Source organism: Aeromonas sp. s3 (genome assembly GCF_040907805.1).
Taxonomy (GTDB): domain Bacteria; phylum Pseudomonadota; class Gammaproteobacteria; order Enterobacterales; family Aeromonadaceae; genus Aeromonas; species Aeromonas dhakensis.
In genome coordinates, this window is the sequence record NZ_JBFOCQ010000012.1 from 169785 (window position 1) to 213179 (window position 43395).

General features: G+C 63.2%; 40 protein-coding genes (1 of these 40 cut by a window edge). 21 read left to right on the forward strand and 19 right to left on the reverse strand.

Going from position 1 to position 43395, the window contains the following annotated elements; genetic code table 11:
* The 15 genes from AB5Y98_RS06755 to glyA all read right to left on the reverse strand — a co-directional run.
* Positions 1 to 454, reverse strand: the start of a protein-coding gene (locus AB5Y98_RS06755; protein ID WP_005298107.1) for an ABC transporter permease. Its footprint begins 488 nt before the window's first position; 454 of the gene's 942 nt are visible here — the first part of the coding sequence; the start codon lies at positions 452 to 454; the stop codon falls past the left edge of the window.
* A gap of 3 nt (positions 455 to 457) precedes the next feature.
* Positions 458 to 1432 (reverse strand): ABC transporter permease, encoded by a 975-nt coding sequence (locus AB5Y98_RS06760; RefSeq protein WP_017783736.1) that lies wholly within the window; start codon positions 1430 to 1432, stop codon positions 458 to 460.
* A gap of 99 nt (positions 1433 to 1531) precedes the next feature.
* Complete coding sequence (locus AB5Y98_RS06765) at positions 1532 to 3088, reverse strand: ABC transporter substrate-binding protein (protein ID WP_005298104.1); 1557 nt, start codon at positions 3086 to 3088, stop codon at positions 1532 to 1534.
* Positions 3089 to 3147: 59 nt separating this feature from the next.
* The gene (locus AB5Y98_RS06770; RefSeq protein ID WP_005298102.1) at positions 3148 to 4872 is read right to left on the reverse strand and encodes an ABC transporter ATP-binding protein; all 1725 of its coding nucleotides are present in this window, start codon (positions 4870 to 4872) and stop codon (positions 3148 to 3150) included.
* A 510-nt stretch (positions 4873 to 5382) separates the two neighbouring features.
* Positions 5383 to 5877 (reverse strand): phosphatidylglycerophosphatase A, encoded by a 495-nt coding sequence (locus AB5Y98_RS06775; protein ID WP_368231573.1) that lies wholly within the window; start codon positions 5875 to 5877, stop codon positions 5383 to 5385.
* Positions 5874 to 6833, reverse strand: coding sequence for a thiamine-phosphate kinase (thiL, locus tag AB5Y98_RS06780; RefSeq protein ID WP_017784575.1), 960 nt, complete (start codon positions 6831 to 6833; stop codon positions 5874 to 5876). Before thiL ends, AB5Y98_RS06775 begins: the two co-directional genes overlap by 4 nt.
* Positions 6834 to 7031: 198 nt before the next feature.
* Positions 7032 to 7445, reverse strand: coding sequence for a transcription antitermination factor NusB (gene nusB / locus AB5Y98_RS06785; RefSeq protein ID WP_005298096.1), 414 nt, complete (start codon positions 7443 to 7445; stop codon positions 7032 to 7034).
* Between the two features lie 14 nt (positions 7446 to 7459).
* Positions 7460 to 7930: a 6,7-dimethyl-8-ribityllumazine synthase gene (gene ribE, locus AB5Y98_RS06790; protein ID WP_010633100.1), complete on the reverse strand. Its 471-nt coding sequence runs from the start codon at positions 7928 to 7930 to the stop codon at positions 7460 to 7462.
* Positions 7931 to 8061: 131 nt separating this feature from the next.
* Positions 8062 to 9171: a bifunctional 3,4-dihydroxy-2-butanone-4-phosphate synthase/GTP cyclohydrolase II gene (gene ribBA, locus AB5Y98_RS06795; RefSeq protein ID WP_042006886.1), complete on the reverse strand. Its 1110-nt coding sequence runs from the start codon at positions 9169 to 9171 to the stop codon at positions 8062 to 8064.
* A gap of 141 nt (positions 9172 to 9312) precedes the next feature.
* Positions 9313 to 9966 (reverse strand): riboflavin synthase, encoded by a 654-nt coding sequence (locus tag AB5Y98_RS06800; RefSeq protein ID WP_226008923.1) that lies wholly within the window; start codon positions 9964 to 9966, stop codon positions 9313 to 9315.
* Positions 9967 to 10020: 54 nt separating this feature from the next.
* The gene (gene ribD, locus AB5Y98_RS06805) at positions 10021 to 11130 is read right to left on the reverse strand and encodes a bifunctional diaminohydroxyphosphoribosylaminopyrimidine deaminase/5-amino-6-(5-phosphoribosylamino)uracil reductase RibD (RefSeq protein WP_368231574.1); all 1110 of its coding nucleotides are present in this window, start codon (positions 11128 to 11130) and stop codon (positions 10021 to 10023) included.
* Between the two features lie 96 nt (positions 11131 to 11226).
* A complete protein-coding gene (gene nrdR / locus AB5Y98_RS06810) occupies positions 11227 to 11676 on the reverse strand; it encodes a transcriptional regulator NrdR (protein WP_005298086.1) in 450 nt (149 codons plus the stop codon).
* Positions 11677 to 11798: 122 nt separating this feature from the next.
* Positions 11799 to 12131 (reverse strand): NIPSNAP family protein, encoded by a 333-nt coding sequence (locus tag AB5Y98_RS06815; RefSeq protein WP_368231575.1) that lies wholly within the window; start codon positions 12129 to 12131, stop codon positions 11799 to 11801.
* A 78-nt stretch (positions 12132 to 12209) separates the two neighbouring features.
* Positions 12210 to 12683 carry a hypothetical protein gene (locus AB5Y98_RS06820; protein ID WP_368231576.1) on the reverse strand — a complete coding sequence of 158 codons (474 nt, stop codon included), beginning with the start codon at positions 12681 to 12683 and terminating at the stop codon, positions 12210 to 12212.
* Positions 12684 to 12765: 82 nt separating this feature from the next.
* Positions 12766 to 14019, reverse strand: coding sequence for a serine hydroxymethyltransferase (gene glyA, locus AB5Y98_RS06825; RefSeq protein ID WP_099358765.1), 1254 nt, complete (start codon positions 14017 to 14019; stop codon positions 12766 to 12768).
* Between the two features lie 420 nt (positions 14020 to 14439).
* Here glyA and AB5Y98_RS06830 point away from each other — a divergent pair, with 420 nt between their 5' ends.
* The gene (locus AB5Y98_RS06830) at positions 14440 to 14727 is read left to right on the forward strand and encodes a hypothetical protein (protein WP_017765166.1); all 288 of its coding nucleotides are present in this window, start codon (positions 14440 to 14442) and stop codon (positions 14725 to 14727) included.
* Positions 14728 to 14763: 36 nt separating this feature from the next.
* On the opposite strand, the gene torS is transcribed toward AB5Y98_RS06830, so the two are convergent.
* Positions 14764 to 17574, reverse strand: coding sequence for a TMAO reductase system sensor histidine kinase/response regulator TorS (gene torS / locus AB5Y98_RS06835; RefSeq protein ID WP_368231577.1), 2811 nt, complete (start codon positions 17572 to 17574; stop codon positions 14764 to 14766).
* Positions 17575 to 17644: 70 nt separating this feature from the next.
* Between torS and torT the strand changes: the two genes are divergently transcribed.
* Together torT and AB5Y98_RS06845 are read left to right on the forward strand one after the other, a co-directional pair.
* Positions 17645 to 18697, forward strand: a complete 1053-nt coding sequence (gene torT / locus AB5Y98_RS06840; protein ID WP_368231578.1) for a TMAO reductase system periplasmic protein TorT — start codon at positions 17645 to 17647, stop codon at positions 18695 to 18697.
* A gap of 21 nt (positions 18698 to 18718) precedes the next feature.
* Complete coding sequence (locus tag AB5Y98_RS06845; protein ID WP_368231579.1) at positions 18719 to 19123, forward strand: GFA family protein; 405 nt, start codon at positions 18719 to 18721, stop codon at positions 19121 to 19123.
* A gap of 20 nt (positions 19124 to 19143) precedes the next feature.
* Here AB5Y98_RS06845 and torR read toward each other — a convergent pair whose 3' ends face one another.
* The gene (torR, locus tag AB5Y98_RS06850; protein ID WP_290034635.1) at positions 19144 to 19857 is read right to left on the reverse strand and encodes a two-component system response regulator TorR; all 714 of its coding nucleotides are present in this window, start codon (positions 19855 to 19857) and stop codon (positions 19144 to 19146) included.
* A 155-nt stretch (positions 19858 to 20012) separates the two neighbouring features.
* On the opposite strand from torR, the gene torC reads away from it, so the two are divergent.
* The 7 genes from torC to AB5Y98_RS06885 all read left to right on the forward strand — a co-directional run bounded on the left by torC (position 20013) and on the right by AB5Y98_RS06885 (position 29314).
* Positions 20013 to 21179 carry a pentaheme c-type cytochrome TorC gene (gene torC, locus AB5Y98_RS06855; RefSeq protein ID WP_368231580.1) on the forward strand — a complete coding sequence of 389 codons (1167 nt, stop codon included), beginning with the start codon at positions 20013 to 20015 and terminating at the stop codon, positions 21177 to 21179.
* Between the two features lie 27 nt (positions 21180 to 21206).
* Positions 21207 to 23699, forward strand: coding sequence for a trimethylamine-N-oxide reductase TorA (gene torA / locus AB5Y98_RS06860; protein WP_368231581.1), 2493 nt, complete (start codon positions 21207 to 21209; stop codon positions 23697 to 23699).
* Positions 23700 to 23797: 98 nt separating this feature from the next.
* Positions 23798 to 24466 (forward strand): molecular chaperone TorD, encoded by a 669-nt coding sequence (torD, locus tag AB5Y98_RS06865; protein WP_005298053.1) that lies wholly within the window; start codon positions 23798 to 23800, stop codon positions 24464 to 24466.
* 4 nt (positions 24467 to 24470) lie between these two features.
* Positions 24471 to 24839 (forward strand): hypothetical protein, encoded by a 369-nt coding sequence (locus AB5Y98_RS06870; RefSeq protein ID WP_005298051.1) that lies wholly within the window; start codon positions 24471 to 24473, stop codon positions 24837 to 24839.
* A gap of 169 nt (positions 24840 to 25008) precedes the next feature.
* Positions 25009 to 26151, forward strand: a complete 1143-nt coding sequence (locus AB5Y98_RS06875) for a hypothetical protein (RefSeq protein ID WP_216988655.1) — start codon at positions 25009 to 25011, stop codon at positions 26149 to 26151.
* Entirely contained in the window at positions 26138 to 26761 is a 624-nt protein-coding gene (locus tag AB5Y98_RS06880) for a hypothetical protein (protein ID WP_368231582.1), read from the forward strand. The genes AB5Y98_RS06875 and AB5Y98_RS06880 overlap by 14 nt, the downstream gene beginning before the upstream one ends.
* A gap of 102 nt (positions 26762 to 26863) precedes the next feature.
* Positions 26864 to 29314, forward strand: a complete 2451-nt coding sequence (locus AB5Y98_RS06885) for an EAL domain-containing protein (RefSeq protein WP_368231583.1) — start codon at positions 26864 to 26866, stop codon at positions 29312 to 29314.
* Positions 29315 to 29348: 34 nt separating this feature from the next.
* Here AB5Y98_RS06885 and AB5Y98_RS06890 read toward each other — a convergent pair whose 3' ends face one another.
* Positions 29349 to 29648 (reverse strand): hypothetical protein, encoded by a 300-nt coding sequence (locus tag AB5Y98_RS06890; protein ID WP_017779921.1) that lies wholly within the window; start codon positions 29646 to 29648, stop codon positions 29349 to 29351.
* A 170-nt stretch (positions 29649 to 29818) separates the two neighbouring features.
* Between AB5Y98_RS06890 and acs the strand changes: the two genes are divergently transcribed.
* From acs to AB5Y98_RS06925, 7 genes are all read left to right on the forward strand, one after another.
* Positions 29819 to 31765 carry an acetate--CoA ligase gene (gene acs / locus AB5Y98_RS06895; protein WP_005298042.1) on the forward strand — a complete coding sequence of 649 codons (1947 nt, stop codon included), beginning with the start codon at positions 29819 to 29821 and terminating at the stop codon, positions 31763 to 31765.
* A gap of 265 nt (positions 31766 to 32030) precedes the next feature.
* Positions 32031 to 32480, forward strand: a complete 450-nt coding sequence (gene aroQ, locus AB5Y98_RS06900; RefSeq protein WP_005298040.1) for a type II 3-dehydroquinate dehydratase — start codon at positions 32031 to 32033, stop codon at positions 32478 to 32480.
* Positions 32481 to 32516: 36 nt separating this feature from the next.
* Entirely contained in the window at positions 32517 to 32975 is a 459-nt protein-coding gene (gene accB / locus AB5Y98_RS06905; protein ID WP_005298038.1) for an acetyl-CoA carboxylase biotin carboxyl carrier protein, read from the forward strand.
* A gap of 15 nt (positions 32976 to 32990) precedes the next feature.
* Positions 32991 to 34331 carry an acetyl-CoA carboxylase biotin carboxylase subunit gene (gene accC / locus AB5Y98_RS06910; RefSeq protein ID WP_005298029.1) on the forward strand — a complete coding sequence of 447 codons (1341 nt, stop codon included), beginning with the start codon at positions 32991 to 32993 and terminating at the stop codon, positions 34329 to 34331.
* 79 nt (positions 34332 to 34410) lie between these two features.
* A complete protein-coding gene (locus AB5Y98_RS06915) occupies positions 34411 to 34689 on the forward strand; it encodes a YhdT family protein (RefSeq protein ID WP_010633080.1) in 279 nt (92 codons plus the stop codon).
* Positions 34679 to 36157: a sodium/pantothenate symporter gene (panF, locus tag AB5Y98_RS06920; protein WP_368231584.1), complete on the forward strand. Its 1479-nt coding sequence runs from the start codon at positions 34679 to 34681 to the stop codon at positions 36155 to 36157. Before AB5Y98_RS06915 ends, panF begins: the two co-directional genes overlap by 11 nt.
* A 77-nt stretch (positions 36158 to 36234) precedes the next feature.
* On the forward strand, positions 36235 to 37662 hold the full coding sequence (locus AB5Y98_RS06925; RefSeq protein WP_005298024.1) for a PTS transporter subunit EIIC: 1428 nt from the start codon (positions 36235 to 36237) through the stop codon (positions 37660 to 37662).
* A 2-nt stretch (positions 37663 to 37664) separates the two neighbouring features.
* Here AB5Y98_RS06925 and AB5Y98_RS06930 read toward each other — a convergent pair whose 3' ends face one another.
* Complete coding sequence (locus AB5Y98_RS06930) at positions 37665 to 38537, reverse strand: LysR family transcriptional regulator (RefSeq protein WP_368231585.1); 873 nt, start codon at positions 38535 to 38537, stop codon at positions 37665 to 37667.
* A gap of 100 nt (positions 38538 to 38637) precedes the next feature.
* Between AB5Y98_RS06930 and AB5Y98_RS06935 the strand changes: the two genes are divergently transcribed.
* The 4 genes from AB5Y98_RS06935 (at position 38638) to AB5Y98_RS06950 (ending at position 43048) form a co-directional block, all read left to right on the forward strand.
* Positions 38638 to 39654 (forward strand): zinc-binding alcohol dehydrogenase family protein, encoded by a 1017-nt coding sequence (locus tag AB5Y98_RS06935; protein ID WP_368231586.1) that lies wholly within the window; start codon positions 38638 to 38640, stop codon positions 39652 to 39654.
* Between the two features lie 525 nt (positions 39655 to 40179).
* Positions 40180 to 41058, forward strand: coding sequence for a 50S ribosomal protein L11 methyltransferase (gene prmA, locus AB5Y98_RS06940; RefSeq protein WP_005298012.1), 879 nt, complete (start codon positions 40180 to 40182; stop codon positions 41056 to 41058).
* 375 nt (positions 41059 to 41433) lie between these two features.
* Positions 41434 to 42411, forward strand: a complete 978-nt coding sequence (locus tag AB5Y98_RS06945) for a D-2-hydroxyacid dehydrogenase family protein (protein WP_368231587.1) — start codon at positions 41434 to 41436, stop codon at positions 42409 to 42411.
* 73 nt (positions 42412 to 42484) lie between these two features.
* Positions 42485 to 43048 carry a sugar O-acetyltransferase gene (locus tag AB5Y98_RS06950; RefSeq protein WP_368231588.1) on the forward strand — a complete coding sequence of 188 codons (564 nt, stop codon included), beginning with the start codon at positions 42485 to 42487 and terminating at the stop codon, positions 43046 to 43048.
* Positions 43049 to 43395 lie beyond the last annotated feature (347 nt).

Genomic DNA, 43395 nt, shown 5'->3' on the forward strand with positions numbered 1-43395 from the left:
TCGCCACCATCATGGTGGAAAACGACAGCTGAACGTCGGCAAAGCGCATCAGCAGGCTGTCGATGCGGCCACCGAAGTAGCCGGCCAGCAGGCCAATGACGATGCCGAGCACCAGCTGCAGCCCCACCGCAAACAGACCTATGGTGAGCGAGATGCGGGCGCCATAGAGGATGGTGCTCCAGATGTCGCGACCCTGGTTGTCGGTACCGAGCCAGAAGCGCTCCTCGCCCCCTGCCAGCCAGGAGGGCGGCAGTTCGGCATCCATCAGATCGAAGCTGGTCTGGTCATAGACGTTGTACGGGGCGAGCCAGGGCGCCAGCATGGCGGCCAGCACGAACACCACGAACACCGCAAAGCTGAACATGGCTACCTTGTCCCGCAGGAAGTAGTAGACGATGTCGGAATTTTTGAATCGGGCCCAACGGCTTGGGCTCGCAGTCACAGCGTTAGTCATCTGTTACCCCTTGGCGGTCAGGTTGACGGTCGGATTGATCAACCCGTAGAGCAGGTCGACCAGGGTATTGGTCACCACGAAAATGAGCCCGACGAAGATGACGTAGGCGGTGATGAGGGGCGTATCGACCCGGTGGATCGCCTCGAGGAACAAAAAGCCGGTCCCCGGCCACTGGAACACGCTCTCGGTCAGTATGGTGTAGGCCACCATGGTACCGATCTGCACGCCGCCAACGGTAATGACCGGCAGCATGGTGTTCTTCAGGGCGTGCTGGTAATAGACCTTGTTGTTGTCCAGCCCCTTGGCGCGGGCAAACTTGACGTACTCGGAGGAGAGCTGCTCCAGCATCTCGGAGCGCACCAGCCGGATGAACAGCGGCAGCATGATGGAGGAGAGCGACACGCAGGGCAGAATCAAATGCTTGATACCGTCCCAGGTGAAGAAGCCCGACTCCCAGCCCAGCAGGTTGTAGGTCTCGCCGCGGCCATAGGCCGGCAGCCAGCCTAGCTGGATGGAGAAGAGGTACATCAGCATGATGGCGGTCAGGAACACCGGGATCGAGATGCCGATGCTGCTCCCCGCCATGATGATCTTGGTCGGTATGCTGTGCGGGCGGATCGCCGAGTAGACCCCAAGCGGAATGGAGACCACCACGATGATCAGCGCAGCGCCAAACACCAGCTCAAGAGTAGCCACCAGCTTGTCGAGGATAACCTCGAGAGCGGGTCGCTTGAAGAAGTAGGAAGTGCCCAGATCCCCGTGTACCGCGTTCTTCAAGAAGCGGCTGTATTTGACGAGGAAAGGATCGTTGAGGCCCATCTTCTCGCGCAATTCGTGGCGCTGGGCTTCGGAGACGGATTGTCCCACCAGCTCGCGCAGCGGATCCCCCAGGTTGTCCTGGATGGAGAAGGCGACCAGGCTGATGACGAACATCACTATCACGGCCTGATAGAACCGTTTCAGCAGGAATGTAAACATGCTTGTCCTTCTACGTGGCCTGTGTCATGGCACAGGCTTCTGTTAGCAGGCGGGGTGACCGGCTGACCACCCCGCCCCGTCCTTCCTTGCGACTTGCGCTTACTTGCCGACCACCAGGTCACCCAGGTAAGGGAAGTTCATTACGTTGACCACCGGCTTGATGTCGGCGTTCTTCTTGGCGCCGTAGGCCAGATCTTCCCAGTGCAGCGGCACGTAGGCGGCGTCGTCGATCAGCATGGCTTCGACCTTCTTCAGCATCTCGGCGCGCTTGGCTGGGTCGGTCTCGGCATTGGCCTGCTCGACCAGCTTGTCAGCCTCGGCGTTGGCATAGCCGGCACAGTTGTACTGGCCCATGCCGGTCTTGGCATCCTTGGTGAAGGTCAGGAACTCGAAGAAGTTCGCGGTATCTTCGGTGTCGGAGTGCCAGCCGATCAGCTGCATGTCCGCGGCGCACTTGTCAAACTCCGGCCAGTACTGGGCCACCGGCATGGTCTTCAGATCAACCTTGATGTTGATCTTGGCCAACATGGCGGAGACGGCCTGGGCAATCTTGACGTCGTTGACGTAGCGGGCAGCCGGGGAGATAAAGCTCATCTTGAAGCCCTTCTCGTAGCCGGCTTCCTTCATCAGCTCCTTGGCCTTGGCCAGGTCATACTGGGGCTTGAGCGCCTCGTTGTGACCGGCATAGCCTTTCGGGCTCAGCTGGCCGGCGGGGGTGCCAAAGCCCTTGTTGATCTTCTCGACGATCCCCACCTGGTTGATGGCGTAGTTGATCGCCTGACGCACGCGCTTGTCTTTCAGCGCCGGGTTGGTGTTCTGGTTCAGCTCGATGATGATGGCGCGGGTACCGGACAGGGTCACCAGCTGGGTGTCCTTGCCGTTCTTCACGCGCTCCAGATCGTTCGGTGCAACCGGGTAGATCATGTCCACGTCGCCACCCAGCAGGGCCGCCACGCGGGTGGCGTCTTCCTTGATGGGGACCACGGTCAGGTTGTCAACGTTGCCCTTGGAGGCCTTGTCCCAGTAGTTGGCGTTGCGCACGTACTCCAGCTTCACGCCCTGCTCGCGGAACTTGACGCTGAACGGGCCGGTACCGGAGACGTGGGTGGAGGCGTAGGAGTCGCCGTTCTTGACGATCTCGCCCTTGTCCTTGCCCGCCTCTGTTTTGCCGGTATAGAACTTGGAGTCCATCGGGAAGATGTAGGTCACGGTCTGTAGCACCAGCGGGAACGGCTTGGCGGTGACGAGATCCACTGTGTACTCATCGACCTTCTTCACTTCGGCGATGGGGTCGAAGATAGCCTTGAAGTCGACGGAGGACTTCAGACGGTTGACGGTCCACACCACGTCGTCGGCGGTGAAGTCGTTGCCGGAGTGGAACTTGACGCCCTTGCGCAGGAAGAAGCGGACGGTCTTGTCGTCGATACGCTCATACTTCTCGGCCAGGCGCGGCTCGAACTGCAGGTCCTGGGTGTAACGCATCAGCGGATCGAACACCAGGTGGGACATCTCCAGGGTCTGACCGGAGAGCTGCTCCTGCGGGTCCAGCGAGGTGGCGTCAGAGGCGACACCGACCTTGATGTCGACAGCGGAGACGTTAAAGGCGAAACCAGCGGCAAACAGCGCCAGTGCAATCTTGGACAATCCTTTTTTCATTGTTTTCTCCATGCTTTTGGCTTTTTTATTGACATAGATACCGGCGAGCCGGTGCTTTCCTAGCTTGCGATTTCCAGCCCCTCGCGGGACATTCCCTTGAACTCCGGCATGAGGGAGATCAGCTTGCGGCTGTACTCATGCTCGGCATTGGTAAACAGTTTCTCGGTCTCGGCCACCTCCACCAGGTGACCGTGCTGCATCACCCCGATGCGATCGCACATCTGGCGGATGACCGGCAGATCGTGGCTGATGAACAGCATGGTGAGGCCAAGCTCCTGCTGCAGATCCTTGAGCAGGTTCAGGATCTGGGCCTGCACCGACACATCCAGCGCCGAGGTTGGCTCGTCGCAGATGAGGAAACGGGGCCGGGTCGCCAGGGCCCGGGCGATGGAGATGCGCTGACGCTGGCCCCCGGAAAACTCGTGGGGGTACTTGACCCCGGCGCCGCGGCCGAGGCCAACGTGATCCAGCAGATCCCCCACTATGCCGGCGATCTGGCTCTCGCTGCTCGCCAGCTTGTGGAAGCGGATCGGCTCGGCAATGATGTCGCGCACCTTCATGCGCGGGTTCATCGACGAATAAGGGTTCTGGAACACCATCTGCATCTGGCGACGCAATGGGCGACGCTCATGCTCACCCTTGAGGGCGGTGAGATCGATCCCCTCGAAGAAGATCTTGCCGGTATCGGGCGGATAGAGGCCGGTGATGGCGCGGGCGATAGTGGATTTGCCGGAGCCAGACTCCCCCACCAGGCCGAAGGTCTCACCTTCGAAGATCTCGAAGCTGATGTTGTTGCAGGCCCGTACATACTGGCGACGGCTCGGGAAGAAGGAATCCTTGGTGACGAACTTCAGATCCACGTTCTCCACCCGCAGCAGCGCCCCTTCATAGGCACGCTCGTCCTGGCTCTGACCGAGCCAGTGGGTCTTGAGATCGATGCTGGTATCTGCCGCGCCGGCATCCTCGATATAGGAGACCAGCGGGAAGCGCACCAGCTTCACATCCGAGCGGGGCACCGCCGAGATGAGGCTGCGAGTATAGGGGTGGTTGGGGCGACCCAGCACCTGTTCCGTGGTGCCGAACTCCACCAGATCGCCGCGATACATGACCGCCACCTTGTCGGTAACGTTGGAGACCACGCCCATGTCGTGGGTCACCAGCATGCAGCCCACCTGCCGCTCCTTGCAGAGGGTACGGATGAGCTGGAGGATCTGATCCTGGATGGAGACATCCAGCGCCGTGGTCGGCTCGTCGGCGATGATGAGCTCGGGATCGCCGGAGAGGGCGATGGCGATCACCACCCGCTGGCGCATGCCGCCGGAGAACTGGTGCGGATACTGCTTGATGCGCAGCTCCGGGCTCGGGATCCCGACCGCCTTCATCAACTCGAGCGCCTTGGCAAAGGCCGCCTCACGTGACAGGTCAGTGTTGGCCAGGATGGTTTCAACCAGCTGATGTTCGACGGTGAACAGCGGGTTGAGGGAGGTCATGGGATCCTGAAAGATGAAACCGATGCGCGAGCCGCGAATGGCCCGCATCTCGTTCTGGCTCTTGCCGGAGATGAGCTCGCCATTGAGGTAGATATCGCCACGGGCGATGCGACCCGGCGGGCTCAGGAGATCGATGACGGCGTTGCCGATGGTGGACTTGCCGGCGCCGGATTCACCCACGACACCGACTATCTCCCCTTTTTCGATGGAAAAAGAGAGATCCTTCACTGCGGCCAGTACCCCGTAGCGGGAGGGATACTCGATCCGCAAGTTTTTCACTTCGAGCAAGGACATGGTTACCTCTGCGGGGGACATCCGTCCCAAATAATTCGTCCGTAAATCGGCCGCAGATGCCGGTCGTGCCTTGGCGTGATCGTGAGTGTTTGATATGACGACTAAACGCTCAATCCATGAGACAACGAAACCAGCGATCCGGGCGGGTTTTTTGCATTTTTTTGGAATAACCCGCGAGTAACTTAGACGGTTTGACGGCGAGTGTAAATGATCGGGTTATACAATTTCGCAATACTTTGCTCAGTTAGCAGCCAGCTCAGCAGTCATAAATGATGACTACAATCACATATCCAGACTTTATGACCACATAAATGACGATCTAGTGCTTTTACTTTCAACAAGGGTGTAACAGGCGGGAATATTCACTATTGACACAATAGTCTCAAGCCTCGAATGAGTAGTGAATATTTATGTGAAATGATTTTTTAACGGCAGCATATGCCGATGAATGAAAACTAAACAGAGATAAATAGGGGGATGCCAGCGCTGCATTCCCCCTCGTAATCCCCGTCACCCCAGCCAGTATGCCAGCAATTGCATACAAAACAGGGCGAACAGGGCGGCGATGAGATCGTCGAGCATGATGCCGAAGCCACCGTGGATGCGGCGATCAAACCAGGAGATGGGCCAGGGCTTGAGCACGTCGAACAGGCGAAACAGCACGAAGCCGGCCAGCACCCACTCCCAGCCGGCCGGCGCCGCTATCATGGTGACGCCAAAGCCGATTACCTCGTCCCAGACGATGGCGCCGTGATCCGGCATGCCGATGGCATCGGTGGCGCTCTGACAGATGCGGATGCCGATCAGGAAACCCACCACCAGCAGGGCGATGAACCAGAAGGTCGACAAGCCGCTCACCAGCAGATAGAGCGGAATGGCGGCAAGCGTCCCCATGGTGCCGGGCGCCTTGGGCGAGAGGCCGGAGCCAAACCCCACCGCCAGGAAGTGAAGCGGGTTTCTGAGGTTCAACCGCTTCAGCTCGGGCTTTATCATGAACCAGCTCATGCGAAGTGATCCCACCCTTTCAGCGTCAGCTCGACCGGCTGCTCGCCGTGCAGATAGTCGATGCCGGGCTCGCCGGCAACGATGCGGCCGATGCGGGTAAACTTGACGCCGCAGTTGGCCAGCGCCGTGTCCAGCGCGCCGCGATGCTCCTCCGGCACGGTGAAGCAGAGCTCGTAGTCATCGCCACCGGCCAGCGCCAGCTGCCAGGCATCCTGCTCGCTCACCGCATCCTGCAGCACGGGTGAGAGCGGCAGCAAACCGAGATCGATCTGGGCCCGCACGCCAGACGCCTTGAGCACGTGGCCGAGATCCGAGGCCAGGCCGTCGGAGAGATCCAGCGCGCTGCTGGCCAGTCCGCGCAGGGCCTGTCCGGCCAGAATGCGGGGATGGGGATGGTCGAGGCGCGGCAGCACGGCCGCCAGCTGGTTCTCGTTGAGGGTGCGCTTGGCCAGCAGGTGGGAGAGCGCCAGCGCGGCATCCCCCAGGGTGCCGGTCACATAGACACCGTCGCCGGCCTTGGCACCGCTGCGCAGCAGGGCGCGGCCGGCCGGCACCGACCCCTTGACCGATACCGTGATGGAGAGGGGGCCGCGGGTCATGTCCCCGCCCACCAGTGCCACATTGTAGTATTCGGCAAGCTCGAGGAAACCTTCCGCAAAACCGGCCACCCAGGCTTCGTTGACGGTGGGCAGGGTCAGCGCCAGCGACACCCAGCGCGGCTCGGCGCCCATGGCGGCCAGATCGGAGAGATTGACCGCCAGCGCCTTGTAGCCGAGGTCTACCGGATCCATGTCGGGAAAGAAGTGTACGCCGCTCACCAGGGTATCCGTGCTCACCGCCAGCTGGGTGTCGGGGGGCAGGGTCAGCAGGGCGCAGTCGTCTCCAGGGCCCATCACCACGTCCTTGCGGGCGTGGGGGACCTTGAAGTACTTATCAATCAGCTCAAATTCACCCATACAGTAAAAAGCCAGCGATTAAGCTGGCTCCTCTATTAGATGCTGTTGCGGCTCTTGCTGCGAGACCGTGTTCAAGGCTGGTCGCTGCCGGGCTCTTCATGTATTTCCATACACGTCGGCCTGGCGCTGCGCTTCACCTTGCTGACGACGGCTCGCGACAGAACATCGATCAGCATGGAATGCTGATGAACGCAGGGATCAGCGCTTGTCCAGCGACTTGATCACCTTGTCCAGTACACCGTTGACAAACTTGTGGCTGTCATCGGCAGCAAAGGCTTTGGCCAGCTCGATCGCTTCGTTGATCACCACGCGCGGCGGCACATCATCACGACGGGTCAGCTCATAGGTCGCCAGACGCAGGATCGCCTTGTCCACCATGTCCACTTCTTCCAGCGGACGGGAGAGGAAAGGTGCGAAGACCTTGTCCAGCTCGTTGCAGTGGAGGGCTACCCCGAACAGCAGATCGCGGAAGTAGTTCAGATCCACACCCTTGGTGTCCTGATCGATCTTGAACTGCTCTTCGATGTCGCCCACGTTAGCCTTGGTCATCTGCCACTGGTAGATGGCCTGGGTGGCGCAATGGCGGGCCTTGCGGCGCTCAGACGGTTTCAATGCATTTCTCCTCGTTACACGTCCAGTTCTTTCAGGACGTTGATCATTTCGAGCGCTGCCAGTGCAGCCTCTGCACCCTTGTTACCCGCCTTGGTACCTGCACGCTCGATGGCTTGTTCAATGTTTTCAGTGGTCAGTACGCCGAAGGCAACCGGAATTTCATATTCCATCATTACCTGGGCCATGCCCTTGCTGTTCTCGTTGGCGACCAGATCGAAGTGGTAGGTGCCGCCACGGATGACGGTGCCGACTGCCACGATGGCGTCATACTTGCCGCTCTTGGCCAGTTTCTTGATGACCAGCGGCATTTCAACCGCGCCCGGCACTTTCACCAGGGTCAGGTTGCTGTCCTGTACCTGGCCTTGACGCTTCAGTACGTCCAGTGCACCACTCACCAGGCTGTCGTTGATGAAACTGTTGAAACGAGCAACGACAATCGCAACGCGCGCTTCAGGAGCGGCGATATTTCCTTCGATAACCTTCATTGGAAATCCTGTATCTGTGAAAGCAAAAGGGCCGGAGTCAAAAGTGCGCACATTCTAGCACAACAGACCCACGACAAAAAACCATGGCCGCAACGGGCGGCCATGAGGATGATTTCAGCCGTATGCGGCGCTTACTCGCCGACGTACTCCACCACTTCCAGGCCGAAGCCGCCGAGAGCGTGATACTTCTTCGGCGAGCTCAGCAGGCGCATCTTGCCCACCCCCAGCGCCTTGAGGATCTGGGAGCCGACGCCGACCCGGCGCGAGGTGCCCTGCCACTTGGCCCCCTCCGGTGCCAGCCCCTTGTCGGCGGCCTCAAAGCCCTTGACCCTGGCCAGCAGCTCGGCGCCGTGGGCTTCCGCCCCCAGGATCACCAGCACTCCGCCCTCGTCGGCGATGCGGGCCATGGATTTGGGCAGCGGCCAGCTGCGGGCGGCGTGGCGGTCGGTCTGCAGCAGATCGCTCAGCACGTCGTGCAGATGAACCCGCACCAGGGTCGGCTGATCCGCCTGCACTTCACCCTTCTTCAGAGCGAAGTGAACCTGGTTGTCGATGGTGTCGCGGAAGGTGATGAGGTCGAACTCACCATATTCGGTGGGCAACTTGCACTCGGCCACCTTCTCGACTGTGGTCTCGTGCTGGTTGCGGTATTCGATGAGATCCGCAATGGTGCCAAGCTTGATGCCGTGCTGCTCGGCGAAGATCTCGAGATCAGGGCGGCGCGCCATGGTGCCATCTTCGTTGAGGATCTCGACGATGACGGAAGCGGCCTCGTAACCGGCCAGCCGGGCCAGGTCACAACCAGCCTCGGTGTGGCCGGCGCGAGTCAGCACGCCACCATCCTGCGCCATCAGCGGGAAGATGTGGCCCGGCTGCACCAGATCGGAAGCCTTGGCATCGGGTGCCACCGCCGCCTGCACGGTGACGGCGCGATCGGCGGCAGAGATGCCGGTGGTCACCCCTTCGGCCGCTTCGATGGTCACGGTGAAGGCGGTGGAGAACTGGGCGTTGTTGCGGTCGACCATCAGCGGCAGCGCCAGCTGCTTGCAGCGATCCCGGGTCAGGGTCAGACAGATGAGCCCCCGGCCGTAACGGGCCATGAAGTTGATATCTTCCGGGCGGACACAGGAGGCGGCCATGATGAGGTCCCCTTCGTTCTCCCTGTCTTCGTCATCCATCAGGATCACCATCTTGCCAGCCTTGATATCGGCAATGATTTCCTGGGTCGTGCTCAGCGCCATGGGCTACTCCATCAACATGCTTCGGGGATTGAGCCAGTCGGCTCGACGTGATACTGCCTATTGTGCTCTAGATGGGGCACGCGGGGCCCCATTTCAATCGGAGCGGGATCACAGAAAAGCGTTTTTCCCGCCGAGGTTCCGTCACAGGAAACCGGAGCGGGCCAGCTTATCCAGGGTCAGGGTGGAGGCACTGCTCTCCTGGCGCTGACCCGTCATCAGCCGCTCCAGATAGCGGGCTATCTGATCCACCTCGAGATTGACGCTCCTGCCCGGCTTCCAGCCGGCTATGGTGGTCTCCTGGGCGGTGTGGGGCACGATGGTCAGCCGGAACAGATCCCCCTGCACGGCGTTGACGGTAAGGCTGATGCCGTCCACCGCGATGGAGCCCTTCTCGGCGATGTAGCGGGAGAGCTCCGTCGGCGCCTTGATCCAGTACTCGATGGCACGGCCACTGCTGGAGACGCTCTTGACCTCCCCCACCCCGTCCACGTGGCCGGAGACCAGGTGACCGCCGAGGCGGGAGGTGGGCATCAGCGCCTTCTCAAGGTTGACCCGATCGCCCACCTTGGCGGCAGAAAAACCGGTGCGGGAGAGGGTTTCCAGCGACACGTCGGCGGTGTAGCGCTTGTCGCCCAGGGCGATCACGGTAAGACAGACACCATTGGTGGCGATGGAGTCGCCCAGCTTGACGTCGCCAAAATCCAGGGTGGGCGCGTGCACGGTGAGGGCCATGTCTTCGCCCTGGCGACGCAGCTCGGCCAGGGTTCCCACCGCTTCGATAATTCCGGTAAACATGCAGATCACCTTGCTGATGACGGGGGCGACAATACCCCCTTTAACATTGATAAATCAGGCTATTTTGGCGGTAATACGAATATCCTGGCCAACCATGCGCACATCCTTGATGTTGAGCTTGGGTGCCTGGAACAGCCGGGTGAGCCCGGGCAGATGGAACAGGCCGCGCCCCTCATCCCCCATCAGTTTGGGCGCCTGATAGAGCACCAGATCGTCCACCAACCCCTTGTCCAGCAAGGCGCCGCACAGGCGGGGCCCCGCCTCCACCAGTACCGAGTTGACGTTTTGCTTGGCCAGCAGCATGAACAGGCTGACCAGATCCAGCTTGCCATCCAGCAGCGGCACCTCCAGCTGCTGTACCCAGGCTGGCCAGTCGCCGTCCGCCTTGTGGCGGGCCAGCAGCACCGGGCTCTCGCTCTGGAACAGGGGCAGATCCGGGGTCAGCCGGTTCTGCGAGTCGACGATGACCCGCAGCGGCTGACGCAGGGTCTCTTTGGGATAGACGGCCTTGACCGAGGGGGGCAGCTCGTCCCAGCGCACGGTGAGGGAGGCGTTGTCCGCCAGCACGGTTTCGGCGCTGGAGAGCACAGCATCGTGGCGGGCCCGGAGTCGCTGCACGTCACGACGCGCCTCCGGGGAGGTGATCCACTGGCTCTCGCCGCTCGCCATGGCGGTGCGGCCATCCAGGCTGGCGCCGAGCTTGACCGTCACCTGTGGGAAGGCGGTACGCATCCGCTTGAAAAAGCCCGGGTTGAGCGCCTCAGCTTCGCTTGCCAGCAGACCGAAATCGGTCTTGATGCCCGCCTCGGAGAGCATGCGCAGGCCGCGTCCCCCTACCTGAGGGTTGGGGTCCACCATGGCGGCCACCACCCGGCTCACGCCGGCCTTGATCAGCGCCTCGGCGCAGGGCGGGGTGCGACCGTGATGGGAGCAGGGCTCCAGGGTCACGTAGGCGGTGGCGCCGCGGGCCTCATCGCCGGCCGCGTGCAGGGCGTAGACCTCGGCATGGGGCTGACCGGCCCGCTGATGCCAGCCCTCTCCCGCCACCACGCCGCCTTTCACCAGCACGGCACCGACACAGGGGTTGGGCGCCGTGGTGTAACGGCCGCGGCGGGCCAGTTCGAGGGCCCGGCTCATCCATTGGTAATCGTCTTGACTAAACATCTGGGCTCCTCTGACAGCACATCCAGGCTTACGCAATATCGTAGGTTCGATTAGCGCAGCGTAATCGAACGCGGCAACCTGGTTTGGAAGAAAGACTCACTTCTCCAGCTTGGCGATCTCTTCACCAAACTCACGAATGTCTTCAAAGCTGCGATAGACGGAGGCAAAGCGGATATAGGCCACCTTGTCGAGCCCCTTGAGTTCGTCCATCACCAGGTTGCCCACCAGCTCGGAGGCCACTTCGCGCTCACCGGTGGCCCGCAGGCGGGATTTGATGTGGTTGACCGCCTTCTCGATGGCCTCCATGCTCACCGGCCGCTTCTCCAGTGCCCGCAGGATGCCGGCACGCAGCTTGTCTTCGTTGAAAGGCTCGCGCGAGCCGTTGGACTTGATGACGCGGGGCATGACCAGCTCGGCCATCTCGAAGGTCGTGAAGCGCTCGTGGCAGAGCAGGCATTCGCGACGGCGGCGTACCTGATGGCCTTCGGCCACCAGACGGGAATCGATCACCTTGGTATCTACCGCACTACAGAAAGGGCAATGCATCGGACCTCCGGCGTTGACGGAAAAGGGCGCCGACCACCGGGGCCGGCTCTAGGCCGGCCAGTGTAGCACGGCCATCCGGAACCGGTAAAAGCCCGTGAAAACAAGGGAAGTGATAGATGCCATCAGCAACCACGAAGTGCATCAATGGCGACATCAGGCAGGCAGAGCACAGTATTGGTGTCGCTCTCTATCAGCTCGACGATGGCTTCTCTCGGACCTGTTCTCCATGCATCCGTGGCATAGAATGCCGCCTGTGAACGGGTCAGATCGTCAAGATCATCGTAAGCCCGCATCAAAAAATAGACGTCCGGATCGTGCAAGGAAGGGCCATGATTCACCACATCCATTCCCCACTCGCGGTGCAGCGGCAAACTCTGCTCTGCAACCAGCCTATGAAACTCTGTCCGGCTACCGGCCTTGAGCCGGTAGTTCCGGATCTCCAGCACTCTCTTCATTGAGCTATCTCCTGCCATCCGTTTCTTGAACATCAGAGCTGTTTTAGGCGCCCATCCCAGTCATCCATTCGACCGGGCTCAGTCATCATAAGGCAGGGTATCGGGGTCACAATCCTGATAATCGGGCGCCGGATCCACGGCAAAGCGGCGCGCCTCGATATGGCTGTGGCCCAGCATCAATGCCTTGCCCACCCGGTGCATGCCGTCCATCACCCGGCCGGCGCTGTCCAGCAGGATGGGATAGGCGAGATCGGCCGCCATCATGAGCTGGCAGTGCTCCACCACGCTGCGCACCGTGGGGCGGGTGGCGTCATGGCCGTACCAGTGCTGCTGGTCGAGCTCGGCAATCTCACCGAGTGCTACCGCCTGCACCGGCAGATCGCGGCTCAGCCACACCAGCCGGCGCACGTCCCAGGCCAGCAGCCCCTGTTCGCTGGCGCGAAAATGATACTGAGCACGGATCGCCTGCCTGAGCGCTGCCGACGCCAAGTCCCGCTCAGCGTTGCCCCCGCCCCCTGTGCCCTCCAACTGCTCTTTGCTGTGCTGACTCATAGCCCCTCTCATGTTGCCAAACGTCACAAAAAACAATGCCACCCGAGGGTGGCATTGCGGTTCAACCTGAAAAGCGGGTCGATTATGCGTAAACCGGGAAACGGCGGCAGATATCCAGCACCTTCTCGCGCACGGTGGCCAGCACTTCGTCGTTGTCGTGGTTGTCCAGCACGTCGCAGATCCAGTGGGTCAGCTGGATGGACTCGGCTTCCTTGAAACCGCGGCGGGTGATGGCCGGAGTACCGATGCGCACACCGGAGGTGACAAACGGGGAGCGCGGGTCGTTGGGCACGGAGTTCTTGTTGACGGTGATGTTGGCTTTGCCCAGCGCAGCGTCGGCATCCTTACCGGTCAGCTCACGGCCGATCAGATCAACCAGCATCAGATGGTTGTCGGTGCCGCCGGAGACGATCTTGTAGCCGCGCTCGATGAAGGTGGCAGCCATCGCCTTGGCGTTTTTGACGACCTGGGCCTGATAGGTCTTGAACTCGGGCTCCAACGCCTCTTTGAAGGCAACGGCCTTGCCGGCGATGACGTGCATCAGCGGACCACCTTGACCACCCGGGAAGACGGCGGAGTTGAGCTTCTTGTAGAGCTCCTCGTCGTCAGCGGCGGAGAGGATCAGACCACCGCGCGGACCGGCCAGGGTCTTGTGGGTGGTGGAGGTGACCACGTGAGCGTGGGGCACCGGGTTCGGGTAGACACCGGCGGCGATGAGGCCAGCCACGTGGGCCATGTCGACGAACAGCCAGGCACCGATCTTGTCGGCGATTTCGCGCATGCGGGCCCAGTCGACAACGCCAGAGTAAGCGGAGAAGCCGCCGATCATCATCTTCGGCTTGTGCTCAACGGCCAGACGTTCCATCTCGTCGTAGTCGATCTTGCCGGACTCGTCGATGCCGTAGGGGATGATGTTGTACAGCTTGCCGGAGAAGTTGACCGGGGAGCCGTGAGTCAGGTGACCGCCGTGAGCCAGGTTCATACCCAGCACGGTGTCACCCGGTTGCAGCAGGGCCATGTAGACGGCGCTGTTGGCCTGGGAGCCGGAGTGCGGCTGCACGTTGGCGTAGGTGGCACCGAACAGCTCTTTGGCGCGCTCGATAGCCAGGGTTTCAACCACATCCACATACTCGCAACCACCGTAGTAGCGCTTGGAGGGGTAACCTTCGGCGTACTTGTTGGTCAGCTGGGAGCCCTGGGCTTCCATGACGCGGGGGCTGGTGTAGTTCTCGGACGCAATCAGCTCGATATGCTCTTCCTGACGACGGGTCTCGTCTGTGATGGCCTGCCACAGCTGGGGATCATAGCCGGCAATGGTCATGTCACGTTTCAACATCCGTTTCTCTCCTGAAAATCGTTTGCGCGATAGGTGAAGTGGGCAGGCGCATTGTAACGTGAGCTGGATCAAAGAGACAGTCCAACCACCCAAAAATTTGTTTAAAAAATGTAAAATGCGTCGCAAATTTCACACCGACCAGGCGGGCTGCGACCCGCCGGCGAGCCCACGCCCGCCCGGCCGGCGCACTCTTCATCTGCCGCCGATACACTCGGCCAAGTGCCGGAGCATGGCTCATCAGCCGGCCAAAACCAGAGCCAGATCATGGATATAGCATTTACTAACAGATAACATCTTTAACAGGCACAGCAGTTGCCCGGCGCGCAGGCCGGCAACGTAAGGGCCCCTCACCGCATCCGGTCAACTGCTGCTCGCGTCACCCTCTTGTCTTGTCACACCGCAGACTCACGGGAGTAAGCCATGCTGGATAACTTGATGCTGTTTCTGATTATTTCGGTATTCGCGCTGTTCTACTGGATCTACTACACCGGCAGTCGCAAGAGCCCTTTCACCACCCAATGGGACCAGTTGCCCACCCGCGAGCAGTATCTGGCGGCCCACCCGGACGCCATCGACGGCGACATCCTCTTCTGCATTCACTGCGGCCATCATCAGCAGCTGGATGTGGGCCTGGTGCACCAGGCCGACTTTCGCCGTCAGCACCTCTGCGCCCAGTGCAGGCAGCCGCTCTACCGCGAAGAGCAATGACTGTCCTGAGCGGGCGTGAGCCACGCCCCCTTGCTGCTAATCCGGCAGATGCTTCGCCTGCCACGCCCGCAAACCGGCCAGCGCCTGCTCAAACGGCCCGGTCAGCGCCCCCCCATCCAGCAGCCCCTGCTCCACGGCGGCGCACTGCGCCGCGAAATCATCCAGCCCGAGCGCCAGGGCACTGCCCTTGAGCCTGTGGGCCAGCGCGCGCTGCGCTTCCCCTTCGCTGTGCGCCAGCTCGGCCACCAGGGGCGCGCCCTGCTCGGCAAACAGGGCGATGAGCTGGCGGATGCGCTGACTGCCGAGCAGGGTCAGATCCGCCTCCAGCACCCGGTTGGCGGTCCCGCCACCAGCGAGCGGCTCGCCCGCCACCAGGGGAGGCGCCTCCTCCCCCGCAGACAAACGGTCGATGGCCGCGGCCAGCGCCGCCAGCCGCACCGGCTTGCCGACGAAATCGGCAAACCCCGCCGCCAGACAGGCGCGCACATCCTCCGGGTACATCTGGGCCGAGACAGCGATGGCGGGCAGGCCGCAGCCATGCTCCTCCTCGCTGATGGCCACCAGATCCTCGCGCAGCGTCATGCCATCCATGTCCGGCAGGTTGATGTCAAGCAGAGCCAGCTCGAAGGGGCGCTCGGTCACCCGCGCCAGCGCGCTGCGCCCATCCTCGGCCAGAGTGACCCTGTGGCCGAGGCGCACCAGCATGCCCTCGGCCACCAGCCGGTTGATCTCGTTGTCCTCCACCAGCAGGATCTCCCGCGGCTGGCCGAGGCGCACCGGCTGGACACTGGCCGGCAGCTGAGCCGCCGAGCGTTGCAGCGGCAGGCTGAAGCTGAATTCACACCCCAGCCCCGGCTCGCTGGAGAGCATAAGCTCTCCCCCCATGGCGGCCACCAGCCGGCGGCTGATGGCGAGCCCCAGCCCCGTGCCCCCCTGATGGCCCATGTCCCGCTTGCGCTGGCGGAAGGCCTCGAACACCGCCTCCTGCTCCCCGGACGGGATGCCGGGGCCCGTGTCTTTCACCACGAAACGGATGCAGGGCTCGGCGCAGGGGCCCGCGCAGGCCAGCGGCGCCACCACCAGGGTGATGCGCCCCTCGCCGGTAAACTTGACCGCATTGCCCAGCAGGTTTGCCAGCACCTGGCGCAGCTTGCCCAGATCCCCCTCCACCACGGGGGGGAGCGAGGGGGCGAACTCCAGCGCCAGCGTCACCCCTTTCGCGTCGGCCCTCGGCCCGAACAGGGCGATCAGCTCCTCGGCCAGCGGGCGCAGGGAAAAGGGCTCGCGGCGCGCCTCCACATGGCCCGCCTCGATCTTGGAGTAGTCGAGAATGTCGTTGAGGATCTCCAGCAGGGATTCACCGCTCTGCTCGATGGCGGCCAGGTAGCGCTGCTGGGTCTCGCTGAGATGGGTATCCTCCAGCAGGGTGAGACCGCCCAGGATGCCGTTCATGGGAGTGCGGATTTCGTGGCTCATGGTGGCGAGGAACACCGACTTGGCCCGGTTGGCCTGCTCCGCCTCGGCGCGAGCCAACCGCTGCTTCTCCACCTCCTCGTTGAGGCGCGCATTGGCGTGGCTGAGCTGCTCGGTGCGCTCCTCGACCCGCGACTCCAGCTCCCGCTGGTAGCGGCCAAGCTCGAGTGCGTTGTCGCGAAACACCTGCAGCGCCCGCGCCAGCTCAGCCAGCTCGTCGCGCCCCGCCTCCCCGACCGGCGTCAGCGGCGCCAGATCCCCCCTAGCCAACCGGCTCATCCCGGCGACCGCTCGCTGCAACGGCCAGACGATGCGGCCATAAACCATGCGCCACATCAGCAGGATGAGCAGCACCAGGGTAAGCAGGCCGATCACCATCAGGGCCCGCTCCAGCAGCTTGAGCCGCTGGCTCAATGCCTGCTGGCTCTGCCCCAAGGAATCGCGGGCCTGACTGACCAGGGTACCGACCTGACGGTTGAGGCTCGCCATCAGGGCGTCGTTGGCGGCGGCCAGCACCCGCAGCGCCTCCCCCTTGCCGAGCCAGTCGCTGCGCAGTTGCACCAGCCGATCGCTCTGCTCCAGCACAGTCAGCGCCTGCTCCACCGCCTGGCTGCGGGCCGGATCGGTCACCGCTCCCGCCCGCAGCCGCAGGATGGCCAGTTCCCCGCGCACCTCCTGCAGCAGGGTTTGCAGCCCGTCCTGCCGGTCGCTGCGCCAGATCTCCTCGATACGCTGCTGCTGCATCAGGGTACGGTGGCGCAGCTCCGTCATCTGCTCCAGCCAGTCGAGATCCTGCTCCAGCAGCCGGTCGATCGCCCCATCTGCAGACCGCCCTTGCAGTGAATAGAGGGAGCCAAGCCCCGCCACCATCACGGTTTCGGCGTTCTCCATCTGGCTGCGGGCCAGCTCCGCCACCTGACCGGCGGCCGTCACCAGCCGGGAGCGCAGGGCGCTACCGTCGGCCATCAGCGTCAGCCGTTCTCCCACCAGCCAGCCCTGCTGGCCCAGGTTGCCAATGATGGTCTGGCTGAGGCGATGCAGCTCGTCTGGGGTCTGCTTGCCGCCACCATGGCCCAGTTGCTCCAGCACCTGTTGCATCTGCTGCCCCTGCAGGGTGAGCAGCCGCCCCTGATGCTCCCGCTCCCCCTCGCTGGTGGCGGAGGCCAGCAGGTGGGAAGAGCTCTGGATCTCGCCGCCGAGCCGCGCCAGGGTGCGGGCCAGCTCCTGATCCGCCAGGGTCTGCTGCACCCCCTGCTCCAGCTGGCGCAGGTGGCTGAGCCCGAACCAGCCTAGCAGGGAGGCCCCCAGGGTCAGCAGCGCCATCAGGGAGAAGGCCAGCAGCAGCTTGCCACCCAGGCCGGAAAAGATTCTCACGCGAAGCCCCTTGGTTGTGGTCGACTTTGACCGGATAATATGGCCCCACACTTTAACAAAACCCCCGGCCATGCGAAGCGTCTGTCTCTCCCTGTTGCTCATCCTGCTCCCGGCCTGCGCCCTCGCCTTCGAGGTGGATCACTGGCCGGACGGCGCCTTCGACGGCAAGCCGGCCCGTTTGAACTGGCAAGGACCCGCCCCCGTCACGCGCCCACTGACCCTGTGCGCCCTCTACCCCCACCTGCGCGACGCCTACTGGCTGTCGGTCAATCAGGGCATGGTGGAAGAAGCAAAGCGGCTCGGCGTGAAACTGCGCATTCATGAGGCGGGCGGTTACGGCGCCATCACCGAGCAGCGCCAGCAGTTGCAGCAGTGCGTGAGCGAGGGGAGCGATGCCATCCTGCTCGGCGCGGTGAGCTACGACGGGCTGGACGAGGCGATCGGCGCCAGTCCGCTGCCGGTGTTCGGTCTGGTCAACGATCTGCCCGCCGGACTGGTCAAGGCCAAGGTGGGGGTCTCCTGGTACCAGATGGGCTGGCGCATAGGCCACTGGCTGGCCAAGCGCCATCCTGCCGGCAGCCCGCCGGTGACGGTGGCGCTCTTTCCCGGTCCGCAGGCAAGCGGTGGCAACAACTTCGTCGAGCCCGGCTTTGCGGCAGCCATCCAGGGCACCGCCATCAGGCTGGTGACCACGGCGCGCGGTGACAACAGCCGCGAGATCCAGCGCACCCTGGTGCAGCAGACCCTGGCCCGCCACCCCGACCTCGACTATCTGGTGGGGGGGGCCATCGCCGCCGAGGTGGCGGTCAACGAGCTGGCGCAGCGCCAACTCGATCGCCCCAAAGTGCTGAGCACCTACTTCAGCCACGGGGTGCAGCGCGGCCTGCGCCGGGGCAAGGTCCTGGCCGCCAACAGCGATCAGATGCGCCAGCAGGGACGTCTTGCAGTGGCCCAGGCGGTCTGCCTGCTGCAAAGTCCCGAGGCCGGCGAGCAGCAGTGCCCGCGGGTGATGGGCCCCCCCATCCTGACTCTGGAGGCCCCCCTGGCCAATCCCGCCAACTCTCTGTCCGATGGCACCTTTCGCCCCGTCTACCGGGTCGGCTTCGACGCCAGCGGCCACTAACCAAGCACTCAAGGAGAAGAGATGAACACATTGCATGCGAGCTGCCTGTGCGGCGCCGTGGCCCTGACCCTGCCGGATCGGTTCGACTACATGGGCAACTGCCATTGCTCCGAATGCCGCAAGTTTTCCGGGGCGGACTACGCCTCGGTCGGCGGGCTGGATGGTGACAAGGTGACCATCGCGAAGGGGAGCGAGGCCATCGGCCGCTACCAGAAATCGGACGAGACCAGCATCGCCTTCTGCCGCCACTGCGGCTCCAGCCTGTTCAGCCAGAAGCGCAGCACGGGCAAGATAAATCTACGGCTGGGGATACTGGACGAGGCGCCGAGCCAGAAGCCCGCGTTTCACATCTTCGTCGGCTCCAAGGCCCCTTGGCACCAGATAGGGGATGACTGCCCGCAGTTCGACACCCGGCCATCGGCCTGAGTGCCTCGCAAAGCTGAGGATCAGGCGGCCAGATCGCCGGCGAACAGATAGCCTTCCCCGTGCACGGTAACGAACAGTTGCGGGTCACGGGGATCTTGCTCCATCTTGCCGCGCAGGCGGCGGATCAGCACGTCTATGGTGCGATCGCTCGGGCCATCACCGCGGTGGCTGGTGAGGGCCAGGATCCGCTCCCGGCTCAGCACCCGCCCGGCGTTGGCGATAAAGGCCACCAGCACTTCGTACTCTGCCTTGGTCAGGCGCACCGGCACCCCGTCACGGCTGAGCTGGCGGCGGGGTATGTCGAAGCGCCAGGGGCCGAAGCGCACCGCATCGTCGGCTACCGCCGGCTCACTCGGCTGGGCTGCGGCCAATGAGATTCGCCATAGCAGGTTCTTGACCCGCACCAGCAGTTCCCTGAGCTCAAACGGCTTGGTGACATAGTCGTCGGCTCCCATCTCAAGGCCGACGATCCTGTCCACCGCATCGCTGCGACCGGTCACCAGGATGATCCCCACCGTGCTGCGGGCGCGCAGTTCACGGGTCAGCAGCAAGCCATCCTCCCCCGGCAGGTTGATGTCCAGCATCACCAGGGCCACCTCCTGCTCTGCCAGCACGGCCCGCATCTCCTGGCCGTTCTCGACCGCGGTCACCCGATAGCCCTCCCGCTCGAAATAGCCGGTCAGCTTCTCGCGGGTCACGGCATCGTCTTCAACAACCAGAATGTGGTGGCTCATGGGCAGGGTCCGCAGGGTTCGACAGAGTTCAACATGGGGGGATTATTCTATTCATAATTTTTCATAAATACCCCTATTTCGTTAATTTTCGGCGGCAGCCCTGTTCACAACGCCTCCCTATCATGGCCTCCATCAAAAAAGCGATGTGAGAGAGCATGATGAAAAAACTGTGGCATTTCCTGCGCACCCCCAGCCGCCGCTGGTCGGTATTGGCGCTGCTGCTGGCGGGCGTCGGGGTCACCCTGGCCGGCAGCGTCGGCCTGCACTACGGCTTCGAGAAGACCAGTACCCTCGAGTTCTGCATCTCCTGCCATACCATGAAGGACACCGTCTACCCCGAGTACAAGGAGTCCGTCCACTTCAAGAACGCCTCCGGCGTCCAGGCCATCTGCACCGACTGTCACCAGCCGAAGGACTTCGTCGGCAAGGTGGCGCGCAAGATGGAGGCGGCCAACGACCTCTATCAGCAGTACATAGGCCACAGCATCGACACCCAGGAGAAGTTTGAGGACCGGCGTCTGCACCTGGCCGAGAAGGTGTGGGCGCGCATGAGCAGCCAGAACTCCAAGACCTGCAAGTCCTGCCACAGCTACGACAACATGGACCACGCCAAGCAGTCCCCCGCCGCCGCCCTGGCGATGAAGGATGCCGCCGCCAAGAACATGAACTGCATCGAGTGCCACAAGGGCATCGCCCACGAGCTGCCGAACATGGCGGGCGGCTTCCGTGCCACCTACGCCACCCTGGCAGGCGATGCGCAAGAGGCACCGGCTGCCGAGACCCTCTACACCCTGGGCGAGAAGGATCTCTACGAAAGCGAAGAGAGCACCGATCCGGTCGGCAAGCTGCTGCCCGCCTCCCGCATCGAGGTGGTGGCCCGCAGCGGCGATCGCCTCAAGGTGACCATCGAAGGCTGGCGCGAAACCGCAGGCAAGGGCCGCGTGCTGAGCGAGTACATGGGCAAGCGAGTCTTCGTGGCCACCATCCGTGACGAGCTCAGGGCGAACGAGCAGATCCTGAAACAGGAGACCGACAGCGCCACTCATATCGAGTGGGAACAGGTGCAGGTGCAGGCCTGGGTCGATGGCAAGGGCCTCGAATCCTCCCTCAAACCGATCTGGGATTATGCCGGCGAGATGTACAAGTCCACCTGCAACTCCTGCCACGCGGCGCCGGATCCGGCTCACTTCACCGCCAACGGCTGGATCTCGGGTCTCAAGGCCATGTCCGCCTACTACCGCCTGAGCAAGGAAGAGGAGCGCACCCTGCTCAAATATCTGCAAAACCATGCCGCCGATACCGGTGGTCAGGGCAGCCACTAAGTCCGGATTTGAGAAAGGAATAACAAGATGATCAATATTTCCCGTCGTGGTTTTCTGGGTGGCTTGCTGGCCAGCGGCGCCAGCGCCCTGATCGGCCCCTCCCTGCTCGGTCGTGCCGTGATGGCCGCCGAGTCCGGCGAAAAACTGGTGCAGTCCGGCTCCCACTGGGGCGCCTTCCGCGCCCGTGTGGTGGGCGGCCGCTGGGTCGAGACCCTGCCGTTCGAGCATGACAAGCATCCGACCGAGATGCTCAAGGCCCTGAACGAAGTGGTCTACAACCCCTCCCGCATCCGCTACCCCATGGTACGGCTGGACTGGCTGCGCAAGGGCCACCAGTCCGACACCAGCGAGCGCGGCCAGAACCGCTTCGTGCGGGTGACCTGGTCCCAGGCACTGGACTTCTTCTATCACGAGCTGGAGCGGGTGCAGAAGACCTATGGCCCGAGCGCCCTCTACGCCGGTCACTCCGGCTGGCAGTCGGTCGGCAAGCTGCACTCCGCCGGCGCCATGCTGGGGCGTGCCATGAACCTGCACGGTACCTATCTGGCCAAGGCCGGTGACTACTCCACCGGCGCCGCCCAGGTGATCCTGCCCCACGTGGCGGGCGCCATGGAGGTATACGAGCAGCAGACCTCCTGGCCCCTGGTGCTGGAGCACAGCAAGACCATCGTCATCTGGGGTTCTGATCCCATCAAGAACCTGCAGGTGGGCTGGCTGGTGCCGGATCACAGCGTCTACGAATACTGGGCACAGCTGAAAGAGAAAGTGGCCAAGGGCGAGATCAAGGTCATCAGCGTCGACCCGGTCAAGTCCAAGACCCAGAAGTACCTCCATTGCGATCAGGTGACCCTGAACCCGCAGACCGACGTGCCCCTGATGCTGGGTATCGCCCATACCCTCTACAGCGAGAAGCGTCACGACGAGGCCTTCCTGAAGAACTACACCACCGGCTTTGACAAGTTCCTGCCCTATCTGCTGGGCACCAAGGATGGTCAGGTGAAGGATGCCGAGTGGGCTTCCGCCATCTGTGGCGTGCCTGCCGACACCATTCGCGAGCTGGCGCGCACCATGGCCAGCGGCCGCACCCAGCTCATCGGCGGCTGGTGCGTGCAGCGCATGCACCACGGCGAACAGTACGCCTGGATGCTGGTGGTACTGGCCTCCATGCTGGGCCAGATCGGTCTGCCGGGTGGAGGCTACGGTTTTGGCTGGCACTACAACGGAGCGGGCACCATCACCTCCAGCGGCCCCATCATGTCCGGCTTCAGCTCCGTCATCCCCGGGGTCAAGCCGCTGCACGACGGCGACTGGAAGGGCTACTCCAAATTCATCCCGGTGGCCCGTTTCGTCGACTGCATCCTGAACCCGGGCAAGCGCATCGCCTTCAACGGCCAGACCATCACCTACCCCCAGATGAAGATGGCGGTGTTCTGCGGCAACAACCCGTTCCACCACCAGCAGGATCGCAACAAGATGATCGCCGCCTGGCGCAAGCTGGAAACCGTGGTGAGCGTGGATCACCAGTGGACCGCCAGCTGCCGCTTCGCCGATATCGTGCTGCCGGCCACCACCACTTACGAGCGGGATGACATCGAGCAGTGGGGGTCCCACTCCAACGCCGGCATCCTGGCCATGCACAAGGTGGTCGAGCCGCTGTTCGAGGCGCGCGACGACTACGACATCTTCGCCGATCTGTGCCGTCGCTTCGATCGCGAGGCCGAGTTCACCGGTGGCAAGAGCAAGCTGGAGTGGATCCAGAGCATCTATGACGATGCCCGCCTGCAGGGCCGCGGCATCGGTATCCGCCTGCCCCGCTTCAGCCAGTTCTGGCACGGCGAAGGCTTCGTCAGCTTCCCGGCGGGCCAACCCTGGGTGCGGCACGAGTCGTTCCGCAAGGAGCCGGATCTGGAACCGCTGGGCACCCCGTCCGGCCTCATCGAGATCTACTCCAAGACCATCGCCGACTACGGTTACGCGGATTGCCCGGGCCACCCGGTCTGGATCGAGCCTTACGAGCGCTCCCACGGCGGCCATGGCAGCAAGCAGTTCCCGCTGCACCTGCAATCCTGCCACCCGGACAAGCGGCTGCACAGCCAGCTCTGCTCCTCCGATGCCTACCGTGCCACCTACACGGTGCAGGGGCGCGAGCCTGTCTACATGAATCCGCAGGACGCCAGGGCGCGCGGGCTCAAGGACGGGGATCTGGTGCGGGTCTTCAACGGCCGCGGTCAGGTGCTGGCCGGTCTGGTGGTGAGCGAAGACTACGCCCCCGGCGTGGTGCGCATCCAGGAGGGGGCCTGGTACGGCCCGCAGGAGGGCGGCAAGGTGGGGACCTTGTGTACCTATGGCGATCCCAACGTGCTGACCGCCGACATCGGCTCCTCCAGCCTGGCGCAGGCCACCACGGCCCACACAGCACTGGTGGAGATCGAGAAGTTCCGCGGGCAGGCGCCGACCGTCACCGCCTTCGGGGCGCCGGAATCCGCCAAGGGCATCGATCCCATGTTCCCGGCACTGTGACCCGAGGGGACGAAAGTCACCCCTTGAGTTTCCTTTATTTTTAAAGTCGTTAGAATCGGGAGCCTCTATGGCTCCCGATTGTCATCCACGGAGGATAAATGCAGGAATTCATGGCTACCAGCGAACGCCGGGCCGAGCTTTACTGGTGGTTCTCCACCCTGTTCGCTGCCGAACTCAGTGATGCACAGATCGCTGAATACGACACCTACGACGTGCGCAGCTTCTTGAAGAGCCTCTCCACTCTCGACCCCATGCGCGAGGCCGTGGCAGAACTGAACGAGGCCATCGCCCGCCTGCTGGTACGCCCGGATCGCCAGCTGGAGCTCGCCGCCGACTTCGCCGGCCTGTTCCTGGTCGACCCCAAGCAGGGCGCCCTGCCCTACGAGTCGCTCTATCGTGGCGAGGGCAAGCTGCTGATGCAGGCCCCCATGAGCGAGATGCAGGCCCGCCTCGATCGCCTCGGCATCAACGTCAGCGATAAATACAAGGAGCCTGCCGATCACCTGGCCATCGAGCTGGATCTGATGGGCAACCTCATCATCCGTGCCGCCGAGGCGACCACCGCCGCCCAGCGTGAAAGCTGGCTCGGCGAGCAGGAGTCCCTGCTGCACGGCCACCTGCTCGGCTGGTTCGACAAATTCGAGAGCGCCTGCCGCGCCGCCGACCAGTTCGGCTTCTACGGCGCCAGTGCCCGGCTGCTGGGGGTATTCCTCAAGATGGATGCCAACTACCTGAGCCTGGTCAAACCGGCGCAAGCCGCCGACTAAGCCGATGAAGACAGCCCTGCTCCTGATAGCATGCTGGCTGCTGGCCCTGATCCCGCAGGATCAGGGCATTACTCCCCTCGTCGCCCTGCTGTTCAATCCGGACCGGGAACTCTACGGCACCGCCCAGCTCACCGGCTTCGCCGGCATCCTGCTGACCCTTTACCTTGCCAACCTCGGCGTCGAGGTGGTGCTGCGCCGCCGCTTCCAGATAGCGGGCATGCTGGCCCTGCTGGCCGCCTGGATCGACTTCATTCACAGCAGTGGCAGCGAGGCCCACTGGCTGCTGCTCTACGCCATGGCGCTGCCGTTTCACGTGGTCGGCTGGCTGGTCCTGGTGCGCGGCATCCAGGCGTTTGGCCGCCAGAAAGGCTGAAAAAGCGCCAAAACTATTACAAATCATGACAGCCCGATCCCCCCGGTTGCCCTTGTGGCAAGGTCAGCGGGGTAATTGCGGGTAACATTCGCTTACATTCAGCTCCCGTTCAGTTTCACGACAACCGCTATAGTGCCGCTCCTTTTCCGACCGATACAGGAGCATCAGCATGCCTCCACAGGATGCGCGCATCACGGGCCTCGATCTGCTGCGAGGGCTCGTCATCTTCATGGCCGTCTTCGAGCACTACACCGGCTACCTCAACTACTGGTACATCGACTTCTTCAATCGGGAGCACGCCCTGTGGAACAGCTTCTACCTCTCCCACAAGGCGATGGCCGGTCAGCTGCTGCCCATGGATCATCTGACGGCCCAGGTGTCGGCCTGGCTCATCCCCTGGGTCAGCCAGATCTACCTGGCACTGGCCGCCTTCAACCTCAGTCGCCGTGATCAGGCCAGCTTCAGACCGCAGCTGGGCGGCAAACTGGTGCTGTTCGCCAGCATCATACTGGTGCTCTATGTGGAAGGACTGGTCATCGCCCCCAACTTCGGCGAGGCGATCTCTTTCTATCCGGTGATGCTGTGGATGTGCCTGCTGGCGCTCTTCTCGCTGGTCTACGCCTGGTTCGGCATCCGCGGCATGTTGCTGCTGACCCTGCTCAGCCTGCTGCTGGATCAGCTCGGCGTGCAGGATCTGCTCGGTCACCTCGATGGTTGGATGAAGCTGCACGTGCACCCCGACTACGAGCTGGATGCCCGCCTCGACCTCTTCATGGCCAGCGGCTGCTTCGGCTTCCTCTACGGCTGGTGCTGGCATCAGCGGCCCCAATGGCGGGACCGCCTCAACACGCTGGTGCTGACGCTCTCGCTGGTGGCGCTGGCCTGCTATCTCATGTTCGGCGAGACCAGCACGGTCGAGCTCAGCGACATCTACGCCAACGAACACGAACTGGCGATGGACATGGTCGGCCGCGCCGGCATCTGGGGAATGGAGTTTCTGGTGATCGGGGCCGTGCTCTGGCTGCATCAACGCAACATTCGCCTCTGCTGGCGCCCCCTCAACTGGATCGGCATGTACTCGCTGACCGTCTTCATCTTCCACAAGAGCATCTTCGTGCACCTGTGGGGCCCGCTTCTGCTGTGGTGGACCGCCCGCCAGGGCACCATCCTGCCCAACAATTTCGGCCTCATCATGGCGCTCAGCGCCACCAGCGTGCTGCTCATCTACGCCTTCCAGCGTTCCGGCATCATCTGCCACCTGATGGGCATGCATCAGGATCGGGACTGGGTGCGGCTCTATGGCAACAAATAAGCACTGGCTGGTGCTGCTGCTCCTGGCGCTGCCGGTCTGCGCCAAGGAGCTGGCCATCGGCGGTCAGTGGCAGCTGGACAGCAAGCAGGCGGGCAGCGGCAGCAGCGACAGCACCCAGTTCTGGGTCGGCTACGAGCGGGAGACCCAGGTCGGCCTCATCTTCGCCGACGGCCAGAGCGCCGGGGTGGCGCTGCCGCTCTACGACAAGAGTTTTATCGCCCTCGGCGTCAGCCCGATGGAGGTGATCGACCGCACCCGCTTCAGCGCACTCTGGCGCCTGGGCTGGCAACTGGATAACGATCACCAGCTCACCCTGGGCCAGCTCTATGACGTCAGCGGGCGCTATGGCCAGCTCTGGTACATGGAGCACAGCCTGCCGCTGCCCGCCGGGCTCTCCCTCAATCTCTGGCTGACCCGCGGCAGTCAGGCCCACATGGCCGCCTATGGGGCGAACGAAGGCTTGCGGGACTGGGGGCTTACGCTGGAGCGCGGCTGGTGCTGGCAGCAATGGCGCCTTGGCACCGAGTTCGGCGCCAAGCAGTGGCTCATCAAGGAGCATGACTGGCAACCGGTGATCAACCTCACCCTGAGCTACCACTTCGGAAAATAACAAAACTGGGGGCAAATGAGCCCCCACCTCTTCCCTCCAGTAGGCTTCATGCCATACTGACAACACCTCAAATGACAAAACAGTCAATTTCGGAGTCCCGTGATGGGGAAAGAGCTTTTCGACGCCATGCCCGATCCGCCGCAGGCGGGGCAGTTGAGCGTGAACGAGCTGCAGCAGCTGTTCGAACTGGCCCCGTTTGGCATAGGCATCTTCGATCGCCACTTCCGCTGCCGCAGCGTCAACCAGACCCTGGCCGACCTCAACGGCCTCTCCCGGGAGGAGCACTATGGCCACACCCTGCGGGAAATCGTCCCGGCCCTGGCCCCCGTGCTGGAGCCCCTGTTCCAGCAGATCATCAGCAGCGGCGTCCCCCGGGTCGAACTGAACCTGAGCGGCCATACCGCGGCCCATCAGGGCCAGCAACGCCACTGGCAGGCGATCTACAGCCCCATGCTCGACGAACAGGGCCTGCCCGACGGCATTCTCACCATAGTGCGCGACGTGACCGAACAGGTCGAGTCGCAGCGGCGGCTGCAACTGGCCATGAATGCCGGCCGGATCGGGGTGTGGGAGTGGCACGTCAAGGAGGACAGATTGCAGTTTGACGGCCGGGTCGAGCAGCTGCTCGGCACCGCCGCCAGCGAGTTTCAGGGGGGAATGGAGCAGTTCATCAAGCGTTTCGACCCCCTCTCTGGCGAGCAGCTCAGGGCGGCGCTCAAGGGCACGGCCCCCATTCATCTCACCCTCGGTTACCTGGGGCCCGATCAGCAGCGAGGCTGGGTCGACATCCATGCCGATCACGTGGCAGCCAGCGAACATCTGGGGCGACGCATCACCGGAGTGATCCACGACGCCACCGATCGCTGCACCCAGGAAGACAAGCTGCGCCAGGCCAACGTGGTGTTCGAAACCGCTGCCGAAGGCATCATCATCATGGATGGCCAGCGCCAGATCATCTCGGTCAACCCGGCCTTCTGCAGCATGACCCAGTACGAGGAGGACGAGGTCGTCGGCAAGTCACCGGAAGCCATCATGCACCCGCGCCGCCACACCGACATCGACTACCCCTGGCACACCCTGCTGCCCGGCAGCCACGCCTGGCATGGCGAGATGATGTGCCTGCGCAAGGATGGCGGCTACTTCACCTCCTGGCAGCATGTCAGCGCCGTCCACGACAGCCGCCACAACACCACCAACTATGTCATCGCCTTCTCCGACATCAGCGCCATTCGCAAGGCCGAGGCACAACTCAACCACCTCGCCTATCACGATCCCCTGACCGAGCTCGGCAACCGCAACCTGCTGCAGGAGCGGCTTGAGCTGGAGATCAAGACCGCCCACCTCAACCGGCAGCAGCTCGCCTTGCTGTTCATCGATCTGGACGGCTTCAAGCTGATCAACGACACCCTGGGCCACCGGGCCGGGGACGAGCTGCTCAAGCTGCTGGCCGAGCGCATTCGCCGGCTCCTGCACCACAACGACGTGGCGGCCCGGCTGGGGGGCGACGAGTTTCTGGTGCTGATCCCCTACTTCGAACAGCCGGAGGAGCTGGCCAGGCTCGCCGAGCAGCTGCTGGCCCGCCTGCGCGAGCCGGTCGAGCTGGATCACGAGCGGGTGGCCGTCTCCGCCAGCATCGGCATCGCCCTCTATCCGGAACACGCCACCACCCCGGACACCCTGGTCAGTGCCGCCGACAGCGCCATGTACGAGGCGAAGAACCAGGGCCGCAACGGTTACCTCTTCTATACCCCGGACATGACGGAGCAGACCCGGGAGCGACTGAGCATGGAGCAGGGGCTGTTCCAGGCCATCGAGCAGCAGCAGCTCTGCATCCTCTATCAACCCATGACGGATCTGGCCAGCAACCAGCTGAGCGGGCTGGAAGCCCTGCTGCGCTGGCAACACCCCAGCGAGGGCATGATAGGGCCAACCCGCTTCATTCCGGTGGCCGAGGAGTGCGGTCTCATCGAGCAGATCGGGGAGTGGGTGATGCGTACCGCCTGCCAGCAGGGACAAGCCTGGCTGGCCGCAGGGTTGGCGGTGCCCAGACTGTCGGTCAATGTGTCGGTACGGGAGATGCGCTCGGCAGGTTACGTGGAGCGGGTCGCCGCCATCCTGGCCGAGACCGGTTTTCCGCCGCAGCGGCTGGAGATAGAGGTCACCGAGAGCATCATCCAGCGGGTCGACCAGAGTCTGCAGCTGTTCAAGCGGCTGAAGGAGCTGGGGGTGCAGATCGCCATCGACGACTTTGGCACCGGCTTCTCATCCCTGAGCCTGCTGAAAAGCCTGCCTATCGATCGGATCAAGATAGACAAGACCTTCGTGCAGGCGCTGCCCGATGACAAGCACAGCCGGGAGCTGTGCCGCACCATCGTCAACCTGGCCGACAGCCTGGGCATGGTGGTGACCGCCGAAGGGATAGAGACCCAGGCCCAGCGCCAGTTTTTGCAATCCCTCCACTGTCAGGAGGGGCAGGGCTATCTGTTCAGCCATCCGCTGGCCGAGCCCCATCTGGCGGCGCAGCTGGCATCGGGCAGGAATCACTGGTGCTGAGCCCCGCACCAGGGGGGTGACAGCCGCTGCCAACTCAATCGTTGAAGGTCAGCCTGGCGTCCCACCCTTCGTCCTGCTGCCGGCGTGACTCTTCCAGCAAGGAGTCCTGCGGATAGGAGGACTTTTTCTCCCCGAGGGTGACGGACACCGGTGGCTTGCGCGCCAGCCAGGCCTCGCTCAGCTGGCCGCTGATGTGATCCCGCAGTGAGGGTGAATCGGGCTGTGTCGGTGTCAGTTCAAGACCGTTGGCATGGGGGGCGGCCAATGCGGCCTCATCGGTGGCCTTCGGGGCCTCGAACTGCCAGAGGGAGGAGCAAAGAAGCAGGGTCAACACGGGGGCTGTCTCCATCGGTAAAAGCGACGTTTTACCCAATCGGCGATGAATTGTCATCGACGCGACTGTAAGCGGATGTTGCCATCTATCCAAAAGTCTAATTGCCCTCCCCCGCCAAAGGTATAAGTTGTTATCCAATCATTACAAAAATGTATTCAAAGGAGTGACACATGAGCGAGAGCAAGGTCTACCCGGTCAAAGCCCACATCAGCCAGGGCGCCCTGCTGGACAAGGCGGGGTATGAGGCCATGTACCAGGCCTCGGTGCAGAACCCGGATGCCTTCTGGGGCGAGCAGGGCAAGATCCTCGACTGGATGAAGCCCTATACCCGGGTCAAGAACACCTCCTACGATCCGGGCCACGTCTCCATCAAGTGGTATGAAGACGGCTTGCTCAACGTCTCTGCCAACTGCCTGGATCGCCATCTGAGCGAGCGCGGCGACAAGGTCGCCATCATCTGGGAAGGGGACAACCCGGCCGAGGATCGCAAGCTCACCTATCGCGAGCTGCACACCGAGGTGTGCAAGTTTGCCAATGTCTTGAAGGCACAAGGGGTGCATCGCGGCGACGTGGTCTGCCTCTACATGCCCATGGTGCCGGAAGCGGCCATCGCCATGCTGGCCTGTACCCGCATCGGCGCCGTGCACAGCATCGTCTTCGGCGGTTTCTCGCCAGAAGCCCTGGCCGGTCGCATCATCGACTCCGGCTCCACCATCGTCGTCACCGCCGATGAGGGGCTGCGCGGTGGCCGCCCGGTGCCGCTCAAGAAGAACGTGGATGAAGCGCTCACCAACCCGGAGACCAAGGTCAGCAAGGTGATCGTGCTCAAACGTACCGGCGGCAACATCGCCTGGCACAACCACCGCGATCTGTGGTGGCATGAGGCAACGGCTGCCGTCAGCAGCGACTGCCCGCCGGAGGCGATGGGGGCCGAAGACCCGCTGTTCATCCTCTACACCTCCGGCTCCACCGGCAAGCCCAAAGGGGTGCTGCACACCACCGGCGGCTACCTGGTCTATGCCACCCTCACCTTCAAGTACATCTTCGACTACCACGAGGAGGACATCTACTGGTGTACCGCCGACGTGGGCTGGGTCACCGGCCACTCCTACCTGGTCTACGGGCCGCTCGCCAACGGCGCCACCACCATCATGTTCGAAGGGGTGCCCAACTACCCGGCGACCAACCGCATGAGCCAGGTGGTGGACAAGCACCAGGTCACCATCCTCTATACCGCCCCCACCGCCATCCGCGCGCTGATGGCCAAGGGCAACGAGGCCGTTGAGGGTACCTCCCGTTCGAGCCTGCGCATCATGGGTTCGGTGGGCGAGCCCATCAACCCGGAAGCCTGGGAGTGGTACTACCGCACCATAGGCGACGAGCGTTGCCCCATCGTCGACACCTGGTGGCAGACCGAGACCGGCGGCATCCTCATCAGCCCGCTGCCCGGCGTCACCGATCTCAAGCCAGGCTCGGCCACCCGCCCCTTCTTCGGCGTGCAGCCGGCGCTGGTGGACAACATGGGCGAGCCGCTGGAGGGGGCCACCGAGGGCAACCTGGTGATCACCGACTCCTGGCCGGGCCAGATGCGCACCGTATTCGGCGATCACGAGCGCTTCGAGCAGACCTACTTCTCCACTTTCCCCGGCCGCTACTTCACCGGCGACGGTGCCCGTCGCGACGAGGATGGCTACTACTGGATCACCGGCCGGGTGGATGATGTACTGAACGTCTCCGGCCACCGCATGGGCACCGCCGAGATCGAATCCGCGCTGGTGGCTCATCCCAAGATCGCCGAAGCGGCTGTGGTGGGGGTACCGCACGAGATCAAGGGCCAGGGCATCTACGCCTATGTCACCCTGATCGCCGGCGAAGAGCCGAGCCGGGAGCTGCACAAGGAGGTGAAGGAGTGGGTCCGCAAGGAGATCGGCGCCATCGCCACCCCGGACGTGATCCACTGGGCCGAGGGGCTGCCCAAGACCCGTTCCGGCAAGATCATGCGGCGCATTCTGCGCAAGATCGCCACCGGCGAGACCGACAGCCTGGGGGATATCTCCACCCTGGCGGATCCGGGCGTAGTGGACAAACTCATTCGCGAGAAGTCCGAAGCCGCCTGATCCCGCCTGCCTTTTGCCTCCAAAGCCGGCCCTGTGCCGGCTTTGTCATTCCTGCTAGTGAGTGTTTTGACAGCCGACCAGATAGAGCAAAAAACAGACAGATGTAGAGATTAGACCAGTAAAATGCTGCTAATTTTCACGAAATCAATATAATTGCGAAATCTGTGTGCCAGTGCACACCGATTTGAGCAGAAAATGGCTAGATTTCTGGTAGTCCACAAGATAGCTGACAGATAGCAGCATTATCATCGAGGATGTACTCAATATGTCGCAAAAACACCGAATTCTCCTGCTCAACGGGCCGAACCTGAACCTGCTGGGCAAACGGGAACCGGGCATCTACGGCAGCAAGACGCTCGATGAGATCGTCGCCGATCTGACGCTAAGTGCCGGCGAACTCGGGGTCACACTGGAACACCTGCAATCCAACGCCGAACATGAGCTGGTCGGCCGCATCCACCAGGCCATGGGTCAGGTGGACTTCATCATCATCAATCCGGCCGCCTTCACCCACACCAGCGTCGCCATCCGCGATGCGCTGCTGGGTGTGGCCATCCCCTTTATCGAGGTTCACCTGTCCAACGTCCACGCCAGGGAACCCTTCCGTCATCACTCCTATCTGTCTGATGTCGCCAAGGGGGTCATTTGTGGGCTGGGGGCCGATGGCTACCAATTCGCTTTAACCGCGGCCGTGCACCAGTTGCGCGCGGCTTGATAATCACTGATCAGATAAAGAAGAAAGAGAATGCTAATGGATATCCGCAAAATCAAGAAGCTGATTGAACTGGTTGAAGAGTCCGGCATCGCCGAACTGGAGATCTCCGAAGGTGAAGAGTCCGTTCGCATCAGCCGCAACTTCTCCGGTCAGGTGACCGCTGCTCCGCAGATGATCATGCCGCAGGTTGCTGCTCCGGTAGCCGCTCCTGTCGCCGCAGCCCCGGCCGCCGCCGCACCGGCTGCCGACGCCACCCCGGCCGGTCACCTGATGCGCTCCCCCATGGTCGGTTCCTTCTACCGCTCTTCCAGCCCGGAAGCCAAGCCGTTCGTGGAAGTGGGCCAGCACGTCAATGTCGGCGATACCCTGTGCATCGTCGAAGCCATGAAAATGATGAACCAAATCGAATCCGACAAGGCCGGCGTGATCAAAGCGATCCTGGTTGAAAATGGTCAGGCCGTCGAATTCGACGAGCCGCTGTTCATCATCGAATAAGGGAAATCGCCACCCATGTTGGACAAAGTAGTCATCGCCAACCGCGGTGAAATTGCCCTGCGGATCCTGCGCGCCTGCAAAGAGCTCGGGATCAAGACAGTGGCCGTTCACTCCACCGCCGACCGGGAGCTCAAGCATGTGCTGCTGGCCGACGAAACCATCTGTATCGGCAAACCGGCCAGTACCGACTCCTACCTCAACGTGCCGGCCATCATCGCCGCCGCCGAGGTGACCGGTGCCGTTGCCATTCACCCCGGCTACGGCTTCCTCTCCGAGAACGCCGACTTTGCCGAAGTGGTCGAGAAATCCGGCTTCGTCTTCATCGGCCCGCGCGCCGAGACCATTCGCCTGATGGGTGACAAGGTCTCCGCCATCGAGGCGATGAAGAAGGCGGGCGTACCCTGCGTACCGGGCTCCGACGGTCCGGTTGACAGCGATGCCAAGCACAACGCCGCCATTGCCAAGCGCATCGGCTACCCGGTGATCATCAAGGCCGCCGGTGGCGGTGGTGGTCGCGGCATGCGCGTGGTGCGCAGCGAAGCCGAGCTGGCTGCCGCCATCGCGCTGACCAAGTCCGAAGCAGGCCAGTTCTTCAAGAACGACATGGTCTACATGGAGAAGTACCTGGAGAACCCGCGCCACATCGAGATCCAGGTGCTGGCAGACGGCCAGGGCAACGCCCTCTATCTGGGCGAGCGCGACTGCTCCATGCAGCGTCGCCACCAGAAGGTGGTCGAAGAGGCACCGGCGCCGGGCATCACCGCCGAGATGCGCAAGTTCATCGGTGAGCGCTGCGTGCGCGCCTGTATCGAGATCGGCTACCGCGGTGCGGGTACTTTCGAGTTCCTGTACGAAAACGGCGAGTTCTATTTCATCGAGATGAACACCCGTATCCAGGTAGAGCACCCGGTTACCGAGATGGTCACCGGCGTCGACCTCATCAAGGAGCAGCTGCGCATCGCCGCCGGCCAGCCCCTGTCGATCACCCAGCAGGACATCCGCATCCGTGGCCACGCCATCGAGTGCCGGATCAACGCCGAAGACCCGGCCACCTTCATGCCGTCTCCGGGCCTGATCCAGCGCTTCCACGCGCCGGGTGGTCTGGGCGTACGTTGGGACTCCCACATCTACGCCGGCTACAAGGTGCCGCCCTACTACGACTCCATGATCGGCAAGCTGATCTGTTACGGTGAAAACCGCGACGTCGCCATTGCCCGCATGCGTCAGGCGCTGGACGAGCTGGTGGTGGAAGGGATCAAGACCAACGTCTCCCTGCAAAAAGAGATCATGAAGGACGAAAACTTCCAGCACGGTGGTACCAATATCCACTACCTGCACAAGAAGCTGGGTCTGTAAGACTCGCGTCCGCAGATCTTCTGCTAAAAAAGGGCCATGGCGACATGGCCCTTTTTTGTTATCCTTGCGCCCCTCGAAATTGTCGGAGGCCAAGGTGAACCGTTTTGCGCTCGCTCGTCGGGAAGCAGCACTCTGCCTGCTGCTGACCCTGCTCTACTTCCTTGCCTGGTATGGCACGGCCTATTTCATCCCCGAAGAGATCGAATTCTGGGATATGCCGCTCTGGTTCCTGCTCAGCTGCATTCTGATGCCGCTGCTGTTCATCGTGCTGTGCGGCCTGATGGTGGATCGCCTGTTCGTAGATATCCCCCTCGACTCCCAGCCCCTCGATGACAAGGAGCCTCCCCATGAATCTTGAGCTGCTGCTGCCGCTGTGCATCTATCTGGTGCTGGTGCTGGGGGTCGGTTTCTGGGCCAGCCGCCACCGGGTGGGCGGTGACTTCGTGCAGGAGTACTTCATCGGCAACCGCAGCATGGGCGGCCTGGTGCTGGCCATGACCCTGGTGGCCACTTACACCTCGGCCTCCTCCTTTATCGGCGGGCCGGGTGCCGCCTACAAGATTGGCCTTGGCTGGGTGCTGCTGGCGATGATCCAGCTGCCCACCGTCTGGCTCACCCTGGGGGTGCTTGGCAAGAAGTTCGCCATCATCGCCCGCCGGGTCAATGCGGTGACCATCAACGACATGCTGTGGGCCCGCTACCAGAGCAGGGCCGTGGTGGTGCTGGGCTCGGTCACCATCATCCTCGCCTTCATCGCCACCATGGTGGTGCAGTTCATCGGCGGCGCCCGCCTGCTGGAGACCGCCACCGGCCTCTCTTATCAGCAGGGGCTGTTCCTGTTTGCCGGCTGCGTGCTGCTCTACACGGTGATCGGCGGCTTTCGCGCCGTGGTGATGACCGATGCGCTGCAGGGGATCATCATGCTGATCGGCACCGGCGCCCTGCTGGCGGGGATCCTGATCGCGGGGGATGGTTTGCCCAACCTTATCCACCAGCTCAAGGCGATCGATCCCAAGCTGGTGAGCCCGCAGGGGGCCGGCGACATGCTGACCCAGCCCTTCATGCTGAGCTTCTGGGTGCTGGTCTGCGTCGGGGTGGTGGGGCTGCCCCACTCGGCCCTGCGCTGCTTTGGCTATCGCGACAGCAAGGCGCTGCATCGCGGCATCCTGATCGGCACCATCGTCAGCGCCTTGCTGATGTTCGGCATGCACCTGGCCGGGGCGCTGGGCCGCGCCATCCTGCCCGGCATGGACAGCCCGGACAAAATCATGCCCTCCCTGATGATGGAAGTGCTGCCCCCCTGGCTGGCCGGGGTCTTCCTGGCGGCCCCCATGGCGGCCATCATGTCCACCATCGATTCCCAGCTGATCCAGGCCTCCGCCACGTTGGTGAAGGATCTCTACCTCAACTACCTGAGCCCGGAGAAGGCCGGCCAGGAGAAGCTGGAGGTACGGGTGCCGCGCCTCTCCCTGCTCTGCACCCTGATCCTGGGTACCCTGGTGCTGCTGGCGGCGCTGCAGCCCCCCGAGATGATCATCTGGCTCAACCTGCTCGCCTTTGGCGGCCTGCAGGCGGTGTTCCTCTGGCCGCTGGTGCTTGGCCTCTACTGGTCACGGGCCAACGGCCCGGGCGCCCTGGCCAGCATGGTGTGCGGCATCCTCTGCTACGGCATCTTGAGCCAGTGGGGGATCAAGCTGGCCGGCCTGCACGCCATAGTGCCGAGCCTGGCGCTGGGGCTGATCGCCTTCGTGCTGGTCAGCCTGCTCACCCCGGCTCCGAGCCAGAGCGTGCGGCGGCTCTTCGAACCTTGTTCAGCAATGGATTAATAAAGGGTTCCGAAACTATCCCAAAATGGGTGCTTTAAGGGTAAACTGTGCGCCATGTCACAAAACAGTGCGCCCTTATGCCCGTCCAGAACGCCAGACAGATCCTGACCCAAGCCCTGCAGCGACTCGGTTACGCCCTGTTGCTGCCGGTCTCCATCCTGCCGCTGGCGGCCCTGCTCTATCGGCTCGGCCAGCCGGACGTGCTGGATCTGGCGGTGCTCTCCCTCACCGGTCGCGCCCTGTTCAGCCAGATGCCACTCATCTATGCGGTGGCCATCGCCTTCGGGCTGAGCCGCCAGGGCGAGGGGAGCCAGGCGCTGGCCGGGGCGGTCAACTTCCTGCTGCTGAGCTCGGCGCTCGGCACCCTGGCCCCCGGCCTGCACAGCGACATGATCTGCGGCCTGCTGGCGGGATTGACCACCGCCATCGTCTACCCCTGGCTCAAGCGCCACCCCATGCCCCACTGGCTGCGGCTGGTCAACGGCGATTTCACCAGCCTGCTCGCCTCGGCGCTGGCCTGCCTGCTGCTGGCCTTCCCCCTCGCGCTGCTCTGGCCGCTGCTGGAGCAGGGCATCACCCTGCTCGCCTCCGAGCTGCTCACCACCCCGCTCGGCGCCTTCTGCTACGGCGTGCTGAACCGGCTGCTGATCCCGCTCGGTCTGCACCAGGTGCTGGGCAGCCTCATCGGGCTGGGAGAGAGCAACCTGCAGGCGCTGGCCAGCGCCCAGCCGCTGCACGAAGGCTATGTGGCCGGGCTCTACCCCATCATCATGTTCGGCCTGCCTGGCGCCTGTTTCGCCATCTGGCTGCACCGCCAGCGCATGCAGCGACTGCCGCAAGGGGGGCTGCTGCTCACCCTGGCGCTCACCTCGGCGCTGGTGGGGATCACCGAGCCCATCGAGTTCCTGTTCGCCTTCACCGCCCCCTGGCTGTTTCTGGCCCACGCCCTGCTGACCGGATTATCGCTCGCCACCTGCAGTGCGCTCGGCATCAAGGTGGGCAGTTACTTCTCCGCCGGCCTGCTGGATCTGGTGCTGAGCTACCACGCCGGCGAGCACAGCTTCTGGCTCATTCCGGTCGGCATCCTGTTCTTCGTCGCCTACACCTTGCTGTTCTACCAGCTGTTGGAGCGCACGCCCCTCAGCCTGCCGAGCAAGCCCATCGCCCCGGAACACCCGCGCCTGGCCAGCGTCGCCCCCTCCGATCCCCAGATGTTGGCGATCCAGTACCTCAAGGTGCTGGGCGGCATGGACAACCTGCAGGCGATGAGCGTCTGTCTCACCCGCCTCAGCCTGCGGGTGCGCGACATCTCGCTGGTGGATCAATCCCGCCTGCTGGGGCTGGGCTGCCTCTCCTGGATCCAGCTCAACGACCATCAGCTGGTGCTGGTGCTGGGCCCCAACGCCAGCCTCATTGAAGGGCAGATCCGCATGCTGGCGGAGCGCCAGTCGGTGCCACTCGGCCTCAAGCCCAATCAGGAGTCCGCCGGCCAGAGCGGCTGGTAACCTCAGGCAAACGGCAACCGCTCGGCCACAAAATCCATCAGGCTGCGCAGGGCGGGCGCCAGGTGCTCCCGGCTCGGGTAGATGAGATAGAAGGGGTTGGGCGGCACGGTGAGCTCGGGCAACACCCTCTGCAAGCGGCCACTCGCCAGATCCCCTTCGCAGACGTGATGGGGCAACAGGGCAATTCCCCCTTCATTGATGGCCAGCTCCCGCAGCGCCAGCAGGCTGTTGCTGATGCAGGCCCCCTGCGGCCGCCAGCCCCCCTCCTGCAGCGGCCACACCGGCAACGACGTGTGCACCAGGCAGGCGTATCGACCCAGCTCGCTCAGCTGTTGCGGCATGCCGTGGGCCGCCAGATAGGCGGGTGCCGCCACCAAGTACCGCGGCACCTGACCGATGCGCCGGCAGATCAGGCAGGAGTCTTTCAGCGGCGCCGCCCGCAGCGCCAGATCGTAACCCTCCCCCACCAGATCGAGCTGCTCATCGCAGAGGGTCAGCTCCAGCACCACCTCGGGATAGAGGGCTCGAAACTCGGCCAGGATCCGGCCGAGCAGCAGGGTGCCGGTCGCCTCCGGCGCGGTGATCCGCACCCGCCCGGCCGGGGCCGCGCGCAGCCGCGCCATCGCCAGATTGGCGCTGCGGGCCAGCGCCAGCAGCGCCCGGCACTGCTCCACATAGACCTCTCCCTGCGGGGTCAGGCTCAGCCGGCGGGTGGTGCGCTGCAACAGGCGCACCCCGAGCTGGGATTCGAGCCGCGAGATCTTCTGGCTGACCGAAGATTTGGGCATGCCAAGCAGCTCGGCCGCGCCGGTAAAACTGCCCTGCTCCACCACAGTGGCGAACAGCCCCATCAGCTCCAGTTCGACATTGTTCATATATTCAAACAGTCTTTACCAATTACCCATCTTAATCTGAATAATCAACCAGACTAGAGTGGCTGGCAATCCCCATCCAACCGATTTGAAAGGAACTGCCATGAAAGCCATCGCCCTGACCCACTATCTGCCGAGCGATCATCCCGACTGCTTTATCGAGGCCAATCTGGCCGACCCGACGCCGGGCCCGCGCGACCTGCTGGTGCGGGTCAACGCCACCTCCATCAACCCGGTCGACACCAAGGTGCGCGCCCCCAAGGCCAAGGTCGAGAGCAGCCCGCGGGTGCTGGGCTGGGACGCCGTGGGCGAGGTGATCGCCGTCGGCCGCGAGGTGACCCTGTTCAAGGCGGGCGACCGGGTCTGGTATGCCGGCGACATCAGCCGACCCGGCAGCAACAGCGCCCTGCAACTGGTGGATGAGCGCATCGCCGCCCTCGCCCCCGCCAGCCTGAGCGACCTGGAAGCGGCCGCCCTGCCGCTCACCGCCATCACCGCCTGGGAGACCCTGTTCGAGCGCATGCGCCTCAGCCGCGAGAGCCGCGGACGGCTGCTGATCATCGGCGGCGCCGGCGGGGTCGGCTCCATCGCCATCCAGCTGGCCCGCCAGCTCACCGGCATGGAGGTGATCGCCACAGCTTCTCGCCCCGAAACCCGGGCCTGGTGTCTGCAGATGGGGGCCCATCAGGTGGTGAGCCATCACCAGTTGCAGGAGGAGCTCACCGCCCTCGGCATCAACCAGGTGGACGCCATCTTCTGCACCAATGCCACCGAGCAGCACTGGGATGCCATGGCCAACCTCATCAGCCCGTTCGGCCATATCTGCACCATCGCCGAGTCGAGCGAGCCCTGGGATCTCTCCCTGCTCAAGAGCAAGAGCGTCACCTTCAGCCAGGAGTTCATGTTTACCCGCTCCCTGTTCCAGACCCCGGACATGATCGAGCAGCACAATCTGTTGGGGCTGGTCGCCGCACTGGTGGATCAGGGCGTGGTCAAGAGCACCCTCAGCAAGGTGGTACCCGAGCTGACCCCGACGACCCTGGCTCAGGCCCATGCCGAAGTGGAAGCCGGCCGCATGGTGGGCAAGCTGGTGATCGACATGAGCCGGTTCGGCAACTAATCCCTTATGGGTAAAAACTGCACCATCATGGGGTGAACTCACCAGTGACAAGCCCCATCACTGCACAGCACACATCAGGCAACAGACAGTCACCACGCAGCTTCACCATAAAAAAGCCAAAAAAAGGGGCCATCCCGCCGGGATGGCCCTAAATACCTGAACGTTGGGGTAACAATCACACACATATCCTTATGCAGGACCTCTGAACCTTTGCAGCTAGTGTGCCAATCCCGCCCCCCCTCCCCGCTTGCTTGCTACATTTTGCCCTGCCACCGTGGCCTGCCGCCCCTGCCGCCTCGCAGGCAAAAAAAAGCCACCCGAAGGTGGCTGAAAAAGATGACGGAACTTTCCTAGAGCAAAGCATTCAGCGGGAACAGGTTGCTTCCCGTCACCCAATGAGGAATACATGAACCGTGCCAACTCGGCAAAGTCCGCCTCCTCCACCACACTGCATGGGCAAACCACGACAGCACACGCCCATGATGATAGAATCCCGCGGTTTCACATTTATGAAGAGTCGACGCCATGCCCTGGATACAAATTCGAATCAACGCCACCGCCAAGACGGCGGACAAGGTGAGCAACATGCTGCTGGGGCGTGGTGCCCAGGCGGTGACCTTTATGGATGCCAAGGATGTGCCCGTCTATGAACCCATGCCGGGCGAAACCCCGCTGTGGGGCGAGACCGAAGTGATGGGGCTGTTCGACGCCGAAACCGATCCGGCGCCCACCATCGCCTTCTTCCAGCAGATCTTCGGCGAAGACGTGGGCTACAAGGTGGAGCAGCTGGAGGACAAGGACTGGGTGCGCGAGTGGATGGATCACTTCCACCCCATGCAGTTCGGTGAGCGGCTTTGGATCTGCCCGAGCTGGCGCGACGTGCCAAACCCGGATGCGGTCAACGTCATGCTGGACCCGGGTCTGGCCTTCGGTACCGGTACCCACCCCACCACGGCGCTCTGCCTGCAGTGGCTGGACGGGCTGGATCTGGCCGGTAAAACCGTGGTCGACTTTGGTTGCGGCTCCGGCATCCTCGGCATCGCCGCCCTGAAACTGGGCGCCGCCCGGGTCATCGGCATCGACATCGATCCGCAGGCCATCCAGGCCAGCCGTGACAACGCGATGCGCAATGGCGTCGCCGATCAGATCGAGCTCTACCTGCCGGCGGATCAGCCGCAAGACGTCGAAGCGGACGTGGTGGTCGCCAACATCCTGGCCGGCCCGCTGCGCGAGCTGGCGCCGCTTATCGCCGGCCACGGCAAGGCGGGCAGCCTGATGGCCCTGTCCGGCGTGCTGGAAAGCCAGGCGCCGGAGCTGGAGACCATCTACGGCCAGTGGTTCGAGATGGACCCGACCGCCGTCAAGGAAGAGTGGTGCCGCCTCTCCGGCCGCAAACTCGGCTGATAAGTAACAAGCCACGGCGGCTGCCAACCCATCGGCCGCAAACTCGGCTGATAAGCAACAAACCACAGCGGCAGCCAACCCATCGGCCGTAAACTCGGCTGATAAGCAATAAGCCACGGCGGCTGCCAGCCCATCGGCCGTAAACTCGGCTGATAAGCAACAAGCCACGGCAGCTGCTGCAAACTCGGCTAAGTCATCGACACAAAGCTGCCAACGGGGCTCCCACACGGGAGCCCCGTCTGTTTTCGGCCCGCCGGCGGCAGCCGCTTCTTCGCTGATTCCACCACCCAGCGCCATACATGCTCATTTGACCACACAGCTCACCCCGTTTCCGGTAGGATATGCCGCCAGTCCCCCCTGCGACACGGAGTGCTTATGCGGATTGCCATACTGGATGACTATCAGGATCAGGTGCATCATCTGCCCTGCTTTGCCCGCCTGGCGGGCCACGACGTCACCATTCTCACCCGAAGCGAACCTGACCCCGAGCGCCTTGCCGCCAGGCTGGCAGGGGTGGAGGCGCTGGTGCTCATCCGCGAGCGCACCCGCATCGACGAAGCCTTGCTGCGCAGGCTCCCCTCCCTTCTGCTCATCAGCCAGACCGGCAAGATCAGCCAGCATATCGACCCCCTCCTGTGTCAGCGCCACGGGGTGGCCGTCGCCGAAGGCATCGGCAGCCCGGTGGCGCCCGCCGAGCTCTGCTGGGCCCTCATCATGGCGACCTCCCGCCACCTCCCGGCCTATTGCCATGCCCTCGCCCAGGGGCTGTGGCAGCAGTCCGGCACACTGGGGCTGGGGCGTACCTTGCAGGGGCTGACGCTCGGCATCTGGGGCTACGGCAAGATTGGCAGACTGGTGGCCGGTTACGGCCGGGCCTTCGGCATGTCGGTGCTGATCTGGGGCAGCGAGGGCTCCCGCCGGCAGGCCGAGCAGGATGGCCATGCCAGCGCCTGTGACAAGGAGAGCTTCTTTCGCGAGGCCGACGTCCTCTCTTTGCATCTGCGCCTGAACGAGGCCACCCGTGGCTGCGTGACCCGCGCCGATCTCGCGCGGATGAAGGCCGACTCCCTGCTGGTCAACGTCAGTCGGGCTGAGCTTGTCGAGCCCGGCGCCCTCTATGCCGAACTCGCCGCCAACCCGACCCGGCGCGCAGCCCTCGACGTGTTCGACGCAGAGCCCGCCACGGTGCAGAGCGAGCCTTTGCTGCGCCTGCCCAATGTGCTGGCGACGCCTCATCTTGGCTATGTGGAGCGCAACAGCTACCAACTCTACTTTCAGGCCGCCTTTGACAACCTGATTGCCTTTGCCGAGGGCAGGCCGACCAATCTGGTGCTGCCCGTAGCGGGCCGCTGATCACGGTTATCCGGCGACCGGGCCGCTAGCATGTGTAACCCAGGCGCCACAAAGACAAGCCACAGGAGCCCCCATGACCGAGTACGACAAGATGATCGCCAGCCAGCCTTACAACTGCATGGCACCGGAACTGGATCTGCTGCGCCGGGAGACGGCCCGCCTGTACCGCCGCTTCAATCGCAGCGACGAGGAGGATGAACAGCTGGCGCTGTTGCAGCAGATCGTCGGTGAGCTGGCCCAGGGCGCCTTTATCTGCCCGCCCCTCTACTGCACCTATGGCCGCCACATCCATCTTGGCGAGCGCAGCTACATCAACATGGGGGCCACCCTGCTGGACAATGCCCCCATTCGCATCGGCGCCGAGGTGATGATAGGGCCGAACGTGCAGATCTACACCGCCGCCCATGCGCTGGACGCCGATGAACGGATCCAGGGGGTGGAGACCGCGCTGCCGGTCACCATCGAGGACAGGGTCTGGATCGGTGGCGGCGCCATCCTGCTGCCCGGCGTCACCATAGGGCGGGAGGCCATCGTGGGCGCCGGAGCCGTGGTCACCAAAGACGTGCCGGCCGGCGCCCGGGTGGCCGGCAACCCGGCCCGCCTGCTGCCCGCCAAAGGCAAGAAGCCGGTAAGCTAGCGGCGCGCGCCGGGCGCTACGGAATTAAGGGGATCGGCACCTGCAAAGTGCCCATCAAAATGAAGCTCAATGTCATCAAGACCATGCTGGCCTGTAAAAAGGTGACCTTTCCGGCCCTAGGAGGTTGAGGGTACCGGTACCTAAAAAATGCCCATAAAAATGAAGGCCAACGCCATCAAGACCATGATGGCCTGTAAAAAGGTGACCTTTCCGGTCCTAGGAGGTTGAGGGTACCGGTACCTAAAAAACGCCCAAAAAAATGAAGCCCAATGTCATCAAGACCATGATGGTCTGTAAAAAGGTGACCTTTCCGGTCCTAGGAGGTTGAGGGTACCGGTACCTAAAAA

Bases quoted from the DNA above. Each gene is read 5' to 3' on its own strand.
- AB5Y98_RS06885 (WP_368231583.1), top strand. From the start codon at position 26,864: ATGGGGAAAGAGCTTTTCGACGCCATGCCCGATCCGCCGCAGGCGGGG.
- AB5Y98_RS06930 (WP_368231585.1), bottom strand. From the start codon at position 38,537: ATGAACAATGTCGAACTGGAGCTGATGGGGCTGTTCGCCACTGTGGTG.
- AB5Y98_RS06870 (WP_005298051.1), top strand. From the start codon at position 24,471: ATGAAGACAGCCCTGCTCCTGATAGCATGCTGGCTGCTGGCCCTGATC.
- AB5Y98_RS06775 (WP_368231573.1), bottom strand. From the start codon at position 5,877: ATGAGCTGGTTCATGATAAAGCCCGAGCTGAAGCGGTTGAACCTCAGA.
- AB5Y98_RS06815 (WP_368231575.1), bottom strand. From the start codon at position 12,131: ATGAAGAGAGTGCTGGAGATCCGGAACTACCGGCTCAAGGCCGGTAGC.
- panF (WP_368231584.1), top strand. From the start codon at position 34,679: ATGAATCTTGAGCTGCTGCTGCCGCTGTGCATCTATCTGGTGCTGGTG.
- ribBA (WP_042006886.1), bottom strand. From the start codon at position 9,171: ATGGCGCTGAGCACGACCCAGGAAATCATTGCCGATATCAAGGCTGGC.
- AB5Y98_RS06830 (WP_017765166.1), top strand. From the start codon at position 14,440: ATGCTGGATAACTTGATGCTGTTTCTGATTATTTCGGTATTCGCGCTG.
- AB5Y98_RS06925 (WP_005298024.1), top strand. From the start codon at position 36,235: ATGCCCGTCCAGAACGCCAGACAGATCCTGACCCAAGCCCTGCAGCGA.
- accB (WP_005298038.1), top strand. From the start codon at position 32,517: ATGGATATCCGCAAAATCAAGAAGCTGATTGAACTGGTTGAAGAGTCC.
- AB5Y98_RS06760 (WP_017783736.1), bottom strand. From the start codon at position 1,432: ATGTTTACATTCCTGCTGAAACGGTTCTATCAGGCCGTGATAGTGATG.
- AB5Y98_RS06800 (WP_226008923.1), bottom strand. From the start codon at position 9,966: ATGTTTACCGGAATTATCGAAGCGGTGGGAACCCTGGCCGAGCTGCGT.
- torD (WP_005298053.1), top strand. From the start codon at position 23,798: ATGCAGGAATTCATGGCTACCAGCGAACGCCGGGCCGAGCTTTACTGG.
- AB5Y98_RS06935 (WP_368231586.1), top strand. From the start codon at position 38,638: ATGAAAGCCATCGCCCTGACCCACTATCTGCCGAGCGATCATCCCGAC.
- ribE (WP_010633100.1), bottom strand. From the start codon at position 7,930: ATGAAGGTTATCGAAGGAAATATCGCCGCTCCTGAAGCGCGCGTTGCG.
- torC (WP_368231580.1), top strand. From the start codon at position 20,013: ATGATGAAAAAACTGTGGCATTTCCTGCGCACCCCCAGCCGCCGCTGG.
- torA (WP_368231581.1), top strand. From the start codon at position 21,207: ATGATCAATATTTCCCGTCGTGGTTTTCTGGGTGGCTTGCTGGCCAGC.
- AB5Y98_RS06880 (WP_368231582.1), top strand. From the start codon at position 26,138: ATGGCAACAAATAAGCACTGGCTGGTGCTGCTGCTCCTGGCGCTGCCG.
- glyA (WP_099358765.1), bottom strand. From the start codon at position 14,019: ATGTTGAAACGTGACATGACCATTGCCGGCTATGATCCCCAGCTGTGG.
- thiL (WP_017784575.1), bottom strand. From the start codon at position 6,833: ATGGGTGAATTTGAGCTGATTGATAAGTACTTCAAGGTCCCCCACGCC.
- torT (WP_368231578.1), top strand. From the start codon at position 17,645: ATGCGAAGCGTCTGTCTCTCCCTGTTGCTCATCCTGCTCCCGGCCTGC.
- acs (WP_005298042.1), top strand. From the start codon at position 29,819: ATGAGCGAGAGCAAGGTCTACCCGGTCAAAGCCCACATCAGCCAGGGC.
- accC (WP_005298029.1), top strand. From the start codon at position 32,991: ATGTTGGACAAAGTAGTCATCGCCAACCGCGGTGAAATTGCCCTGCGG.
- nrdR (WP_005298086.1), bottom strand. From the start codon at position 11,676: ATGCATTGCCCTTTCTGTAGTGCGGTAGATACCAAGGTGATCGATTCC.
- torR (WP_290034635.1), bottom strand. From the start codon at position 19,857: ATGAGCCACCACATTCTGGTTGTTGAAGACGATGCCGTGACCCGCGAG.
- AB5Y98_RS06875 (WP_216988655.1), top strand. From the start codon at position 25,009: ATGCCTCCACAGGATGCGCGCATCACGGGCCTCGATCTGCTGCGAGGG.
- AB5Y98_RS06845 (WP_368231579.1), top strand. From the start codon at position 18,719: ATGAACACATTGCATGCGAGCTGCCTGTGCGGCGCCGTGGCCCTGACC.
- prmA (WP_005298012.1), top strand. From the start codon at position 40,180: ATGCCCTGGATACAAATTCGAATCAACGCCACCGCCAAGACGGCGGAC.
- AB5Y98_RS06945 (WP_368231587.1), top strand. From the start codon at position 41,434: ATGCGGATTGCCATACTGGATGACTATCAGGATCAGGTGCATCATCTG.
- aroQ (WP_005298040.1), top strand. From the start codon at position 32,031: ATGTCGCAAAAACACCGAATTCTCCTGCTCAACGGGCCGAACCTGAAC.
- ribD (WP_368231574.1), bottom strand. From the start codon at position 11,130: ATGTTTAGTCAAGACGATTACCAATGGATGAGCCGGGCCCTCGAACTG.
- AB5Y98_RS06765 (WP_005298104.1), bottom strand. From the start codon at position 3,088: ATGAAAAAAGGATTGTCCAAGATTGCACTGGCGCTGTTTGCCGCTGGT.
- AB5Y98_RS06950 (WP_368231588.1), top strand. From the start codon at position 42,485: ATGACCGAGTACGACAAGATGATCGCCAGCCAGCCTTACAACTGCATG.
- AB5Y98_RS06820 (WP_368231576.1), bottom strand. From the start codon at position 12,683: ATGAGTCAGCACAGCAAAGAGCAGTTGGAGGGCACAGGGGGCGGGGGC.
- AB5Y98_RS06770 (WP_005298102.1), bottom strand. From the start codon at position 4,872: ATGTCCTTGCTCGAAGTGAAAAACTTGCGGATCGAGTATCCCTCCCGC.